This is a genomic window from Clostridiales bacterium (assembly GCA_025757645.1).
Classification (GTDB): Bacteria; Bacillota; Clostridia; order Oscillospirales; family Oscillospiraceae; genus CAG-103.
In genome coordinates, this window is the sequence record CP107216.1 from 288,358 (window position 1) to 346,028 (window position 57,671).

The following is a 57,671-nucleotide window of genomic DNA, read 5'->3' on the forward strand; positions in this document are numbered from 1 at the left end:
GTTTCAAGTCCTGTTTTGGCAAGGAAATCCGCCTGAGCAATGTATCTGTCGAGCTTCGTCACATCCTCACGCAAAAAAGCCGACACCTTTTTTACAGATGCCGGCTTATGCACGATGATGTGAAGCTCATAACAGTAATATAGGTACAGGGCGTAAAGGCCGGTTGCCTTCTTTGCTTTCTCCTTGTATTGGTAATAGGGCGCTTTCGTGTCCTCCGCCACCTCGGGGAAGGGCGTCTTGCGGCGGTAGTTGTTCTGAATCCGCTGCTTGATGGAATCCAGCTCGTAGTATTCACCCAGCTTGTCCAAGCGGAAGTTCTTCCCGCCGTCCACGATCCTTACAATGGGGTGGACCCTCGGAGAACCCTTCGGCGTTTTCGTAATCACCTCATAGCCCATTTCCTTCATGACGCGCAGAAACTCACGCTCCGTGGTCGAGGCGAGGATCGCCCTGTCAATATCCTCGCGTATTCTGTTGCGCATGGTCGGCTTGCCGTTCTTCTCGGCCAGCCATTCTCCGTAATTGGCTCTGCGGTCGGCAGGGTACTCTATCACGGAAATCTTGGCTTCCCGGCACAGCCGGTCGGAGACCTCCCGCATCCGTCTGTAATCCGCCGGTGAGTTGTAGAACTTCTTACCGTCCACATCGGAAACGGAGTTTATGACAAAGTGATTGTGATAATGCCCGGTGTTGCAGTGGGTAGCGATCACGACCTGAAAGCGGTCGCCCCATAACTCTCTGGCAAGGGCGACACCAATGCTGTGTGCCGTATCTGCATCCACTTCATCTGCCTTAAATGATTGATAACCGTGATAGCAGGACCTGCCGCCCTCATTATGCATCAGCCGCTTTGTCTCCATGAACTCCTGCGCCGCCGTTTCCTCGCTGTGGAGATGGAGGCAGGTGACATAGGCTCTTTTCTCGGTTTTCATTTCGTCGGCGGCATATTCCACCACGCCCTCGATTTCATGAAGCTCCGAGAGTCTTTCTTTGTCATGCGTTTTCTCTGGATTGCGGGCGTAATTGATGACCTTATCCACTCGCCCTTTTATGGGCCAGATTGATGTAACCGCCATTACTGATAATCGGAGGTGTACGCATCAGATACCATTTTCGTGGCGGCTCTGATTCCCTCCAAGTCCTTTCTGAACTGGGGCATATCCGGCACATTGGTGGTGTTGAATCTCTTCAAGGTCTGATCCAGATTGTACCCCGCCTGCCGCATGGCCCGAAGCAGCAGGGGAATATCCGCAGGCGGCGCTTCCTTAATTTCCTTATCGGCTACGCTGCGGCGAACAAAGCTGCCGATGGACAGCCCTGCTCTCTTGGCTTTCTTGGAAAGCACGGACAGTTCATCCTTTGTGAAGCAAACCTCCACTCTACAATTTCTTTTTCTCAAAAACACTCATCCTTTCCGTTGGGGTTTCAGGGGCATTGCCCCAGACAAGCGGAATCTGTACGGACAGATTCGTTGCTTGTTAAGACAATGCCACCAACCCCACGATTCAAATTACTTCGACACTTCTGAGGTACGAAACGCCCTTTGCAGAGAATTGGAACGAAACACTTACACGGGTATTAAGAGGAATATCAGCCAAACCCAAATAGTTCTTTTCGCTCCATGCTGATGTCATGATCTTTCTTCCGTCATCGAAATCAAGATATGCCAACAGGTTTTTGTTCCTATCCCAGCGTTTACAGGCGATCGTCGCTGCAAAAGTCCCCTCAAAATCAGGGAACCGATATTCACGACCGTCAAAGCCGGACTCCACGAACTCCCGCCAGGACAATGCGCGCTTTTCGTTTTCCATATCGTTTTCACCTCCATTCCAATGTGGCTCCATTTTGGAGCCACCGATCGTTTGGGCAAGAAAAATGGCTCCAAATTGGCGCCATTAAAAGGTTTCAAGAAAATCCAGTATCTCGTTTTCAGATTCTTCTGTCTCGGAACTACGGGCAGCTGGTTCAGAGGGAATAAACACGGCTTTCTTCAATTCTTCAGAAACGACTTTTCTGATCATCTTTTCCAAGCCGGAAAGCTCGCTTGAAGTATTGATTGCGCTGATAACCTCTTTGCCGACAAGTCCATTTCCTTTTTCGTGGATGGTCTCCCATGCTTTTCGCTCGGCATCCACATCCATGTTGAAACGCACACTGATTCTCTTGTAACTCATCGTGAAATGCCTTTGCGGGCATTTAGCTCTGCGAGATATTCATACCCCTTCGCCGTGGCGCAGATGTCATCGTTGATGGTCACACGGGAAGCATCGTACACACCGAAGTTGCGGATCAGGCAGCTGCCGCCGCCGAGAACATACAGTCTCATCAGCTCCGGATTATACTCGTGCTCACGAAGTCTCTGAAAAATGCCATCCACATAATCGGTGGCCGTGTCAGTAATGGTTTTCAGATAATCCTCCTTAATATCTGCCGTACCGAAGCGGAACACCCGGTTGATGATCGCCTCGTCCACGGTGGTGTGATGCGCACGCATGACATTCTCCCGCACGGCCAGTAGGCACTGGTGTGTACCGTATTTCTCCGTAAACATATTCCCGGAAACCGGCTTTTTGTCATTGATGAACATGATATTCATGGTGCCGTTCCCAATATCGCAGATCATGTTTACGCCCCGAAAGTCAGAAAGCCGGTCTGCCACCGCCGCAAAGCTCTGGGGAAACACATCCACGCCTACAATCTCCACATGGTAGGAGACATTTCGGAACGAGAAGTCTACGGCTTTGTTCTGCAAGAGATAGTCCCTGAACTCGTCCCGCTGACCACTGACCCAAGTAAGAGGAAGACCTGCCGCAATTCTGATTTTGCCGCAGGTCATTTTTCGGATATTCAGTTCCCGCGCGATGGCCGCAAGCGCCAGCACATAGTAGTCCAAATCCCGCGTCTTATCCGCAAGGAACTCCTTGTGCCCTTCACCGATCAGGTAGAACTTGCTTTCATAGACAAGCAGATTCTCCTTGAACACCGGCTCCTTGTCATAGGCGGAAACGCTTGCCGGGAAGCAGCAGTTTGCGGTTTTGATATTGCCGTAGCCGCTGTCGATTCCGATTATGATTACATCGTCGGTCATCTTCATGCCATCACCTCCATCAGCGCTCGTGGTCTTTTTCGGGCTTATAGGGAACGGCCTTGATTTCCCCGCCGACCCGAAAGAAGCGCTCCGGATTCTGAAACTGCTTCTTATACCGTTCCAACTGTTCCTTGTTGAGGGAGCCGAAGTACGGCGTGCTGCAATCGCAGATGAAAAAGGGGCCGAAGATAATGTCCATCATCTCCCTGCCTTCTCCGTAGATGGCGCGGCAGGGCCGCATGCCGTTGTACTTGCCCTCGTCGTTGCAGACGATGCAGACCTGCTCTTCAAAGGGATAATAGGGCTCGATCAGCCCGCCGACCACCCTCTGCAAATCGGAAAGCTCCGTCCCGATCTCTGCGACTCTGGCAACCTTGCCCGGTTCACAGAGCACCACTTTGATTTTCTTCTCTTTCAGGGGCTCGGTCATATCCGGGTCAAAATCCACTTCCCGAAAGCCGATACTGTCGCAGAAATGGAAGGTGGATTTTTCCTCACCTACGACCTCAACCACATCCGAAACGGAAAGGGACCTGCCCCGGTATCCGTCCGGATGGTCAAGGTTGAACATCTGGTACACTTCTTCCAGGGTACCGCATTCCACCTCGCCCTCAAACACCTTGTCGTAGATCTCGCTGCGAAGCGCGGCAGGGTCCTGAAAGCGCTCCAGATTTTCATAGTTCAAGAAGACCACATTGTTCTCGTCCCGGTCCGGGTCGATCTGATAAATTGCAATGTTCATGTGCGTTCCCGCTCCTTTCTTTCTCTCATAAGTCCTACACGGATTTTCAGCTCGTCATTCACATCTTTCCCACGGGAGGGCGGCTCGTCATAGACCTGATACCTTCCTTGCAGTCCGCCAACAATTCCTTTCACAGCGCCTCGACCGACGGCATCGTTATCCAAATGCAGATGGATTTTGCGGACGGATGGGTGCTCGTCAAGAAATCTACTCAAGGCCACCGGCACAACATTCTCTCGTTTAGTCTGAAACACACCGGCTAAAGACAAATAGGTTTCACTTTTCCAGTCGCGCCCGGCAAGCAGCGCCAAGGTTGCGAAGCTCAGCAGGTCAATGGCGGATTCAAATACATGAATGTGCTCCGCATTCGGCTTTCCCTCCAAGAAAAAAGAGAAGTGCTTGTCACTGCCGGTCAGTTCCCCTTTGTAGCTGCTGACAGTGCTGCGCAGAGCGCCATATCTCGCTTTGCCGTCCTTGTCGTACCCTACGAACATCGCATTGTGGTAATCTGCAGACTCAAAGAGCAACTTGTTATCCAGGCAATAACGGATAATAACCGGGTGAATTCCTCGGCCTTGCAGGTATTTCTCCACACGGTTCGTTGTTTCGGACAGCTCCGGCATCAGCAAATTCGTATGCTTTCGTTCCTTCTGGCGATAGAAAACGGGAGGCTTTTCTGCCTCCCGTCCGAGAATAATTTCTGCTGCCTGCGTGAAAGAGATGCCCTTCACCTTAATAAGATAGTCCAGCGCCGATCTGCCGCCGATACCCTGAGAGAACCAGCACCACTTTCCGTTGCTGATTCGCAGGGAGTCATGCTCTCTGGTGCAGTAGGTGTTTCCGGATACATGGACAAGCTCCTGCGGTTCATAATTGCGGAGGTAAGTCAAAAGATCCATTTCCTTGGCCTTGGCAATATCCTCCGCTGCAATATAGCGCATAGGGCATCACCTCGCTTCACGCCGGTCTCTCAGAAAATCGGCCCGGATGACCGCATTGGCTCGGCACTCGATGGTGTCACGGATGTTGTCCATGTGGTCGGTCTCCCGCTTTTCGAAGTCCTTGAACACATCCGCAAGGGGCCTGGGCGACTTCAGGAGTGCCTTGCACTGCTTATCGGATAGGTCGTATTCCTCCAGTGCCAGCACGATGTCCTCCCGTACCGTGTACTCGTAGCAGTGGTTCAGGATTTCGTCGGGCGGCTGGGAAAGCAGCCACTCCCGATACTTCTCCTGTTCTGCGAACACCTTCTTATATAAGGCGGTGTTCAGTTCTTCGTTTGTCATTTTGCTTCCTCCTTCATTTATGTTTTTGGGATAACACGCTCTATAGAAACAGCCGCCTGATTTCTCTTGGAAACCAAGCGGCTGTGTATAGAATATTTTTTGGAACGAAATCAGATCATCCACACAGGGACAATGTATGTGCTGCTGTCGATTGCGCTCAATGCCTCCCGAAGGCAGATGATCGCGCCTGTCCCTCTCGGCACAGAGGCCTTGTCGAGCAGCTTGAAAGCACCCGTAATTTGTGTGGGCGGGTTGATGCTTTTTTTGATTTCGATGGGGTGCAGCTGACCGTCGCTCTCCATAATCAGATCGATCTCGTTGCTGTTCTTATCCCGGTAATAATGCAGCAGGCAATCCTTGGCGCTGTTGCTGTAGGTTTTTATAATTTCCGACACAACATAGTTTTCTAAGATGGCTCCGTTGATTGCGCCATTCATCAAAATTTCGGGGCTTGAGTACCGGGTCAGATAGGAGACCAACCCTGTATCGAAGAAATACATCTTCGGCGTTTTGATCGTCCGCTTCAGAAGATTGTTGGAGTAGGGGTGCAGGAAGAACACGATCCCGGATTTTTCAAGCTCCTTCATCCAGCGCTTTGCGGTATCGTCACTGACCCCCACATCTCCGGCGATGTCATGCAGGTTCAGCATCTGGCCGCTTCTGCAGGCGGCAGCGCGAATGAAGTCGGCAAACATCACCTTATCCACACCGGGAATATCAGTGGTCACATCCCGGTCGATATAGGTCTGAATATAGCTGCTGTAAAACACATCCCGGTCTTTATACTTGCCGCTCCTGTGGCCAGGGAGTGCGCCGTCCCAAATCCTTTGATAGATCTCATTCGGTGTGGCGGGGGAAAGCAACGCCTTGCGCTTCTGCAATTCGTCAAGCTCCAACGAAAAGGGCGAAACCTCCACAGCACCGCAAAGCTCAGATTGCGACAGTGCAGACATATGGAGAATAGCGGTTCTTCCGGCCAGCGACTCCTGTGCCAGCTCCATCAGGCGATACGCCTGAGAGCCGGTCAGCCAATAGGAGCCGGGTGCAGCACCATTATCCACAGCGATCTTGATATATGAAAACAGCTCCGGTGCATATTGAACCTCATCGATGAGAACCGGCGCGGGATGCAGCTTCAAAAACATTGCAGGATCGGTTTTGGCAAGTCTGCGCTCCTCCAAATCGTCCAGCGAAACCTCGGCTCGTGCCGTTCCCTCCATCAGATGCCGCAGCATGGTGGATTTTCCCACCTGACGCGGACCGGTCAGCAGCACACAAGCATACTCCTCATTGATTGCAATAAACTTCTTTTCAAGCTGTCTCTCAATATACATTGCTCCGCCCCCCTTTAGGCTAAAATACGATGCACCTTTATTATAGCCCAAGAGAGAGGAAAAATCAATAGATTTTAGGCTAAAATACGATGCACTTGCATTTTAGCCTACGCAGGTAGCAATTATGCGAATCTGCACAGGCTTTCACCATTCATGCAAAAGTCGCCCGATTTCAAATCAGGCGGCTAAGCAGACGGTACTTGTCATTTTCCCCTCATCACCTTGATAATCAACTCGTTCACATCCTCTGTCGGTTTTCCGGCAGAAAGAAGCTTGTTACGAAAAGCGAGAAGCGCTTCCCACATCAGCCGCGCCTCGTCAGGGGACAGCTCAACCATTCGTGTCTCTGCTTTACGGCGGAACATTTGCAGCACCTCCATTCCTCTCTGCCTCCATTGTATCCGCAGATGCTCATCATGGCAAATGTGCAAATGAAAATCTTCCGAAAAGCGAATACGGCAGCCTATTGAAAGGCTGCCGTAGATCGACAAACTGGAATTTTCAAATTAGTCTTTGCAAATAACCTTTGAACCTTCACCACCAATTACAATTCCCTGACGGTTGTTAATTGGGCATAGATTCAAATCCGAAAACTCAGTCATTATTTTCTCGGTAACTTTCTTAAATGGTGCTGTAAGATAATGCGGAAGAACATAGAAATCAATCAAATCAAGCCCTGCATCATCTTCTTGTGAGTAGTCCTCCGGCTTTTCATCCATTTGCTCGATATATTGGATGCTTGGAGCGCATATAATCGCACCTGCCGATTCACCAATCATCAGTTTTCCCTTTGCCAATTCTTTCTTCAACAGCTCATCCGTTCCCGTTTTACGGAGCTGGTCTATAAGGAAAAAAGAATTTCCGCCGGTAAAATATATCACATCCGCATCTCCAAAAACAGACTGTACTGTTGAATAAGCCTCCGTTGAAATATCAATTTCAGTTACGATTGCTCCCAACTTTTTGAATAATTTTCGAGCCGAGCCGACATAACCGGTGTAGCCTTCACGCAGCGAAGCTGTTGGAATAAATGCGACTTTTTTATTTTCAATTTCTTCCTTTATCAGACTTCCTACACTTGAAAAGTGCGAACATAAAAACAGTTTCATCCATATTCTCCTTTATATATAAATTTCGATTTGTCAGTCTCATTCTATCACACACTCGGTACATTTCCCGGCTCGCGTATCACAGCGGCGGTGCGGCAGATCACGAGTTATAGCTCGGCAATCTGCTCTACTGCATACAGCGGCAAATTCACAAGCCGGTCTTCTTTTTTGAAATCCGCCATTGAAGTACGGACGGCAATTTCGGGTGTGAACTTCTCCTGATAGGTTTTCAGGCTTTTTGCCCGGAGGTTGGTTTCAGCCTTCACCTCTACCGGAATCACCTGCTCGCCTGCATCCACGATGAAGTCAATTTCGCAGGAACCTCTGTCATTGGTGTAGTAGTAAACGCCCAGATCCTCAATGGTTTTCAGCTGCTGGCAAACATACTGCTCCGTAAGGGCACCTTTGAATTCAATAAAGAGGTCGTTTCCGTCCAGTAAGGTGCGCTGACGAAGGCCTGCCATACACCCAAGCAGTCCCACATCCACAAGGAACAGCTTGAATGCCTTTAAGTCTTCATAGGCCTTCAGGGGAATTCCGCCAGCGTTTACACGGCTGATCTTATGAACCAGTCCGCAATCGGAAAGCCACAGAATCGCCGTTTCATAATCCTTGGCTCTTGCGCCTTCTCGAACGAGGCCATAGACGAACTTTTTGTTTTCCCTTGCCAACTGCGAAGGAATGCTGTTCCAAAGCATGCGGATCTTGGGAACGATTTCGTTCGGTGCGTGTTTGGAAAAGTCCTGCTCATAAGCGGCAAGGATTCTCTTTTGTATCTCACGGACCTCATTAAAATCCTTGTTCTCCGCAAAGCTCTGCACCGCTTCCGGCATGCCGCCTACAAAATAATACTGCTTGAGCGCATCAATGTAGGTCTGCTTAAAGCTCGTGATCATTGGATAATCCTGCTTGCTGAGCAGCTCTGCATAGCGTTCCTTGCCGGTGGCCATCAAAAACTCCTTGAAAGAGAGCGGGAATAGCTTCAAAAAGTCCACTTTGCCTACTGGGAAAGAAGTGCCTTCATGCAGGGCAATGCCCAGCAGAGAGCCTGCGCATACAATGTGGTACTCCGGCGCATTTTCGTAAAAGTACTTGAGAGAGCTGAGCGCTCTTGGCACTTCCTGTACCTCATCAAAAATCAAGAGTGTATGGTCGGGATCAATTTTCCGACCGGAATACAATTCCAACCCCATGATCAAACGCTCTGTATCCAAATCAGAGGCAAACAGCTCAGCCATTCTGGAATTGGAATCGAAGTTGATATATACGGTATCGGTATAATAGAGCCTCCCGAATTCCTTCATCAGCCAGGTTTTTCCGACTTGCCGTGCGCCCTCGATAATCAGCGGCTTCCGCCGTTTGCTTTCTTTCCATTTCAGTAGCTTTTCCATTGCGATTCGGTACATACTTGCACCCCCTATCTCATACTGCAAATATAGTATACCACCGAATCGCAAAAAATGCAATGAATTTTGGGATTTGATCTACATTTTTTACAGTGAACTTTTGATGCGCATACACACTTTTCACAACGAACTCAGAAAATGCGTTCATGATATTGTAGTAGTCAAGAAAAGTAGACACGAAAAATATTTATTTTTGATTTGCTTTTTCAAAAGTAGACATGAGGAACATTTTTGCGGAAGTTGTTTTTTCAAAAGTGGACACGATGATTCCACGCCTTGTAAGGGCCTTGTTTGCAAGGGATAGTAGTTTTGGATAGAGTAGAGAGTTTAGCGATTTCTTTTTCCGGTATTTTCTGTCCCACGGATTTCCTCATGATAGAAATAATCTACGATCACCGGATGTCCCTGTGGGACTCTGCCATAAGGCATTTCATTATCCACAAAGGGACAATCATACTTCTTAGCCATTTCCTCAGCTTTTACTTCAAGCGCTTCAAAGTAGCTGCGGTTATGCTTGTTATAGATCTCATCGTAAAGCGGTACAAGATCAGGATATTTTCCGGCGATATAATCCAGGATCGTCTTCTTGAAGCCGCCCCGAAGATTGAGGTTTTCGAGCCAGAACAGATCGCACTGATCCTTTACCCGCTCAAAGATGGCTTCAAAATCCGTGATGCCGGGGAATACCGGAGATACGAAACAGACTGTACGGATACCTGCATCATATACTTGCTTCATAGCAGCGATGCGCCGCTCAATGCTCGAAGCAGAGTCCATATCGTTCTTGAAATTTTCATCCAGTGTGTTGATCGACCATGAAACGGTCACTCGTCCAAGCTTCTTCAGCAGATCAATATCCCTTACCACAAGATCAGACTTTGTGCAGATCAGAATATCTGCGTCACTGCCGATCAGCTGCTCCAGAAGTTTTCTGGTATTCCCGAATTGCTCCTCCTGTGGATTGTAGCCATCCGTCACAGAACCGATAACCACCCGCTGTCCGGCATATTTCTTCGGATTTTTAATTTCAGGCCAATGCTTCACATCAAGGAAAGTGCCCCATTCCTCCGTGTGTCCGGTAAAACGCTTCATAAAAGAAGCATAGCAATACTTGCAGGCATGTGTACAGCCTACATAGGGATTGACCGAATAACCGCCTACCGGCAAACTGGATTTGGTCATGATGTTCTTTGTTTCCACCTCACGAATGAGGATTCCATCGATTACTTCTGCCATGATCTCTGTACCTCTAACACTTTATTGAATTCCTCCGGCATTTCCTGAACCATATTTTCATCCCCTATGATAGGGACAAGGTCTTCCTTCATAAACACCGGAATGCCGAGTGCGTGTGCCTGATCCGTCAGAGACCATGCCCATTCCGGCTCCGTATGAATCTTCCTGCTCTGAGCCCCGGTCATAGTGCCGACAACGATCCAGTTGATTCCGGAAAGGTCAACTGTACCGGGATCGTCGAATAACGGTTCAAAGGTAACATGGTAATGCTTTGCTCTGATGTTTTTCCGAAGGGCGTCGATACGCCACAGTTCGGCTTTCCTCGTCACCGTAACACCAAACCATGCGTTTTCCAGATCGGTATCAAAATCCAGCAGATCGGGGCGCTTGGTAAGAAACAAGAACTGATGCTGTGGATTTTCACGGATCTTTGCAAATACCTCGTCTCTCCATTCCGGCTTCCATCCGGAGAGATCGCTCATGCCGGTAAGAAGAAAGTTTTGCGGACGTTTCTTTTCCATCATCTTGAGCTTACCCGGAAAGAACTCAGGATCAGCGAAGTCATCGATCATATGCCAGCGCTTCACATTGTTGCGGGCATAGCAATATGCACACCCCACTGTGCAGCCGATGACGAGATTCATGTTCTGAATCTGATCTTTGATACAAATACTCATGACTTCTGCCACTCCTCAAGATTCTTTCTGATGCGGTCGAGGCATTCCTCAAACCGGGTAATTTCTTCCTCTGAAAAACCCTTGTAGTAAATGCTGCCCATCTCATCAGATACAGAATCGTACTCGCCCTTTAAGGCATGTGCTTTCTCAGTCAGAAACAGGAGTGTTTTCCTTTTGTCCGTTTCAGACTGAACACGGCTTATCAGTCCTTGATGTTCCATTCTTTCCAGCATCGTCGTAAGAGATGTTATCGCTAATCCGCATTTGACCGAGAGTGACCTGATCGAGATTCCATCCTCCTGCCACAGCACATAAAGAATGCGCCCCTGGGCTCCATTGAACGCATCAATATTCTTTTCGCTGAGAATCTTCTCAAAAATCCGGTCACCAAGTTGTTTTATTTTGGTGACAAGAAATCCGCCATTTGTTTTCATACAAAAGCTCCTATATAGTAGTTCATAAAATCATACTATATAGGAGCTTTATTGTCAAGAGCTTGTATGTTTGAATAGAGGTAAATTCCGATTAGTAATATATAAGCGAGGGTGTTACAGCCTTCGCTTTTCCTTTAAGATGAAGGTGATTGGCTGACGGAATTTCCGATTGGGACCCCACGCCCGCAAACAAATGTGTCAGCCAGCCTTCATCATTCTGCATTCGATTCAGCAAGTTGGGACAAATCACTGCTCCCGTTTCACGGACTAATCTGATTGAATCTTGAAGTGCTGGAACCAATCGTATCTCAACGAATGAAGGAGGAATCTCATGATTGCAGTTGGAATCGACATATCCAAAGCCAAAAGCACCGTTGCGGTGATTGATTCAGACGGTACAGTTCTGGCAAGTCCATTCACAATGGCTCATACGCAGCTGGAGATGGAAGCTTTCGTGTCCTATCTGAAGGGACTTGGAGAACCCACGACCATCCTCATGGAGTACACTGGCCACTACCATTATCCGGTGCTCAAGAAGCTTCAAGACGAGGGATTTCCCGTTTGCATTGTCAATCCATATCAGATGAAAAAATACGGGGATGTCGAGATTCATAAGGCGAAGACGGACAAGAAGGACGCACTTCGGATAGCGGCCTATGCACTTGAAAAATCCTATAAACTCGTACCGTATAGCTCAATGGAGCAAAAGTATGAGGACTTGAAATTTCTTTCCCGCCAATACAACCAACGAATCTCTTATGTTGCGAAACTGAAAGTTCAGCTCATAGCTCTGCTGGATCAGACGATGCCTGGGATCACAAGAATACTGCCACTGAACAGCAGAAACCCCGAAAAATGTGCGTTGCTGCTCTTTATCAAACGATTCAAGTCCTTTGATGAGATTCAAAGAATTGGAAAGGCGCGCTTCCTGGCATCCTATGACGTCTTGGCGAAAAAGGCTTCAGAACGCAGTGCATCCAGCAAGGGACTTAGTATCTACGAACTCGCTGTTGACAGCATTACCACCCGCGGCGAAGACCCTTACATTTGGCTCTCACAAAATCAATGTGTTGACCTGCTTTCCGCAACACAAAATGCTGCCGACGAAATCATTTCTCAGATGAGAAACATCGCCGAGACAATTCCGGAATACAAGATACTCCGAGCAATGCACGGCGTTGGTGACCGCCTCGGACCGATTATCCTCGCCGAGATCGGTGATGTCCATCGCTTTCACAGCGGTAAGGCATTGAACTCCTATGCCGGCAACGATGCCCCTCCATATCAATCCGGACAATTCGAGAGCAGAAACCGCCACATTTCAAAACGTGGCAGCTCTGCCCTCCGGAAAGCTTGTTACGAGGTAATGCAGGCCCTTAAACTGACAAAACCTCAAGACGACCCCGTGTACCTCTTTATGCTCAAAAAAGAGCAGGAAGGGAAGCCTTTCAATGTAGCCAAGATGGCTGGCGTGAACAAGTTTCTCCGGATCTACTACGCCAGAGCAATGGAGCTCTACAAGTAAACCGATTTGATTCTACATCATTTTTTCAGAGCCCGCAATCTGGTGGGTTCGTTTAGTGCGCCCTTTTTTCTGTGCAACTTCCAGAAAAAAGTCCTTGACAAACATTAGCAAGATTTGTCAGCCTCATTCTATCGCATACTCGGTACATTTCCCGGCTTGCGTATCACAGCGGCAATGCAGGTATTCCACATTGCCGCTGTGATTTTCTTTTTAGCGTTCTCTGTCTGCGGATGATTTTTGCGGCTCCTCCTCGCCACGCTCACCGGCCACGATCTCGTTCTCTCTTTTGTCGAGATTGAGCATCGCATTCAGTTCATTTAGCCGTGCCGATTTGGTTTTCAGTTCTTCCTCCTGGGGGAATGGCTTCTGTACCTCGGCCTTTGCGTTTTCAAGCTGAACCCGTGTATTCTCCAGCTGCTCGGCACACGCCGCCATTCGTTCCTCAAAAGCGCCGAGGGTGTTATCCAGTCGCTGAATGTTGCCGAAGATGTCCGTTCCCAGCGTGACCGTATGCCGCAGCTGATGAATCAGCGTGATCTTATATTCTCGGCTGAAGGTATCGAAGGACAGCTCCATGTCAAAGCCACGGTACTGACCGATGGAAATCGGCTCTGGGCTTGTCATGGACTTGCAAAGGCCGAGGATGGCATCGCCGGCGGCCTTCTTTTCTCTTACCGTGCCGCCCGGCATAAACATCGGGGAGAAGCCGTCCTCGTTGGGCTCGGTATTTCTTTTGCGCTGGTCAATATCTGTCTGATAGCCCTCAATGCGCTGCTCCAACGATTTGATTTTCTGCGGAAACTCCTTCAGAATTTGATCCTCCAGAGCATAGCGCTGGCTCAGATGGTTGGCCTTGAGCAGCTTCAGGCGAGACACATCAATATCTAAATCCATCTTCTCCTTGATGTGGGGATTGCCGGCGCACAGCGCCTTGATTTCCGCATAGCTCAGGGCGGTTTCGTCAATGTCCTCCGCAGAGCGCACCGGGGATTTGCTGGTCATGATCTGCCCAATGAACTTCTGCTTGGATTCCACCAACTGATACAGGTAGCTGTCGAAGGTGTTCTCCGTGACATAGGTGTAAATATCGACCTCCTTGTTTTCGTTGCCCTGGCGGATGATTCGTCCTTCCCGCTGCTGCAGGTCAGACGGTCGCCACGGACAATCCAAATGATGAAGTGCCGCAAGCTTCGTCTGCACATTGGTGCCGGCTCCCATTTTCTGCGTGGAACCGATGAGCACACGCACCTGACCGGAGCGCACCTTGCCAAACAGCTCTTTCTTTTGCGCCTCGGAGTTTGCCGTATGGATATAGGCGATTTCCTCTGCCGGAACGCCCTTGGCAATCAGCTTGTTTCGGAGATCATCGTACACATTGAACTTGCCGTCGCCGTGGGGCGTAGACAGGTCGCAGAATACCATCTGTGTCGATTTCCGATCGGCGGTGCGCTGCCAAATATCAAAAACATTCTCCGCACACGCGCCCACCTTGCTTGTCTCGCTGTCGGGGAGCATATCGTTCATGAGCCGCTGATCCAAGGCAAGCTTTCTGCCGTCATTGGTGATGAGGAGCATGTTATCCACGCTGGAATCCACCATCTTATTGCGGACACGCTCGGCTCGTTCCGAAAGAGAGGCCACCATTTCCTTTTGCGTTTCCGATGGCTTCAAGACAACGCTGTGGTAATGGGCCTCCGGAACAGGGAGTTTGAGCATATCGGCTGTCTGAATATCTGCGGTCTCCTTGAACATTGCCATAAGCTCCGGTAGATTATAGAACTTGGCAAACCTCGTTTTGGCGCGGTAGCCCGTGCCCTCCGGGGAGAGCTCGATGGCTGTCACCGTCTCACCGAAGGTGGAGGCCCAGGCATCGAAGTGGAGAAGGTCATTCCTGCGCAGCGCTCCGTACTGGAGATACTTCTGCATGGTGTACATCTCCACCATGCTATTGGAGATGGGCGTGCCGGTGGCAAACACAACGCCTCTGCCGCCGGTCAACTCGTCCAAATACCGACACTTCATATACAGGTCGCTGGACTTCATGGCCTCGGTTTGGCTGATGTTGCCCACATTCCGCATTTTTGTAAATGCGGCGAGGTTTTTATAGTAATGCGCCTCATCGATGAAGATACGGTCAACGCCCAACTCCTCAAAGGTCACAACATCATCCTTGCGGGACTGGTCATTGAGCTTGTCCAGCTTCTGCTTGACCGTTTTCTTGGTTCGCTCCAGCTGCTTGATGGAGAAATTATCCCCACGGTTTTTCTTCAATTCAGAAATGCCGTCCAGCACTTCATCCAGCTGTTGCTGCAGGATGGCACGCTGTCGTTCCAGGGACATGGGGATCTTTTCAAATTGGCTGTGCCCAATGATGACCGCATCGTAGTCGCCGGTGGCAATGCGCCCGCAAAACTTCTTGCGGTTCTTGGTCTCAAAGTCCTTCTTAGTGGCGACAAGAATATTGGCGGAGGGATAGAGCTGGAGGTATTCGCTCGCCCATTGCTCCGTCAGATGATTGGGGACCACAAACAGGCTTTTCTGACACAAGCCCAGCCGTTTACTCTCTTGGGCCGCCGCTACCATCTCGAAGGTCTTCCCAGCCCCAACTACATGCGCAAGCAGGGTGTTGCCGCCGTAGAGGATATGGGCAATGGCATTGACCTGATGCGGCCTCAGCGTGATCTCCGGATTGATTCCCACGAAATTCAGGTGGCTGCCGTCATACTCACGGGGGCGAATGCTGTTGAGCTTCTCGTTATACAGCTTGGTCAGCTGCTCCCGGCGTTCCGGGTCGCTCCAAATCCAATCAGCAAAGGCCTGCTTAATAAGCTCCTGCTTGCCCTGTGCGATGGCGGTTTCTTTCTTGTTGAGCACAGCCGTTTTCCTGCTGTTTCCGTCCTCGATGTAGTCGAAGATTCTCACATCTCGGAGGTTCAGGGTTTCCTCCATGATCTTATAGCCATTAACTCTGCCGGTGCCATAAGTATTGTAGGCCTTCACATTGCTGCGGTCATAGGATTTCCCCTCCACATTCCATTCGCCGGTGTACTGCGCGTAGTGAACATGGATGTTCCACTGGCAGTAGCGAGGGGTGTTGAAAAGCTCAAACATAAACTGCTCCACAATTTCCGGAGGCAGCCATGTTGCGCCCAACCTTACGGAAATCTCACTTGCCGTCAGGTCAACCGGCTGCACCGCCTCAAGCGCACGGACATTCTCCCCGTAATCTTCGGGGGAAAGTTCTGCACTGCGTTTCGCAATCGCCAGCTTTTCCCGGACATTGCCGGAGAGGTATTCATCTGCGGGAAGATATTTCGGTCTGCCATCCTCCTCGCTGGCGTGCATGGGGTTGAGGAAGATCACACCCTTCAAATCCTCAAACAGCTCCTGCTCGGTTTTGCCGGTAAGCTCCGACATATACGGCATATCGATTCTGGCTTTTTCTGCAAGAGACAGGGCATAGGCCTCGGAAGCCGTGTCAACCGACTGCACCGTTACCTTCTGCTTGATGGTTCGTTTGGAGAACATATCTGCCTTGCGGAGGAAGTTGCCCTCATCGTCCAGCACCTCCAGCGAGGCAAGCAGGCAGTAGGAGCTGTCGGAATTGAAAGCCGAATTGTTGGCTCTTGCGCTGATAAGCCCATATTTTTTGCTGAAATCATCATAGAGGCGATTGAGTTTTTCCTGCTCTGCCTTGATATCGGCATCGGGATAGTCCTCCGTCTGGTACTCAATCAGCGTCCGGACGCAGTCTCGGATACCAATCATGCCCTTGATACGGCTTTCGGCAGTCGCGGAAACATCCACGGGATTCATGCGGCTGTTTTCACGGTAATAGATTTTACCGTCCACCACCGTGAAGCTGAAATTGCGCACATCAGGGTCAGCGGGGATAGAAAGGTCCTCATCCTCCGCTTCAAGATCGTCGATTTCAAATTCGGTAATCTCGGCATGAATGTTCTGGATGGCATCCCGCAAGAGGTCCCCAAGCTCTGCATTTTCATAAGCAATACAGGCGGACTCCATGCCGTGAGGCCCGCTGACCATCTGCATGTCGCCCAACACCATTTCAGGGTTGTCCACAAAATAGGCGTTCATCCGGATGCCATTGGCATCGGTGGCCAGATGCACCCAATCGGGCTCAATATCCACCAATCGGTCACGCTTTTGGAGGAAGATAATGTCCGATGTGACCTCTGTGCCGGCAGCGGCCTTGAAGGTATCATTCGGCAGCCGGATCGCACCGAGCAAGTCGGCTCTCTGGGCGATATACTTTCGAACATTGGGATTTTCCTTATCCAGCGTACCCTTTGAGGTAATGAAGGCGATCACGCCGCCGGGTCTCACCTTATCCAAGGTGCGGGCGAAGAAATAATCGTGAATGAGGAAGTTGTGCTTATCATAGCGCTTGTCGGGCACCTTGAATTGCCCGAAGGGGACATTGCCGATTGCAGCATCAAAGAAGCTGTCGGGAAGGTTTGTATTTTCAAAGCCCTGCACCGCGATACTGTTTTTCTGATACAGCTGCTGGGCGATCCGCCCGGAAATGTTGTCCAGCTCCACGCCGTAGAATTTCGCGTCATTCATGCTTTCGGGAACAAGCCCCATAAAGTTGCCGATGCCGCAGGAGGGCTCCAGCACATTGCCGGTCTGAAAGTGCATGTTCTCCAGGGCACTGTACACCGCCTTGATCACCACGGGCGGCGTATAGAAGGCCGTCAGCGTAGATTCTCTTGCCGACGCATATTCCTCATCGGAAAGCACATTCTTCAGCTCGGTATAATGGGGATTGTCCTCCTTGAAGAACTCGGATAGACCGCCCCAGCCCACATAGTCGGCAAGCACACGCTGCTCCGTGGGTGTCGCCAATCGGCTTTCCGCATCCAGCTTATTCAGAAGCTGAATGGCACGGATATTGTGATAGAACCGTTCCAGCGGCGTGCCCACGCCGATATCATCGCTCTCGATTTGAAAGTTGGTTCGGTACTCGGTGCTGATTTCCGGATGCAGCACATGAGGCACGACCTTGGAAGACCTTTTCACCTGCGGAGGCGGAGCGAGCGCTTCTTCCTGGTCATCCAGCAAGGCTTCCGCATTGGGGTAGGTCACGACCTCGCCGTCTTTGACGGTGCTGATGGGCAGAGCATCCAATTCTTCGTCCGTTAGGCTCTCAATTTCGGAATCGTCTTCTGCCAAATCTTCCGTTTCTCTGAATACCCGTGTGCCGTCTGCACCAAACTCCGCCTCATAGCGGTCAGTCTCTCGCGCTGCTTCCCGGTCTGCCTCTAAAGATAGAATATCCTCGTGAATCTTCAGGAGGTTTTCCGGCGTGAACTCGATATAATCGCAGTCCATCTCATAGTCATTTTCAGCTTCCATGAAGAACGGAGTATTGATGTCCGCAAGGAACTGATCCGACATTTCTTCAAGGTCATTTCGGAAGTCGGCGGCGTTTTCCGGATGGTTGGCAATGTCATACTGCTCGACAAGCTCTTCAAAAACAGAGAAATCAAGGTCACCGGAAACATACTGTCCACCTGCATCTGCATCGGGATTGAAGTAAATCCAGTGAACCTTGTTACTGCCGGTGTCAAGGGATATTCTCGCCTTCGTATTGTCTGCGACAGGGAGTTCTTCCACGACTTGCAGCAGCCTGTCATTCAGCGGATTTTCTTTGAGCCGGTTATCGAACTCTTCACGAGTCAGCTCCTTGTTAAACAGCGGGAACTGCGTATCAAAGAGGACGACCTTCTTCTCGTCAAAAGACAGCAGCTCGTATTCCTGTGTGCCGATATAGACTGCATCGCCGAGATGATAGCGGTATTCCTTCCGGGGCTCCGGGGGAGGGTTCAGCTCATCAAAGGTCGGCTCAAGGGACTTCGCCACATCGCTGTTCAACGCTTCCAGCATGGCTTCGCACCGTGCGGTCAAGTGGGTGTTGTCCGCAATGATCGTATTCATTGCTTCGCGCATCATGGGGAGGATGAAGTCACCCTCCGCAGTACGGGCGTGCATTTTCTTTTCGCCCACGCTGAACGCACCCCAGCAGCTTGACAAATAATACAGATTCAGCGCTTTGCTTTCCTCACCAAGCTGCGCCACAAAGTCATTGTAATCATAGACAATCGACCGGAACTCCTCAGAGATTTCACCTCGTTTCCTCCGAGCTTCTGCCTGCTCCCGGTAGGCAGGATAGTTGTCCTTTTCTGCTTGGCTCAGATAGCGGTCGGCTCGGATCAGCTCCCCGATCCGCTTCTCGGCCTTATTCCACCGCAAAAGCATTTCTGCGTCGGGCTGGGAGATTCTTCCTCTGCTGATTTTGATGCCTTTAGCGTCGTGGTTCTCGTCGAGATTTCTTCCGGAAATTGCAGGATAGGCTCCGCCGATGCCGTATTCGTTTTTCAAGAAGGTGATATTGTTCTCGGAAGAATCCTGTTTGAGAAACTGCTCATAGATGCGGAATTTGCCCTGATGGATGCCGCTGCCTCGTGTCAGAATGGCGTCGATGTCCTCCTGAGAAATAGAAAAAGCGGAGGATTTTTCTTCCTCCGCTTCTGCGATAATTTCCTGTTGCTGTTCAACTGTGGGGAGCGTTACGCGTAGATCAGGTCGTTCAGAATCACTTCCTCCGCCGAGTGACGAATAGAGTTCATCATCTGCACCCACCGCATCTGATCCTCCGCCTTCAACTGCTCTGTCACTCCGTTCAGCGCCTTCATCTGCTCGGTCAGGTCGTCCAGCATCTTCTGCGCCTGCCGGTCCACCTCCTCCAAATGACTGTTCAGTGTTCCGTTCAGCAGCATCCCGGTGTAGATCCCATCCCGGTGCTCGCGGAGGAATGTCCGCCGCAGCATTCCATACTTCCCAAGCTTCGGACTCTCCGGCACGGTCAGATCGGGAATCAGATAGTCCCCCTGTATCGTATAGGTCAGTTCCATGTTCGTTGCTCCTTTCCTTGTTTTCTGTTCGGTTCTTATGATACGCAGAAGCACCCTCCTGTGCAAATGTGCGAATCTTCCGTCTTTCTTCCTTCTCCATCTCCTTGACGGTTTCGCCCATTTCCCGGATGACCATCTCAGAAATATCACTGACTGCGGCACCGAGCACGGAGATAACCTCCACGGTGTTGAAGTCAAAGAGATGGCTGAAATCCTCCCGGTCAAAATACTGCCTCGGCTCATACCCCGCACGGGAGAGCGCCATAAAAGCGACGCTGCTTTTCAGCGTGGTTTTCAGCCACGCTTCAAGGCTTGTGCCGTCCAGCTCCTCCAGAAAGCTGCCGGCTTTGACAGCGTTCAACTCCATGAGATAATCCGAAAGATTATCCTCCACGGCATAACCGGAAATATCTATGAGAAGGTGCGGGAAATCTTGCGGCTCCTCCACATCACCGAAGCTGGCCTGAAGGCTTTCCGATACCGCATATTCGTACTCCGGCTTCATCTGCCAAAGGGTGATGTTCCTTCCGGCACGGCTGTTGGTGTTGGAGATATCAAAGACATGTCTCAGCTTGTAGGGAACATCTCTGTCGATCAGCAGCGCGATGCCTTTCGTGCCCTTGTTTACCCATCTGCCGAGTTTATTCCATGTGTCGATTTCCGCACACGCCGTTGCATCTGGTTTCTGCGCATGGATGAGCAGCTGCTCCTTAAAGCTGTACTTGTAGTTGTTTGCCGCCGTAATCAGAAAATCGGTATATCGGTCGGCATTGGAGGCGATATTCCTGGCAGTCTGGGACGCCATCTCCAAAATGATTCTGTATTTGCTCGGCATGGGAACTCCCTCCTTATCTTACTTTGATCGTGACCTCAACGGTCTGCGCATTCTCTCCGAGGATCGATGCAAATAGAAGCCCGGTTCTGGCGTTGGACACCTTCGTCACAAGCTCATTCAGCCGGTAGACGGTGGTATTGATCTCTTTCTGGTTATCTGCGTAATAGTAGCCCGTTTCATCGCTGCAAATAGGAAAGCCATCCTGTCGCAAGGCGCTGATCTTGCGGCGAATATTTCGTCCGTCAAGCAGAAACAGCTTTTCAAGCTCCTTGCTGTGGATGGCATTTTCTTTGCCAATATGATTTTTACGGAGATACTCGCAGATGGCTTTCTTCTTATCCATAGCTTCTCCTTATCTCGCAGGTTCGTGTTCTTTTCTCTTTGGGGACACTGTCTGAGGCTTTCTGTGGGGATCGTCCTCAACAGAAAATCCCTTGGGCAGCGTATCCAGGTCGTTCAGAAACGCACGGGAAATGGTCTTGCCGTTCTGGTCTCGGTAGAGAACGACGCACAGCGGCACACCGCAGTCCAGCTGATTTTTTAGATCGGTCAGAAAAGCTGTCTCATCCATATATTCGGTGTGTTCGACCACCTTGCCACGAAAGTCCAAATAATCGATTCGCGCTACGGGATTAACCTGCTTTTTCATATCAGTGTGTTGCGCAACAGCCCATTCCGGCAGCTGTGTAAGGTCATTGAAGGAAAGCTCCGAAAGCACTGTATAATTCATCTCCCGCAGCGAATCGAACTGCCGCATACCCAGAATCTTTCCGTCCAAATAAACCCCAATATGGCAATCCTCCAGATTCGCGTAAACCCGCAATGTATGTCCTCTTTCCAGCGTTTTGTGACCCAAGTCAACCTTGCGCAAGTCAGAGAAATTTGCTTTGCACCCAAATTCCCGCATACAGTAACTGTTTAGAAGCTCTCCAGCCTCCAAGAACTGTTCCAATCGATCCAGAGTAAGATAGCTGCAGCCAATAGCTGCGGGCTTGTCGCTTCTCATGCGGATTATGGTATCTTCATAGCCGTCCATACCTGGCCTCAGTAGGAAACGATTGCTGACCTCGCGAATCATTTGAAAGGCCTCAGTAGCATCCCAGCAAGCGGCATTCACCGCCCGTATCGTTTCTTTATTAAAAACACAGATTTCAACCAGCGACTGCGTAGTATCGTAGTGCACCCATTGAATCTTGCCGTCGTTCAGGTCTGGATAAAACACATCTATCTCTTTGCTCGTATCAACGCTCAAATACTTTTTCTCCTTCCCGCGGTGGTTCATCGTGCCTCACCTCGCTCTCTCTGCCGGGCTGGAAAGCTCCAGCCATACACCTTCCCGATCTCATCGCCAAGCCTGCGGGTGACACGGACAATGTCTGCCCTGGTGGCTGTGCCGTTGTAGATTTTTTCTTTGAGCCGGTCTTTCTGCGCCTGGGAAACATTGTCCTTATATACCCGATAGAGATAATGGTTTGTGCCGTCATGGTGGGTGTCATCGCACCGGAAATCTCCGTTTCGGTCCACATACCATGTGGTATAGTCATAGTTGGAATAAAGGCAGTCGCGGATATTGCCGCTTGGGATTTCCTTATATCCCATGCGCCTGCCATTCCAAAGCCCCAGATCGGCAACAACCAGAATGGGCTGGGAAAGTTGAATGTCCAGATTGAGCCGTTCGTCCTCAAGGTAGTGCCCGTTTTCCTCATACATCATGGCGACGCGCTCGTCATCGGAAAGCGTCGGATATTCTTCCTCCATCCAATCTTTCCACTCCTCATAGTCAAGGTCGGCATTGGACCAGATGCGATAATCTTCCTTACTCATCGTGCATCACCTCTGTCCTTCGGCATCACAGGTTTTCCGTCTGCATCGTAATTTCTAGGGTCTGCGGCGGGCACCTGAAAGCCGAACATAGAGCCGGCCTTCATGGCTTCTTCCTGCGCCTTGCTGACGCCGAGCTTTGCATTATACTCATTCGCGATGCTCCGGGCTTCGTCCTTGTCGGTAACGGGAATGTCCGTCTTGAAGTAGCCCTTTTCACCGCGCTTGATGATAATGATTTCGTCGCTGCCGGAAAGGACGCTGTAGCACTGCTCGGGCAGGTTGTCCCGAATCGGCTCGCAGGTATGGCCGCCGTATTCCATGCGCTCGGCAAACTCGCAAATGTGATAGAGGTTGCTCCCGATCTCCACATGGTAATCGTCGATATAGCGGCAGGTGCGGATCTGCTCTTCATTCCACGAATAGTGGATTTTCACCTTGCCGCCATCCGGAATGCGAAACAGCTCCTTGTAATGGCTGTCAATAAAACGGATTCCTTTCTCTGCGTCCTTCAGGTGCTGATCGAGCCAATCCCGGCGATAGCAATAGCAGTATAGGTTGTATTCGCCCCTGTCCGGGTTCAGGCGCAGAAGGTAGGCATACTTTTCGGTATCCACACGAACGCCATAGTAGCCCGGCTCCTCCTGCATCCGGCTTTGGGGTGTGCAATAGCAGTACTTGGCAAGCGCCCTACGGTTATGAAGAATGTCGCCTTCCTCACGCAGAGAGTTGATTACCTCGTCAAACTCCGCCTTAAACTCGTCGGTTTTCAGCTCTTCCCGGAAGTCAAACCAACTGCTGAAAAAGCCGTTGCCGTCCGTGTCCATATCAGCCCGGAGGTGGCCGATCAGTCCGGTTTGCATGGAAATTTGCGTGCTCTGACGGAAGGTATATTTGTCCTCCGCCTCGATCATTGCTCTTTTTTCATACTCGATCATCTTGCGTCACCTCTTTCTTTAGTCGGTTTCTTTTCCTGCGCGTGCATCTCTTTCGCTTTCTCCAAGCCCTTCTGCGCCCATTCGGGAAGGCGCTTTTCCTCCATGACACCGAGAAAATCCGTGCGATAAAAGGAGGTCTTTCTCCCGTCGTACAGAGAAATGCAGCAGCAGGTACGGCCTCGCGCATTGGCCTGCGCGCCGAAGCCGCCGGTACACAGCATAAGCTGGTGATTGGCGTGGCGGAACTCAGGCCGGAGAATGCTGCCCTTGACGACAACCACCTTGTTCTCGATGGAATCCTCATAGGAAATGGGCTTACAACTATTTGTTGTGAGTTCCTCATTCGTGCCGACCTCCTGACAGGCTCTCTCGTTTTCCTGAATAATCTCCTCGGCTGCATCCGCTACGCGCTGTCCGAACACCTTTGCAATCTCCGCAAAATCGTCGCTGACCAGCACCCCGGAATAGCGCTCAAAAATAGCGTTGGTCTCTACAAAGCAGCACATATACCGTTCATCCTTGTCGGCGTTGGGATTCTCGCCCAGAGCAATATCCTTGTGCCCGATATACATGGAATACTTTACGGAGTAATCTCCGATTTTTCTTGTCTCTTCCATAGCGTCTCCTTTTATAAGCGGGGCGGCATCTGTAAAAAGATGCCGCCCCTTGCCGTTTTACTTTCTGTTCTTCAGGCGAAGAACGATCAGCCCTGCGATAATAAACACCACAAGACCGATGCCGATGATGACCTTAGCGCTCATGCTTGCCTACCTCCTTCTTTTTTCGGAAGGTAAAGAAAGCCGCCGCACCTGCACCGATTGCAGAGATACCGGTAAGTGTTGCCCAAAGAGGCATATTGGTGGTATCTCCGGTCTTGGGGATATCCGTAACAGGCTTGAGCTTGTTATGGAACTTGGCAACGACCGTCTTTCCTTCGTGAACGGTTACGGTGACATTTGCGGGAAGCTCATACTTCTCGTTGGCTTTGTTGGACACCTCGGAGATCACATAATCGCCGATGCGCAGCCCCTCGATGTGGATCTGACCCTTCTCATCGGTCACAAAGTCCTTGCTGAAAGCATTGCCGGTGATATCCGAGCCCTCCACACGGAAGGTAAAGCCCTTCAGCACGCCGTCATCCGAAGTCTTTTCAATGCGGATGCCTCCGGTCTGTGCCTGGTTGGCAAAGCCCTTTCCGGCCTCATTTTCCACGACGACGGTTTTACCATCTTCCTTAATGGAGAAACTGTAGGTCTTCTCATCAAGGAAGAAGCCCTTGGGGGCCTCAGTTTCCTTCAGCGTGTAATCACCGTAGGGCAGATCATCCAGCTTGTAGACGCCGTCGGACAACTCCTCCGTCTGGCCCACAAGCTTTCCGTCACGGTACACCTCAAAGACTGCGCCGTTCAGGTGATGATCGGGATAGTCTTTATCCACCTTGGTCAGCTGAACGCTGCCGCGAATGAGCTTGTTGGTGATCTCGATCTCGACCACAGCGCCGTTCTGATCTACCTTCACGGTATAAGGCGTCTCATCCAGCACATAGCCCTCCGGTGCAGCGATTTCACGAGCCACATACTCGCCATAAGGGATGTCCGCGAAGGAGAAGCTGCCGTCCTCTGCAGAAACGGTGGTCAGGACAGGCTCTGTGCCGTCAGTAAGGAACAGGCCGATGGTAGCTCCGGCCAGCGCCTTGCCGTCCTCATCCTTCTTCATGCCGTGGATCTCTCCGTAGATCATCTCGTTGGTAATGCTCTTTCCGTCATTGACAGCAAGCTCTACCACGGGAATTTCCTGACCGGCATAGGCAAAGGTCACAGGGTACTTCTCATCGGAGAGCATATAGTGGCTGTCGGTGCTGATTTCCTTGACATAGTAGCTGCCGAAGGGAACATCGCTCTTGAGCACGGCTTTCCCGTTTTCGTCAAGGGACAGAATCTCAATCAGTCCGTCCGCAGGAATGACAGAGCCGTCTGCTGCGGTAAGCTCCTCGGCGGCATAGAAGCCGAAGGTCACGGCGGAAAGCTCGTTATTCATGCCGATACCGAACTGCTTGTTCTGCTCCAGTACCTTGGAAAGAGAAATCCGCGCCTTCTGTCTGTCATTGCAGAAGCTGGCAGCGGTTTCGGTGATCTCAATCTCCTGGCCGGCGTAGACAAGCTCTGCGGTATGGGCGTCCTTGTTAATGACCATGCCGTCGGGGGCTTTCATCTCGGTGATTTCGTATTTTCCCAGATACAGCGGCTTGCTCTCCGCCATGCCGTCTGCGCCGGTAGTCACTGTATCCACCACCTCGCCGGCGCTGCAGCGCAGCGTACCATCCGGGGTGTAGATGTCCGCCGCAGCCTTGATCTCATAGGTTGCTCCTGCAAGACCCTGCACCGTATAGACCGGCTGGTAGACTCCGTCCGCCGCCGTGACGGTGGCAAACACCTCGCCGGTTTTGGAAATCTTGATGATGCCCTTCTGTGCGTAATTGCCAAGCTTCACTGCAACGACCGTCACGCCGCTTTCCTCGGTGGAATTCTCTTCGGTCACATCGAACTTGACCGCCTCATGACTGAGCACATAGCCGTAAGGGGCAGAGACCTCCTTGAGGGAGTAGCCCTTGCCGAACTCCAGCTTTTCCGGCGTGATGAGCATGCCGGCGTCATTGGTGTAGAAGGTGTCGATGGTGGTAACCTCCGGATAGGTAAAGGTCATTTCCACCTTGGAGCCATCCGGACGGAAGATCTGGAAGCCCGCACCCGCATAGGGAATGGTATTGCCGGTCTCCGCATCCACCTTGATGACCTTAATGAAGGACTCGAAGTTAGCGTTGTTGATGAGGTAGCGATAGGTCTCGCCGTCCTTGGCAATGAACACATCAAAGTCGCTCATCAGCTCACGGCCCTCCCAGCCGGAAACCTGATGCACGGTATACACGCCGTAGGGCAGGTCCTTGCTCTGGGCAAAGCCGTTTTCATCGCAGGTCAGATAGTCCCGCTCCGTATCCTTTGCCGCCTCATAGCTGCCGGCAGATTTCAGATAGACGGCAAAAATCGCGCCTTCTTCGGGCGTTTCAATTTGTGTGTCGCCGTTATCCGAGTGCTTGATGATGGCGATATTGCCCTTCTGCACCTGCTCGGCAACAGCCACAGCAGGCGCAGCGTTCAGCTCAACGGTGTAATTGGCCGCCTCTGCACCGACAGCATAAACGGTGCTGTCCAGCAGATAGCCCTCGGAGGGGCTGATCTCACGAATCGTCCAGTCGTCGCCGCAGACATAATAGCCGGTGGTGAACTGGCCGTTCTCGTCGGTGTAGTAGGTATCCGCAAGCTGATCGCCCTTATAAATGCCGTAGGCGGCACCGGCAAGCGAAGCGTCGCCCTGCGCCGTTCCGCTCTCACAGTCGCTCTTGGTGACGGTGACATTGAACTTTTTGAGGATGTTGGAAACGCTCTTATTGGTTACACTGTTCCATTCCACTGCGGCGCTCTGGCTGTCGGGAACCACATAGCGAATGGCGGTGTCCATCTCCTCCAGCGTGTAGCCGGTGCCGATGAGCACATCCCGGAAGGTTGCCACACCGTTTTCATCGGTGACGGCGTATTCATCCACGGGCAGCCCGCTGAGGGAGGTTCCGGAAAGGTGGAACTTCACCCCCTGATTCAGTCCGTCCTCGGAGGTCTTGGTCACGGTCAACTCGCCGCGGCGGAGCACATTGTTAAAGGAAACCGTTGCCGTCTGTCCAGCAAGCACGGTGACACGGTGGCTTTCCTGGGGCACATACTTGTCATAGCTCTGCTCAGTGACGGTATAGGTGCCGGGCATCAGATTGTCGATGTGAATTTCACCGTTTCGGTCGGTGGTAACGCTCTGATTGACGCCCTCGCCGGTGATGGTGAAGGTAATGCCGTCCACCCTGCCGTCCTCGCTGGTCTTGATGATTTTGGCGCTGCCGTAGCTGACCTTCAGCTTGACAAATGCCCTTACGGGGTCGCTGACGGAGGCCGTATAGGTGATGGTATCCTGAACGCCGCCGTTGGGGCCGTACTTATAGTCCGTCCAAACAAGAACGCCGCAGCGGGAAGCGCTTCGACTTGCGGAGATCGTCACATTGCCGCTGGGAGCCGTATCGGTGGTGATAGTGAGCGTGTTGCCCGACACGCTGAAATGGAAGCCTGTCTCACTGGCGGAGAAGGTAAACTGTGACAGCACACGGTTGGTATCCGTGAGCTCGGCAATGTACTGACTGCCGTCCCACGCAAGCTCAATGGTCCTTGCGCCGCCGCTGCTTCTGCTCATAAAGCTCGGGCAAACGGCGTGGCTCTGCACGCTGGACTCGATGCTGTCGTAATAGTCCATGATTCGGCTATACAGCGGATGATTGGGGGAAACCAGCGACAGGATCTCGTCATAGCCGCCGGTGCTCACATGGTCAAAGTCCGCATCGCGCTCGCCCACAACCGTTTCCCAAACGAGCAGCTGGGTAGCGAAGGCGTGGGCCAACTTATCCGCATCGGAATCGTTCTGCGATCTCCACGAGGTGGAAAGGTTGCCCTGATAGCCATACTGCATGATACGCCCCAGCAGCAGCTTAATGTCGTCCGGCTCGATGGTGTTGTTGTACTGGCTGGGATAGTTATCCCAGAAATCCTCACCGAAGCCGTAATAGGTATCGCCGACATTTCGGGAGAGGCCGGGCTCGATGCAGTAGCATACCTTCCCGTCAAAGGAATCCATACAGTGCAGGGTGGTGTAGTTGCTGGAGCCTGTTGTCCAGCCGTTCATGTAGGTTTTTGCGGAGTGCCCCCATGCGTCCTCGGAGTAAATCTGAGCAGCGTCCCCGTCACGGGGGAAGGAAATCATATAGGACTCCGCTGTTTCGCTTGCGGCGAAGGCCGTGGTCGTGCCAAAGCCCGCAAGCACGGTGAATGCCATGAGGACTGCAAGCAGCCCCGACATTCCTCTTTTGAGAATCTTCTTCATTCGTTCTGTCCTCCTTCAAGGCATGAAAAAAGCACCGTGCTTCCACGATGCTCATTTCGGTGTATTGATTTGTTGATGATTATGCGTACCCGATATAGATCAGGTAGCTGCTTGTGCCGACGCATTCGTACCAGATCCAGACAGCAGTTATCTCCCCATCCTTCGCATATCTGTTCAGGCGTGAGTTAATGTCTCGCTCCAGGTAGATGCAGGTCGGCTTCGCGGTGATCGGATTGTCCCAGCAATCGGTTGCTGAGCTATCCAAGGTCAGCCCCAAGCTCACCGCCGTGCTTTTTGCGTAGGAAATCCAGCAGTCGATATCAAATGTGGGCTCGGGCTTCGGAGTCGGTTCCGGCTCGGTTATCGCAGGAATGGATGGTTCCTCTGTGGGGTTCTCTGTTTCCACCGGCTCCTCCGGAAGCACGGGCGGCTGCTTGGTTTCCTCCGATGCCGGCGCATTCGATTCCGTGGGTGCGCTTGCCGGCTCAGAAGAAACAGCAGAGCCGCTTTCGTGCTTGTCCTCATTTGATATGCAAACTGCTGGATCGGCGGCTTCTGTCGGGGCTTTTGTGGGAGCGTTTGGTTCTGTGGATACCGGCTCAAAAGAAGCAGGCGTTTCTTCCTGCGGCGTTGGAGCTTTCGGTGTGTTTGCTGCCGCTTGCCCTTGCAAGGGCTCTGCGGCGCATCCGGAAAGCAATACAGAAAGCAGGAGCGCGCACAACATGAGATTCTTTTTCATGGGATGACCTCCTATGGCTGTTTTTCTCATATTGTACGAACGCACCCGGTTTTTCTCAACTGTACCGCCTGTCTATTTTTCTTTTGAGCTGGTATTGCCGGTAAATGAGGGGGGGGAGAGTGTGAGAGGGGGAACGGCGCTGACGCAGCGTCAAAAGGGTAGACTGCTCCCTTGGCGAAGAACCTATCTTGCGTCATTCCGACTTTTCTGCCTTTCCTGATACCGGTGATAATATTCCAGCGCTTTCAGAATATACTCACCGGTTTTTTCGTAGGGAACGCTGGCAGGGATAAACCTTCTGGCCTCGGCGTACTTGATGTTGATTTTCTCCCTCTGGTTCGGCTTTTCCTCGCTCATGATCGACTCGATGACCTCGTTATTCAGCTTTCCGTCCTGGGAGAACCGCTTCAGCTTAATGGCCTGGGCAAGGGACGGCGTGGCATCTGCGTAGGCGATTTGCTCCAGCAGGGCGCGCTGTTCCTCTTTTTGCAGGTACGAAAGCTCCACCGCCGGTCTGAACGCAATGCGCCCCTCGTCAACCAAATCCAGAAGTTCCGGAATGAGCTCGGTAAGGCGAATATAGCGGAAGATAGTATTTTTGCTTTCTCCCACTTCCGCAGCCATTTCGTCTGAGGATTTTGTTCCAAAAGAATTGTTCCCCAATGGGGAATAATTATCTTGAGCTGGTCTGCCTGCTTGTCTCTTCATGGCCTCCAAGCGCATCTTGTACGAAAAAGCTTTTTCACTGGGCAGTATCACAGAGCGCTGCAGGTTCGATTCCACCATTAGAATGATGGCCTCGTCGCGGGTCATCTCCCGCACCTCGGCTTTCACGGTATCAAAGCCGGCAAGCTCACAGGCCTTCTTTCTGCGATGCCCCGATACGATTTCGTACCGCCCGTCCTCCTTCGGTCGGAGGGTGACAGGGGTGATGATCCCGCGCTCCTTGATACTCTGGACAAGCTGATCCATGTCCTCGTCCAGCTTCACCTTGAAGGGATGGTCTGGGAAATCGTCGATCTCCGAGAGGGGAATATCATAAATGCGCGGGAGCTTGTTTTCCTTTCGCTCCGCGTCATTCATGAAAAGCTCATCGTACCCGGTCAGGCCCAGATCGATTTTTTGCACGCTCTTCAATCTCTGTCACCTCCTTCGTCAGAGCCTCATACGCTGCTGCGACCTTGCCGTTCCTGTCGTGAGAGAAGATGCTTTCTCCGGAAAGACTGCACTCCGCAGCTCTTACCGAAAAGGGAATCTCGGAACGAAACACGCGGATGTTCTCTCCCACGGTAGAACGAAGCGAGGAAATAATCGCCTTGGCGTTGTTGGTGCGGTTATCCACCATCGTCAGCAAAATGCCGTCAATCTTTAATCTCGGGTTGATCTGCCGCTTGATCTTTGAAATGGAGCGCAGAAGCAGGTTAAGACCTTTGGTTGACAGGAAGTTCGGCTGAGACGGGATAATCACACTGTCTGCCGCAACCAGCGCATTGACCGTCATCATACCCAGCGAGGGCATACAGTCAATCAGAATGTAGTCGTAGCTTTTTCTCATGCCGTCGATGGCGTTCTTCAGAACATACTCACGGCTCATGACATTAAACAGGCCCGTTTCCATACCGGAGAGTTCAATGTTGGAGGGGAGCAAATCCACACCCTCCTGGTGCCGGATAATTGCACCCTCTGCAAGCGGCTCATCATCAATGACCGACTGCATAAGGGACGACAGCGATACATCCAGCTCGTCGGGGTTCTTTATGCCGAGGCTCACGGTTAAGCTGCCCTGCGGGTCAGCATCCACCAGCAGGACCCGTTTCCCGGAGCTTGCAAGTCCCACGCCGAGATTGACTGTGGTCGTCGTTTTGCCAACGCCGCCCTTCTGATTCGTGATGGCGATCACCTTACAGTTTTCCATGGGGTTTTCCTCCTTTCTCTTTATTTGAATCATTTCTGATCCACGAAAGCCTCAAAATACCTTTTGGGGCTTTCGTCACTGCATTTCATTTTTCCTCGAACCCAAAATGCAGAAAAGGAAATCAACAGGCGTTCGGCTGCTGACCGAACTCATAGGAATCTCACCTCTGCCGGGTACTCCGCCAGCCCCATAGGGAAGTATCATTGTCCCTGAATCGTTTCATCGCCTTATCCGTAGCAAGCGGATATTTCAGAATGGTTCGGAATCGCTACCAACCTTGCTTTCCGTGATAACCCTTTCTGGCAGGAAGTTCGTGGCGCACCTTCATTCGGCTGGGGCCTTCGCCCCCGATCAGGAATGTACCTGTTGAATGTGTATTCGGTTTTCAAGGTTCACGAGGGCGATTGTTTTGTCCCTCACTTGGTAGGCAACGAAAACGGGCAAAAATTAACCCCCCTCCAAAAAAATTTTCGATTTTTTTGAAAAACGCAGATTTGTGAGTCCGCACTTGATTCTGAGATAATAAAAAAGCACCCTTGACGGGTGCGGAATACCTATAAGAGATGTCGATAGGTTGTCTGTCTCTCTGGAACAAATTCCAAAGTATCAAATTGATACTTTGGAATGCGCTACTTGATACTTTGGGACGCAATTTTGCCTTCGTAGCCAATGGGCTGATGGCTAAAACAAAAAAGGACGAGCCACCCGATATGGATAGCTCGTCCTTACCTCATTTTGATTGTAGGTTGTCTAAGTACTTCCAGCGTCGATAGTTTTGCAGACTGCTGATGTGCCACTCGCTCTTTCGGGGTATCGTCCTGAATGCGTTTGAACAGAAAAAATCAATCAGGTATATCTTGGGGATCATATTCATCGCCCTGATGGAAAAATACTTCACCTTGCCTTTGTTGCACCAGCGGTTAATTACCGGAATAGCATATCCCGTGATCTCACTGACCTTTTTAACTTCAAGAACATCTGGATATTCTTTGAGGAGGAACCGATAATACTCATGCAAATCTTCGCCGTCGATTTTAATTTCCGACGAATAATGTTGCCGAACCGTTCTTCCGCTTTCTTTGTACCATCCCTCCGGTACAGCGTAGAACTCAGGATGATTTTCCCGATCTTCTATAAAAGCCATCAGATCTTCTTTCCTGATTTTGTAGCACCGGGTTTTCTTCCCCGAATAAATGCACGGCAGCTTTCCGCTTTTCAGATAATAGAGTGCTGTTCGTTTGCTGCAATGGCAAAGCAAGCGCACCTGTTCCTTAGCCAGAATATCCGGCACTTTTGACCAATCAATGTCATTGATTTTCATAACATACACCTCTGTCATTTGTTCGGTGGAAGACACCTGTGTATGCTATGCTGTTCTAACATCGTTCTAACATTTCTAACGCGAATTCTAACAAAACTGCCAAAATCGGCTCATTTTTGGCTTTCATTCGAACCCCTTGAAAAATCAAGCTTTTTCAAGGGTGAATGCCAAAATACCTTGATACAGCTATGGTTTTGGGCGGACAAAATAGCCTGAAAGCGATACGAAAAAACCACAAAAGTCATAATGGTTGAAAAGACTCGAAATTTTTGGAAGCTCCGGCCGTTTCGTCCGCTGAAAATGTCCGCCGCACAGGGCTTTGCGCGGGTTCGGATTTCACAATTTCATATCGTTCTTGCGTGTTTTTCTTGCATTCTTCCGGAGCAGGGATTACACTTGAGGTATACGGAGAGTTGTCCGAGAGGTCGAAGGTGCGACACTCGAAATGTCGTGTTCCCAAAAGGAACCTAGGGTTCGAATCCCTAACTCTCCGCCAAAAACCCAGTCATATCAAGGCTTTTGCCCATATGACTGGGCTTTTCTTTTCTCTCAAGGTCACATCGGCGTACATGATTTTCGGCAAGAGCTCAGGTGTGCCAGCCGGTTTGCCTTGTGTCCGGCAGGGTCAGGATATTGTCCATCACATTTGCCGAGGTGATCTTGGACTTGTAATCCAAATGGCTGTAAATATTCGCCGTCGTGCCAATATCGCTGTGACCCAGCCACTCCTGGATTTGCTTCAGAGGCACATCGTTCGCCAAAAGCAGTGAGGCACAGCTGTGTCTAAGGTCGTGAAAGCGAATGTGCCGCAGACCGTTCTGCTCCAGCAGCTTGCTGAAATTGGCGGTAACGCTTCTGGGGTTGAAGATATTGCCCATGGCATCCACAAAAACATAACCGTCATACTTTTTGCTGTAGCAATTTCCGCATACCCGCCGATTTTCCTTTTGCTGCTCCCTCAGCGCCAGCAGCTTTTCCCGGATATTGCTGACCAGCGGCAGGGAGCGCAGGCTGGATTTCGTCTTGGCGCGGTCTGCGCAGACGATTTCACTTTTGCCGTCTATCTTTGCGTTGGTTACGATGTGCTTAATGGTGATGGTGTCCCGCTCAAAGTCGATGGCGTCCCATTTCAGCCCCAGTGCCTCGCTGCGGCGCAGGCCGTAAAAGGCGGTCATCTGAATCAGCAGGGAGTACGGATGATCCTTGGACGCTTCCAGCAGCCTCTCCAGCTCCTCCTGCCGGTAATAGTCCGCAATGTACCGCTGCTTCTTGGGGCGCTCCACCTTGTCGGCGGGGTTGAAGGGAATCAGGTCCATTTTGACGGCGTATTTCAGCGCCTTGTGGATATTGGCGTGATAGTGGATCACCGTACCGGGCGACACGGTTTTCAGCTCATGCAGATAAAAGCTCTGAATGTGCTTGGCTTGGATTCCGTCCAGCGTCAGTCCGGTGTTTCGGAAATACGGTGCGATCTTTCCCTTTACCATCTGCGTGTAAGAGGAAAAGGTGGTCTTTTCCACCGAGCTGCGGATAATCTCCAGCCACAGCTCCATGTAGTCGGCAAACAGCATATCAGAGGAGATGTCCTCGTTCTCCTTGCTCACAACCGGCGGGACAAAGCTCTTGCGGGTGTCCAGCAGCAGCTTCTCGGCGCGGCGCTTGTTTCCCTTTGCGGGAAGTCCTGTGGGAATCCACGGCTGCCTGCGTTTGCCGTTGGCGTCCGTGTAATTCAGCACCATGTAGTAATTGTCGTTTTTTATTTGCAGGTGTCCTGCTATCATAAACTCTACCTCCTTTGCGGATAGCACATGAACGGGCACCCTTTCGGACCGTTTTTATTATACGCCCGGCGGGAATGCCCGTCCAATGTGCCATACAGGTTCAAATCCCGGCTACGCCGCCGGCTGCGGATTTCCCGCCGAGAGTGCGTAGCGGATCACATTGATTTTCGGTACGCGGTATGCATTGCCGATTTTCATACCGGGGATGTCGCCGTCGCCGATCAGCGCATAGGCCAGATGACGGCTGATTTTCAGCATGGACTGGACCTGGGCAACGTTCACAATGTCGGGGTAATCCGTGAACATCACCTCATACATGGTCTGCAGCTCGGTCTTCGTCACTGAAACCACCTCCTCCGTCGTCGCGCATAAAGCTGTTGAGCCTTCTTTCGACCATGTGAAGCACATAATGGACCTCGCTTTGGCTCAGATTAAAGGACAATACATGTCCTTCTTCGTCAGTGAGATTGATGGTCATTCGTTCGTTGCTGACATCAATATCAGCGTAGTATTTCTTTAGGAATCTGTCGAAGAGGATATCCACCATTTCACAGCCGTCTTTGGAAAACACGTCAATCATATCATCCAGATAGTCCATTCTTCCTTCGTCCAAATCGAATTCAATGATTTCTTTTATGATTTCTTTCATTGTAAAATCTCCTTTCACCGGGCGTCCCGGCCTTTGCGCTGCCGCGCCAAGTGTTTGTTGTAAAAATCCATGGCCTTGACAAGTGTCTCGGTCATCTGCTTCATGGAGGTGTCCGGACGGAAAAAGCTGCGGAGCTTGTCTACCGGCACCTTCACATATTCCACCTGATTACCCTTAACCTCGGACAGAAGCTGCAGCACCGCGTCATCCGTAAGAGTCTGCTCCTCGCTCATGCGCCGCAGCCGTCGGGCCTGGGACAAGGACGGCGTTACCTCATCGCTGTCCATCACGGAGAAGATCATCTCCTGCTCAGACGGCTGCAAATAGGACAGCTCCACCGCCGGAGTCAGGGCGATCTTGCCCTCATCCACCAGCTTCAGGATGTCGGGGATCAGGTTGGTGAGGCGTATGTAGCGTTGGATTTGGTTGCGGCTGTCCGGTGAATTTTCAGCAAGAGAATCAATACTTTTGATTTGGTGACCAAGTTGGTCACCATTTTCTTTTCGCCCCGGCGAGCGTTTTATGGCATCGTATTTCATTTTGTACGCGAACGCCTTTTCGCTTGGGAGAATATGTTCCCTTTGCAGGTTGCTGTCCACCATGGTGATAACAGCCTCCTCGTCTGTCAGGTCGCGGACAATCACCGGCATGGCGTCCATCCCCAGTGCCTTGCACGCTGCCAGCCGCCGGTGGCCGGAGATCAGCTCATAGCCGCCGTCAGGCAACGGCCTTGCCAGCGCCGGAGAAAGCACGCCGGCATCGGCAATGCTCCGCATGAGCTGCGCCATTTCCTCGTCCTCCTTCACCTTGAAGGGGTGATTTCGAAAGGGTGTGAGGGCAGCCAGCGGGATTGCCTCTACCTTTGGCTTTTTCGCATCGAGCCGTTCCTCCGTGCTCATAAAAAGCTCCTCGTACCCGGTCAGCCCCAAATCAATCAATCTGTCGTTCTTCATCGAATCCTTCCTTTCATCGCATAATCGTCTTTTCCTCTTGGGACAGCCGCTGATTTCGCAGCGCCTGCTTCTCCCGCGGGGAGAGGTAGGGGTCGTTTTCCACCCACGCATCCAATTCACACGCCAAGAGGTCTTTCAGCCTTGGGTTATCCTCAATCATGTTATAGGCGGTTTGCTTTTGCTTCCGAAGCCGGGAAAGCTCTGCGGTGCAGGCGGCGCAGGACTTTTTCAGCTCGACCCTCTCCACAGGATCGGCGCAGCCTCGCTGTTTATTGCGGATTTTGCTGCGTGCAGCGGATATTGCATCCATCTCCTTGTCCATTCGTGCAAGAAACCTCTGCACATCCTCCGGCGTGTCCAAATGCTCCCGACACACCAGCGTTATCTCGGCGGTGAAGCGATCCAGCCTGCGGCAAGCTTCCCGGCACTCCGCCGACAGGGGCTGCCGATATTCCTTTTCGTACAGCGGCGCAACGCCCAGCACGATTGCCACACAGCGGAAGAAGCTCAAATACCCGTTGACGCGGGGCAAATGCAGATAAAAATCCCGCTGCCGGTAGTATTTTTCCGTCGGTGGATTCTTCCTGGCATATTCCCGTGTGTAGGGCCTCATGAATTCAAAATAGCGCCGGGTCACACGGATGTCCCGCTGGTTCTCCAGCAGCCTGTCCTGCAGCGCCTCCTTGTCATATTCGGCTCCCAGCCGGAAAGTGCGCATACACTTTTTAGCGCTTAGAGAGCGGATGGTGGCGTACCTGCGGTAGGGATCGCACACGAACACATAGCCCTTTTTCCGCAGCACGGCGCCCAGCTCCGTCCAGCTGCTCGATATCGTCAGCGCCTCGTCCAGTGCCCGCCGCATGAGGTTGTAGCGGGTGGGCTCGTCGTTCTTTTCGGCAAAGTAGACCGACCGCGCCGTTTTATGCCGTTGGGGATTTTTCACCACCGACAGGCCATGCTCCTTGCAGATACGGTCGGACATATCCCGCAGCTTGTAGTAGACCTCGTATTTTGCCTCCAGCTTTTTGCCCGTCCACATATTCACCGGATTCACAACAAAGTGGTTGTGATAAGTGCCGGTGTTGAAGTGGGTGGCAACAAGCACCTGCCGGTCGTTCCCCCAAAGCCGCCGCGCCGTCTCCACGCCGATGCGATGGCATTCCTCCGCCGTAACCTCACCGGTCTTGAAGGACTGGTAGGCGTGGTAGGCCACATTGCCGCCGGCTTTGCCGAAGCGCCTCTGCACGGCAGCCATCTCCCTTGCGGCAGACTCCGCCCTGCAGCCAATTCCGGTGACGGCGTATTGCTGCTCCCCCTCATCCAGGTTTTTTTCTTTGTCGGCAGCATACAGCAGCACCTGCTCCAGGTCGCTCAGCTTGGTCTTGCTGGGGTTGGTGCAGTAGTCCACCACACGGCTGACGCTGTCATGGATTGCCCAGATCTTCGTCACCGCCATCGGCATCCTCCTTCCCGTGATAGGCGCGCAGAAGCAGGCTCTCGATCTCGGTCAAAGCCTCGTCAAAGTCCCTCATGGCAAGCTCGTAGCGGACGGTATCGTGGAGCGTTGTCAGCTTCTGATACGCCAGCATCAGCTCCCGGCGCGGAGCCTCTCTCACTGCTGCGCCGGTTCCCAAGCTTCGGAGATATTCCGACATATTCATGCCGCATTTCTTTGCCTTTCTGCGAATGGTATTCTTCTCGGTTTTATAGACTCGCACATTGATTTCCTCTGTTCGATTCCGCATAGATATCACATCCTTTCAGCGGGGTTACAGGGGCGCGCCCCTTTCGTATCGGCAGATACGGGGGATTTGGGTGCCGCAGGGCTACACAAATCCCATGCTCGTTATCCTTACGGATAAAAAGCGGTGTATAGCCCCGCACCCCTTAAAGCGGCAATTCCTCATCGTCCTCCGCCTCCTCCCATGACGCAGATGACGCTTGTGACGATGCTTGGGGAAGCCGGAAGGTTCCGTCATTCTGTTTCCACAGTGACACAAGTCTCTCGCTCCCGGAGGAACCGTCATAACCGTCAGCACCGTCATGCAGCTCCAAAAGCACCAACCGGGCAGCCGCCGTTTTACGATACTCGTAGGTGATTCCCAGAGGCAGCAGCACATCGCTGTAATGGCGGGTCAGATGCTTGCTGGCGAGGTTGGGCTTCAGCTCCGTATTACCTACGGCGGCAAGCAGCTGGGACACCGTGCCCCGAAACCGCCTATGCGCCAAGAGAAAATCCGCCACCTGAAAAACAAAGTCCGGGATGCGTTCCTTTCGCAAATCCTTGGCGCTGAGCGCCTCGGTAATCTCCCATCGGACGCCCCGCATCTGCATTTTCAGCTTTTTCTCCTCCACATCCCGGCCTGTAATGCAGAGGGTGGCGCAATCGCCGAAGCGGTCATCCTTGCGGAGAATCATCCCCGTATCCGCCACGCCCAAAATGCCTGTGGAGCCGGTCATGTCGTTGAAGATATTGCTGCTGTCCCGCTCCTTTCGGGTGTGATGGACAACGAAGATGCAAATGCCGTGGTCATCGGCGAGCTTTTTCAGGCCGGACAGATCCTTGTAGTCCTGGGCATAGGCATTGACCTTTGCGGAAGCATTGTCCCGCACCATTTGGAGGGTATCGATGAATATCAGGCCCGTGGAGGGAAATTCCCGCAGAGCCTCCTCGATCTGCCCCTCCAGCTCCGCGCCCAGCTGCCCGCAGGAAAAGCCGAAGCGGAGATTCTCCGGCGGAGAATCCGTCAGCTCCTGCATACGCTGCTGAACGCGCCATTCCCGGTCCTCCAAGGCCAGATATACCACATCGGTTTTTCTGGTGGGTAGCCCCCACACTGCCTCGCCGCGGCTGATTTGCAGGCACAGCCACAGTACCATCCAGCTCTTGCCGATCTTGGAGTCACCCGCTAAAATGGCGAGCCCGTCGGAGAGAACACCGTCGATGAGCATTTTGGGGTGGGCAAGAGGTTTGTAATACAGGGTATCGGCATCGATCAGTTGTAGCTTGTTCATGTGTTTCACCTTCTTTCTTTCGCTGGTAATTGTGTTTTTTGGTTTGGCGCCGTATTTCCGATATCGTTTTTTATATGCCTGCCCCGGGGTCTCCGCGGCGTTGCCGTGCTCGCTCTTTTGCGGTCGTCGCACAGTCATATCTGTCTCGGTAACGGCTATTCAGTTATCGAGGTACACGGGGGAAGCTTAGAAGCTCCTCTCACTTTCCCTTTGCCGAATTTTTTTCGGATTTTCCCGCTGCTTTTCAAAATTTTTTCTTTTGAGCTGGTAAATTATAAAAAGCCGAGCTTGTGCAGAGCTTTTTCAAAGTTCCCCTCACTTGGTAGGCAGTGAGAAGGCCGAAAAATTAACCCCCCTGAAAAATTTTTTGTTTTGGCTCCAAATCGGAGCCATTTTCCTATGCAGGACTGCTCGTGGCTCCGAAATGGAGCCATTTTTCGTCTATGGCATCAAAATTGATGCCATGTCCATTCCGGATTTCATCGGTGTGGCAGCAAAATTGATGCCATAAAAATAAGCGCCTGCCTCTTTTCAGAAGCAGACGCTCGTTTTTCGTATTCCTTTTTTACCGTAGCAGCCGGATCAGCAGCTCATTGATATCCTCGGTGGGCTTGCCGCTTGCTACCAGCTTGTTCCGAAAGGACAACAGGGCCTTTGTCAGCAGCCGTCGCTCGCCGGCGCAGAGTGCTAACACTCGATTTCTTCTATACTTGAACATCACCACACCTCAGCAATAAACCAGCTCAGAAAGGACAACTTCCTCCGCACGGCTGCAGATGCTGTTCATCCGTCCCACCCATTCCATTTGATTCTCGGTCTTCAGCCGCTCAGTGACACCTTCGGCTTTCTTCATCTGTTCGACCAGCTGATCAAACATTTCTTGTGCAGTGTCGCCGATTTCCTTGAGATGCTCGTCCAGTTTGCCGGTCAGCAGCATCCCCGTGTAGATGCCGTCTCTGTACTCGCGCAGATACCGCCTGCGCTTTTCTGCGAATCTGTTGTACATATTCTTCCTCCTTTTGCGCCCGCCGTGCGGGTTTCTATCATCATCCACATGATGGCGCAACCCGAAGGAAAAGCCCAATGTGCGAAAAACAGATTTGCAGATTTGACATCATAGAAACTCCCTCAGAAACGCAGGTTAATATTTGCCAAATTGAAGGGTTTGTATGTCCTTATGACGTTATACCTTGATTGAGTTTTCGAACGAAAACATTTGTTGAAATATGTGGACTTTTTGTGCGGGCTGTGATATAATTATCAAAATACAGATTTATATGTTGAAAAGCGGCACTCCCAATACTATTGGCACAAGCAATAAAGTAAATGAGGTTTGCTATATGACTGTGAGTTATAAAAAATTATGGAAGCTCTTAATAGACCGAGATCTAAAGAAGAAGGATCTTGAGGAAATGGCTGGCGTTAGTCATTATGTAATGAACAAGTTGACACATGGGGATAACGTCACCACTGATGTCCTATGCAAAGTGTGCAAGGCTCTTAATTGCACCGTTGACGACATTATGGAAATGATTGACGAGTAGCTGTCGCTTTGGGTTTTTCAGTATAGGTATCATCGAATGCTATCGGAAAGTTGGTGAGAAATAAATGCCGTTTGATGCGAGCGTCAGAGCTTATTTGCGGGCTTACCAAAACGAATACAGAGCTGCTCTTCATGGAGGGCAGCACACAGCCGAGCTTTCTTTTCGCGTCCCTATGCATGAAATGTTTAGGAGGATAGCGCATGACTTGAACCCGGCAGGTACTTTCGACATCATTCTTGAGCCGAGAAATCAAGGAAGAATGGGGCGGCCTGACTGGAGAATACAGGATCGCATCTCGCTTGGTGTTTACGGCTATATTGAGGCGAAAGGTCCATCCAACGAGCCGTTCGATACTACCCCGTATAGGGATCAGATTAACCGATATCTGACGTTAGGGCACAAGCTTATCATTACGGACGGCATTGATTTCGTATAAAAACGATGTGGATTCCTTCGTTATCGTGTCCAGCGATTCCGATTACTGGGGATTGATCTCGTCACTGCCAGATGCACATTTCCTTGTTATGATTGAGCGCGAGAAATGCGGACCGGACATGAAGGAAGCCCTTGCTGATTCCGGTATCTTCTACTGCTATCTGGATGACTTTTATTCCGGCAATAGCGAGGACATCAAAAAGAACGCTTTGTTCAAGGAAATGTACCGCTGGATTGACAACTCCGTTCACCTGAATGTCAACGATATGTTTGACGCTGCATTGAGAAATACACGCATTGATATGTCTCCGGCTGAACGGCGGCAATTCTATGAAAAGCACATCAAGCACATGACCTTACAGATCGATGAAGACGGCAATGTCGGTATTGAGCTAAAACGAGGATAGTTTGCATTTGTGAAAAACGCCCCCGACACTGTGCCAGACGCACAGTGCCGGGGGCGTTCCCGTTTCCAGCGATTTATTTTTCTCTCGGCAAGGGGCTGTTCATAAGGTGACACTTTCCATTTTGCGAAGCCGTGAAAATTCGATGTGTTCCGTGGAGATGTTCACTGGGCAGCATACGCCGTACACGTTTCCGATAATCACTGATGTAGAATTGATTTGTGTTTAGGAGGACAAAGCGGGAGATATAATGTTAAATGTAGTTGCGTGCGCACGCATATTGCGTTATAATACTGGTGGTTAGGAGGAATATATCTATGCAACTATTAAAATGGCTTTCCGTAACAGACCGATTTTACAAAATCTATTTGGATAAACAGCTTGCCCCCTTTGGAATCAACAACAGCCAATATATGTTTTTGATTAAAATCTGTCGTTCGCCTGGCATTTTACAGGATTCTTTAATGGATATGTTTTATGTTCATCCGAGCAATATTGTACGGACAGTTGCGGCATTAGAAAAGCAGGGAATGATTATGCGTTCCCCAAATGATAAGGATAAGCGGACGTGTAAGCTGTATCCTACGGAACGTGCGCTGTCTGTAATTGATGAGGTGCAGACGGTATGTGAAAAGACAGAAGCTCTTTTATTGCAAGGTATGAGCGAATCCGAGCAGAACCTTTTTATGGATTTCTTAATACAGGCGGGCAGAAATATCACATCGGAACTCCATATAGAGAAAAAGGGGGAGGAGTTCAATGACTGAAAATCCTCTGGGCTATGAAAAAATTCCAAAGCTGTTGAAAAATTTTGCTGTTCCCAGTATTGTGGCGTCTCTTGTCGGCTCAATCTACAATATTGTGGATCAGATTTTTATTGGTCAAGGGGTCGGTTATTTGGGAAATGCAGCAACCAATGTTGCCTACCCGTTTTCTACCATCTGCCTTGCCATTGCACTACTGGTCGGAATTGGCAGTGCTTCCCGTGTTTCCCTCTGTCTTGGATGCAAAGAGCCGAAAGCTGCCGCCAAAGCAGCGGGAAATGGTATTGTTCTGATGGGAATTTTCGGAATTATTTATTTGCTGGTTGGAGAAACTTTTCTGTCTTTGCTCCTAAAGGCATTTGGGGCAACGACAGATGTATTTCCATATGCAAAGCAGTATGCCAGCATAACATTGATTGGAATGCCGTTTCTCATTGTAACGAATGGTATGAGCAATTTGATTCGAGCAGATGGAAAACCAAAGTATTCAATGGTCTGCATGGTTGTGGGAGCTATTATCAATACCATTCTTGACCCCATTTTTATTTTTGTTTGCGATTGGGGAATTGCCGGCGCAGCTTGGGCAACAGTTATTGGGCAAATTTTTTCCTTCATACTCGCACTCCGTTATCTATGGCGTTTCCAAACAATCCATTTTGAAAAAGAGTCGTTTTTATTGGACATCAAAGAAAGCATGAAAATTTGCAGCATGGGAATCAGCAGCAGCTCAAACCAGATTGCAGTTACCGTGATTCAAATCATTCAGTACAATTCGTTGACTTATTACGGCGCATTAACAAAATATGGAACGGATATTCCCTTGGCAGCTTGCGGAATTGTTATGAAAACAAATGCCATAATCCTTGCGATTGTTGTAGGAATCTCGCAAGGGACACAGCCGATTATCGGTTTCAACTATGGAGCAAGGCAATATCATCGGGTACGGGAGGCTTACATGCTTGCAATAAAGTGGAATCTTGTTGTTTCCACTATTGCTTTTATCGCATTTCAATTTTTCCCGCAATCTATCATTTCACTATTCGGAGACGGGGACGAGCTGTATTTTGAATTTGCTGTTTTGTTCATGCGTACCTATCTTTTCATGGTGTTGGTAAATGGTGTGCAGTTGCTTTCTTCCAGCTTTTTTACCGCAATAGGAAAATCGTTAAGAGGTGCTCTGTTGGCATTAACAAGGCAGACCTTTTTCTTGATTCCGCTTACCCTGCTGCTCCCGCTTCGTTTCGGAATTATGGGAGTATTGCTAGCGGGGCCTGTTGCTGATTTTTCAGCGTTTGTGCTATCTGTTGTCCTGGTGGGTATAGAATTAAAAAAACAAAAAAACTCGCTTATAATTTAAGCCATAGCATATAGCTATTATCCACAGCTACTAAGCAAGTGTTATCAATAATGGATAGTTGAGGAGGCAAGGATAATGCCCAAAGTAATGGAGATCATCGAAAAGGAAACCAAGGGGAAAAGCTACCACACATATAAGTATAGTTATGATTCGATTGGTTTACCGTCCATCTCCCGGTACCAAACTTGAGAACTTGACCGTCGGCGTTATACAAGACTATATGGTTGAAGCGGAAAAACGGATGTTTGCTGAGCTGGTCAGAGACAAGCGTTTGGGGCAAGATGCCTACTTGCCTAAGGATGGTTCCCTTGAATATAAGATTATGAAATCTGGGCGAGAAGATTTGAGAACACTTCAAAAAATCAAGCACAATTACAGTTGGGTAATCGGTGTTTCTAAGTCTTTTAATCCAGAAAGCTGTCTTGACCACACGGGTAAACCGAATTCCAATTACATCGCAGATCTGCCAGTATTCCAAAGGTTTATAATTAAACCTTTTTACGAGTGTCTAGTATAAACCGATTCAATAGGCATTTGCACTTGAATAAAAAATGCACTTGTTCAAAACTGAGCAAGTGCAGAAATCAATTCGTTTCCTATTTACTTTTCCATAGATTCACTTCTTGACTGAGCCACTCGCACCATGTGTCGACCCCTTCGCCGGTCTTTGCGGAAATGGGAAATATCTTTAACTCCGGATTTCTCATATGCGCATAAGAAATAACCTTTTCCAAATCAAAATCAAAATATGGCAGAACGTCAATTTTGTTGATGATAAGTGCGTCGCAGACCTGAAAAATAAGCGGGTATTTCAGCGGCTTGTCATGCCCCTCAGGCACGGAAAGGATCATGGCGTTCTTTACCGCGCCCGTATCAAATTCCGCGGGGCACACAAGATTTCCCACATTTTCAAGGATGGCAATATCCACATTCTGGATTCCCATGCTTCTCAATCCCTGCCGGGTCATGTCGGCGTCAAGGTGACACATGCCGCCGGTGTGGAGCTGAATCGTCCTGATCCCCGTATCCGCAATAGCCGCAGCGTCCACGTCCGAGTCGATATCCGCCTCCATAACCGCCATACGGTACTTATTCTTCATGCGGGAAATCGTTTGCTTCAATGTTGTTGTCTTGCCGCTGCCTGGGGATGACATCAAATTCAGTAGGAAGGTCTTGTTCTCCTTCAGCTCCTGCCTGAGCCTGTTTGCGTCCTGATCATTGTCCGCAAATACGCTCTGCTTGATCTCTATCACTCGATAATTTTCCATAACAATCTTGTCCTCCTTTTTGCAAAGCTCCCCGAGCGGCCTGCCCGGGGAGCTTCGGCTAACAAGCCAGTATCTCTTTAATTAAGAACTCTTTCCCGGAGAGCACGGTATATTCGCTCTCCTGACAACAGGGGCACTGTGCGTCGCAGGTGAAGGGATTAAAGACGCTTCCGCAGTTCCGGCACTTTGCTGAGGCTTCTATGATTTCAATCTCCAGTGCGGAGCCTTCCAGCCGGGTCCCCGGTATGGAACGCCTGTACACAGCTTTCATCATCTGCGGGACAACGGAAAACGCTTCGCCCACCTGAAGAACCACCTTATCAATTTTCTTAAGGTTCTGTTCTTCGGCGATCCGGTCAACCTTCTCGACGACGTCTATAATCAGACCCAGCTCGTGCATGTTCAGGCTTCCAGAACGATGCGGTTGAGGACATGCCTCATGCGCGCCTCATTGTAGATTACCGGCACGGGATAGGTTCCGTTGCCCTCTGCCAGCGCCCACTTGATGATCTGCGGGAAGTCCTTCTGCTCGATGAAGTCAAAGCCCGTGGGAAGCCCCATCTCCCTGTTCATCTGACGGATCGCAGCAATAAAGGCGTTTGCCTTCTCTGCGTCGCTGCCGGTCGTCTTCACGCCGGTAATCTCCGCAAGATGCGCAAGCTGGGGATGGACTGCCGTGCCGTAGTCCTCCAGAACAATCGGCATGATGACCGCGTTCGCGAGCCCGTGCGCGGTGTTATAGATGCCGCCCATTGCGTGGGCAATCGCGTGAACATACCCGACGCCGGTGTGGTTGAAGGCAAGCCCTGCCTTATAGGAGGCGATGAGCATGGCCTCGCGGGCCTCCAGATCGTTCCCGTCCTCATAGGCGCGCTTGAGATTTCTGAATATCTTTACCACCGCTTCCTCCGCATTGCGGTTGCTGGCGTTGTTGTTATACGCCCACGTGACATAGCTCTCTACCGCATGGGTCAGCGCGTCGATACCCGTCGTCGCGGTGACGAATTTCGGCATGGACACCGTCAGCTTCGGGTCGAGAACGGCATATTTGGGGACGAGGTTGGGATCCATGATCGCGTACTTGTGGCGCTCGTCATGATCGGAGATCACAGCGCCCATTGTGACCTCGCTGCCCGTGCCGGACGTGGTGGGGACGGCAACGATCGGAGCGACCTTTATCATGACCTTCATCAGGCCCGCCATCTTCCCGATCGGCGTATTGGGCTTGGCAACGCGCGCCGCTGCCGCCTTGGCGGCGTCCATGGGGGAGCCGCCCCCGATCGCGAGGAAGCCGTCGCAGCCGTTTTCCAGATACTGCGCACGGATCGCCTCCACCGTCTTCACCGAGGGGTTTGCCTCCACCTGATCATAGATCGTGTAGCCAATACCATGGCGCTCAAGATTTTCCGCGATGGGCGGGACAATGGTTCTGCCGACGGTTGGGCCGGTCACGATCATGACCTTGTTCACGTTCAGCTCTTTGAGTACCTCCGGGATCTTCTTTGCGCTGTCCGCTCCGCTTACCACCTTCGGGCCGGGGAACATGGCGTCCGTAAGCGGGAGCGCCTGCTCCATGATTTTGCTGTTCGCGCGGCACTTGAATACCGTAAGCTTATCCTTTGCCTTTTCAAAGAAGCGCTCGTCCATTGCGTATGCGATACCGACCGCCGCGACAGCCGCCGCGCCGCAGAGAAGCGCCTTATATGTTTTCTTCATTTCAAACCCCTCTTTCCTTACTTAATGCGCATGACCGCGTCATACGCGCTGTGTACCGCATCCGCGATCCTCCCGCTCTTGCACGCGTCTCCGACCGTTACCACATACGGGTACTGATTTTCAAGCGCCTTTGCCAGCGCGTTTACCGGGCGGACGCCCAGAGACAAGACGACCTCGTCAACCGTCACCGTGGTCAGCATACTGGTTCTGACGTCCTCGAGGATCACGCTGTCCTCCGTAATCTTCATCAGGCGCTTGCCCGGCATAAACTCCGTGTCGTATTTCTGAATCCGGCTCAGCTCGTCATCCTTCAGCTGGAACCAAGTACCCGGTGCGATCTCCTCCGCCATCTCAACGACGACCACATGGTTTCCGCTCTCGTTGAGGATCTCCGTTGTTTCAAGCCCCGTCATGCCGCTGCCGATCACCGCGACGATCTTGCCGCTGATCTTCTTCTCACCCATAATGATCTCCGGCGCAGTGCAGACATTGGGCAGGTCGATGCCCTTGATTGAGCGCGGTCTTACCGGGACGCCGCCCGTCGCGATGACGACGGCATAGGGCTTGAGTTTGGCGATGGCCTTTTCCGTGGCCTCCGTGCCGAGCTTTACCTCTACGCCGAGCTTCTCCACGTTTGCCATCAGGTCTTCGATCGACCAGTAGAGCTTACCTTTGAGCAGGCAGGTCGAGGCGGTCTTCACCTGTCCTCCGGCCTTCTCTTCTTTCTCAAAAACGGTCACGGCAAAGCCGCGCCTCGCCATGATCTCCGCCGCCATCAAACCGGCGGGGCCTGCACCGACAACAACGACCCTGCGCCCCTCGCCGTCCTTCGGCATGTTGGCGAAAAACCGCTCCTGTCCGACCGCGGGATTGAGCGCGCATTCGCCGTTCTTTCCGCTCAATGCCCCGTAGGTGAAGCTCTCGATGCAGTTGAGGCAGCCGATGCAGCGCTTGATCTCGTTGGTGCGTCCCTCCTCCGTCTTCTTCACCCAGTAGGGGTCGCAGATAAAGGTGCGGGCGGAGCCGATAAAGTCCTGCACTCCCTCCTCAAGCTGCCGCTCCGCCTGATCGGGAGAGCGCATGAAGTTGGCCGCGCACACAGGGATTTTGACGGTCTCCTTGATCGCCTTTGCCAGATAGGCCCGCCAGCCCGGCTCAAAGGACGTGGGCTCAAGCCAATAATTGTAAGTATCATAGCAGGCGGAGGATACGTTGATCGCGTCAACACCCAGCTCTTCCAGCCGTTTTGCGATCCGCTTTCCTTCCTCCAGATCATAGCCCTTTCCGGGCTTACCGATCCGGTCATACATCTCGTCGGCAGACAGGCGCACCATCAGCGGATAGTCCTTTCCGCAGGCGGCCTTAATGCCGGTGATGATTTCGCTGATAAAGCGCAGGCGGTTATCAAAGCTCCCGCCGTACTCATCCTTGCGGTGATTGGTGTTTGGGGAAAGGAACTGCTGGATCAGATAGCCGTGGGCCGCGTGCAGCTCCACGAGGTCAACGCCTGCCTTTTTGCAGCGGACCGCTGCGTCGATGAAATCCTGAATCGTTCTCTTGACCTCGAACTTTGTCATCGCGCGCATCGGGCTTGGGACATGATAGCTGCGCTCACAAACGGACGGGGCGGCGACCGGCTGGCAGATTCCCTTCTCCTCCAGCGCCATCATCGTAGGCGTCGCCTTGTAGAGCATCTCCATAATTTCCGGCTTTTTCTCCACCAGCGGCAGGATCATCGGAAGGGAATTCACGCTGCTGGCATAGCCCTGACGGCCGGGGTGGTGCAGCTGGATGCCGAGTTTCGCGCCGTGCCTGTGGATTCTCCCCACGAATTCGCGCATCGGCTCGATATGGTAGTCATGGCTCATCGCAAGCTGGGTAAAGGAAGATGTCGCGTACATGTCGTTGACGCGGCAGATCCCCGGGATGATCAGTCCCACGCCACCCTTGGCCCGCTCCTCATAGTAGTCCATGAGCTTTTCCGTGGGCTTGCCGTTGGCCTGACCCATGCTGAACTCGGCGGCGGTCATGACCGTGCGGTTTTTGATTTCCAGATTGCCGATCTTCATCGGCGAGAGAAGCATTGAATAGTCCATTTTTTATTCCTCCCTGTTGTTATCTTCAAGGGTGACCGTGTCCAGCTCGGGTCTTCCGTACTTTCCGGCCAGCAGCAGCTCCCTATGCATTACTTCATCATAGCCATAATCCTTGCGCTCCTCCAGCTCCCGGGCGCAGCCCTTGCAGGTGGCGACGCACAGCTCGCATCCCATGCACTTTTCCTTGTCAAAAATGACCATGCCGTCCTTGATCTTATTTGCGCCGAAGGGGCAGCGCTTCACGCACATTCCGCACTCCTGCGCGCCCAGACATTTGCTTCTGTCGCGCTTGATCACCTCCGGGCCTTTTTCGCAGTTGATCCCCGGCCCGAGGATGCGCGTCCCCTTGACGACCGCGCACACCTCCCTGTCACAGTTGCACATGACAAACGCACCGGACTTTTTGCCGAACATGTAAAGGACATTGTGGACATAGCCCTTTTTGTGCATGTCGGCAAGGATCTCCTTTGCCTCCTCCTTTGTCACAGGATGATGACCGAGCGGCAGGTTCTCATAGATGTCCGCGCCGTAATAGAGTGTGAGATCCTTGATCTCCGGCTCTGTCACGCCCTCCGGATACTTCTTGAGCGCCACCTCGCAGATACAGGGGCCTGCGGAAACGTGCGCACCTGCGCCGACTTCTACTGTATAGACAAAGTCTATGACGTTTTCGGCAGCCTTTTGGCTTAGGATAATGCCATGCGGGAGAAAGTAGTTGCCGGTCTTGGAGGTGTTCTCCATTTTAGCCATCAGCTTTTTATAAAACTCCCGCTTCTCCTCCGTCGTCGCTCCCTCATAGCCGCGCATCAAGATATCGCCGGTCTTCAGGATGGTCGGCTCACTCGCCCCGTAGGCATAGTGCATAATGTACTGGGCGAGGGAAACGGGTTTTGCTTTTTCTCCCTTCCCCTGAAAGGACACGGTCTTTCCTTTCTTGTAGTTCAGCAGTGCCACTTCTCTTTTTCCTCCTTGATTTGTTAATTAAATGTCTAAGCTGTTTTCATTTTAGATTATCGCCGAAAAATGTCAATATCGGCGAAAAGCATTCTAAAATTGTCACAAAAACCATGTATGTGTTTTGCATACGAAGAATTTCATTGTGCTTGAAACAGCTTTACAAATATGCTAAAATGTAAGCATAGATTTTTTGAAAAGAAGGGACAAAGATGACCGGCAAACACCAAACGGCAAGTTTGATTGCCGATACGGCAATGGAATTATTTCGTAAAAAGGGTTACGAGTCTGTCTCCGTTAACAGCATCTGTGAGCAGGCCGGTGTCTCCCGTGTGACCTTCTATTCGATTTTTTCCAATAAGGATCAGATCATCGGCTTTATTCTCAATGACTTTCAGAACCAGTTTAAAGAAGACTTCTCCTCCTTTATCGCCGCAGAAAATGACTTTGAGCGGGTCATGATTCTGTTCAATTATTACGTGGAGCTGTCTGAACGCGGCGGTTACCAGCTTATGCTGGAGTTGCTGAAAGCGGAGTTGGAGCGTTCCATCGGCATTATGGACGCCGTTTATGTCTTCAACGACTGGTTTGTCAAGCTCATCGGGAACTGTCAGAAATCCGGTATTATCCGAAACAAGGGAAACGCAGCTGAGCTTGTTTCATTGGGGATTCAGGTCGCGATCTCCGCTCAATATGAATGGTGCCGGAGAAAAGGGGCTTTTTCCTATCGGGAGAAAACCAGAAAGGATATGGAGATTTTATACGACGTCGCCCCGGCTTACCGTAAAAGCTGGTAAAGCAATATGCAGCACAATGCCCGGCTCTGTTTTGGAGCCGGGCATTGCCATGTTGATTATCGTATCTTTTTAAAGGGTGTGCAAGAACAGCGCCTTACTATGCTTCAGTTCAGGCTGTAGCCGAACTTGCTGCCGTGGAGGACTGCCTTGTTGATCTTGCCGGTGGCGATGGCATCGCCCGCCTTCCAGACGCTGGGATGGCCGGAAGCAAGCAGCTCCTGCCACAGTGCGTCGTTGGGCTTCACACCCACGGACAGAACGATCACGTCTGCGGGAAGCTCCTTCACCTCGCCGTCCTTGGTGCTCTCAATGAACAGCTTGCCGTCGGCAAATTTCACAACCTTGTTATTATAAAATAGGGCAACACCCTGATCGTTGCAGTGGCGGACCTCCAGCAGCGCTTCGTTCTGATAGCGCATATCCAGCATATCCACCGGCCATTCGGGCAGCATATCCACCACGGAAACTTGATTAGTGCCCTGACGGTTGATATACAGCGCAGTCTCCAGCCCGGTAATGCCACCGCCGATGACAACGACCTTCTTGTTTGCAAACTGCATGTCGTTGGCAAGCACGTCGTGCGCCTGAACCGTCTGTACCTGATCCAGCCCCTCGAGTGGGATGGAAATGACGTTGCTGCCGGTTGCAACCAGAATGGAATGGGGTTTGAGAGCCAGAACCTCCTGCGCCGTGACCTCCTTCCCCAGCTTCATCGTGATATTCAGCTTCTTTGCCATGGACTTATAATAGTCGATAGCCCACTCAAATTTGCCCTTGAAGGGGGGCTTCTTTGCAACATGGAGGTTACCGCCGATCTCATCGCGTTTGTCGAACACCACCACGTCAAAGCCGCGCTGTTTGAGCGTGACCGCAGCTTCCATGCCCGCGGGGCCTGCGCCGATGACCGCCACCAGACGGCCGTCCCCGTCCTGAACGATGGGGCGCTTGGAGCCTTCGCGCAGGGCAAAGGGGTTCACGGAGCAGTTCGTCTGCTCATAGCTGAACGGATTGACATTGAAGCAATTCATGCAGGAGATGCAGTAGCGAAGCTCATCCTCGCGACCTTCGGCACACTTCTTTACCCATTCGCGCTCAGCCAGAATGCCGCGGCCCATGCCGACCATGTCGCACTTGCCGTCATTGATGATCTGATCCACGAAATCCGGGTGACGGATGCTGCCGGTAGCTACTACGGGAACGGAAACAGCATTCTTGACCATGGTAGCAGCAGGAACCTTCCAGCCTTCGGCACGATGCACATCGCCGGACATAATATCGTCCTGATGATATATTGTGCCGCCGGCGGACACTGCAATCATATCCGCACCGGCCTTTTCCAGATAGGGAGCGACCTCGGCGGCCTGTTCCGGCGTGATTCCGTCGTTGCCGTTGGGACCTTCACTCTTGGGGTAGTCAAAGCCCTGCATTTTCACGGAGATGATTTTATCCGGTCCGATGACCTTGCGGATGCGGGTCAAAATCTCCGTGGCAAAACGGGTGCGATCCTCTACCTTATTCCAGCCGTACTCATCAGTGCGGTGATTGAACAGAGGAGAAATGAACTGGCAGGCCAGATAGCCATGACAGGTTTGGAACTCGATGCCGTCCGCACCGGCGGCCATAGCACGCTTGGCAGCGGCCACAAACTTGTCCTGAATGGCGTGGATCTCGTCCTTCGTCAGCTCGTCCACAGTCTTCGGATCAATGCCGGAATAGTTGGTTGCGCCGGGATGCCAAAGCTGGAACAGGATCTTTGCGTCGTACTTATGGGCAGCAAGCACCAGCCTGCGAAGCCCGGGGATAAAGCGGTCATCATAAATGCCCGGCTGCAAGGGCAGCACAGAAGGCCACTCCGGGTCTACGATCATTGCGCCGGGAACAAGAAGCCCCACGCCGCCCGCGGCGACCGATTCCACATAGGCGATGTCTTTTGCGGATACGCTGTCGTCGAAATTAGAAATATTCTTTGCCATCGCAAGGAACATCACTCTGTTTTTCACGGTCTGATTACCGATTTTAATAGGCTCCAAAAATTTATGGCTCATGATGTGACCTCCTTATACAAACATGGCTTCACCGGAAGCGCGGACAGTCAGCTCACTGATATTCACGCCCCAAGGCTGGTCAATGGCGTAAATGATGTTGTCCGCCAGAATAGACGGAGAAAAGTCAAAGCAATGGATGCTCTCCGTGTCAAGACGATCGGGGATCGCCAACCCCATAAATGCGTCAATGATTTTCCCGTAAATGCCGGACAGACCTGCATTATAATCTACTTCTGTAGAGACCAGACCCGTATTTGCCACGGATGTGGGCTTGATGTTGGTAACTTTGATTTTCCCGCGGGATTCTACGCGCAGGCTGTCGCCCAGCATTCTGACGGCGGCCTTTGTCACATTATAGACCCCGCAACCGCTCACGGGATAGTTGCCGAGGATGGAGGAAATGTTCACGATATGTCCCTGCCCCTGCTCAATCATCTGGTCATAGACCGCCGCGATGCCGTACAGTGTACCATTGATCGCGGTAGCAATGCTTTGCTCCCATGCTTCCATGGCAATTGCGTGTTCGCTGTAATAGGCAAGCGGCATTGTGCCGGCATCATTGACCAGCACATCAATGCGTCCGTAGGTGTCCACGGCGAACTTCGCCATGGCATTGACCTGATCTTTCACACGAACATCGGTCTTGATGTAGGAAGCCTCGCCGCCGCTTTCACGGATCTCCTGCGTAATTTCCCGGAGCAATTCCTCACGCCGCGCGGCCAGAACGACCTTTCCGCCCAACTCGGCGGCCTTCTTTGCGGTCTCTTTGCCGAAACCGCTGGAAGCGCCGGTGATGACAATGACCTTGTCTTTTATGTAGTTTTCGGTTCTATAGCTGTTCATCGAAACACCTCCTAATCAAATGACAAAGGATTCGCCTGAAGCGCGCACGGTCAGATCACCGATGCTGACACCCCAAGGCTGATTGATGGCATAAATAATATTGTCCGCCAAGACCTGTGGATCAGGATCGTTGTAGGTCATGCTGTTGATGTCATGGAAATCGGGACGCAGCGGAGTCTCTTCTACCCAGTTGCTGAGGATTTCAAGGGGGCCTGCCACTGCGGGCATCATTGCCATCTGATCGACCACGCTGCTGGAAAGGTTGGTCTTCATAAAGCCGGTGGGCTTAATGGTCGTGACCTTGATTTTGCCCTGACACTCGCTGCGCAGAGATTCCGCCAGATACTGCACGCCCATCTTTGCGACCTGATACACGCCTGCGCCCGCAACGGGGAAGTTGGCGTAGATGGAGGAGACATTAATCACCTGTCCCTGTCCCTGCTTGATCATCTGGTCATAGACGGCGGAGATGCCAAAAATAGTGCCCTTGATGCTGATGTCGATGCACTGTTCCCATTTGTCCAGCGCCTGCTCATGCTCACTGAAAAAGGCCAGCGGCATCGTCCCGGCGTTGTTAACAAGCACATCGATCCTGCCGTAGGTATCTACCGCGAATTTAGCCATTGCGAAAACATCGTCCTTTTTCGCCACGTCTGTTACGATGTAGCTGGCCTCACCGCCCGCCGCCTTGATCTCCGCCACGGTCTCCTTCAGCTTCTCTTCGCTGCGTGCCGCCAGAACGATCTTGCCGCCCATCTCTGCGGCTCGCTTTGCAGTCAGCTTGCCGAAGCCGCTGGAGGCGCCGGTGATAATAATGACCTTGCCTTCCACGTAGTTTTTCTGAATGTAATTGCTCTTGTATGTCTCCAATTCAATTACCTCCTGTCTGATTGATTTGTTGTGCGTCATGACTCACACGTTTGATGTGTTAATTTTAAAACAAACATGGGGCAAAATACATTCACAATCTTCCACTTTTCTGTATTAGTTCATAATTATCCTTTTTTCTGAATTTAATTCTCCCGTTTTGAGCCGTTATCAAATCGTTCATTTCTTGTATTTCTGCAAAAACTGTGTTAAAATTTTATTATGCTAACAGAAACTGGGGGGGGGTACCGTGAAAGCTCTGCCATCAACAAAAGAGAGATTTGCATTGGCTTTGAGGGAATTGCTTGAGAGCAACTCCTTTGAGAGTATTTCTGTCGGGGATATCGTGGGGCTCTCCGGTCTTAGCAGCAGGACGTTTTACAATCACTTTCGGGATAAAAACGAGTTGCTTGCCTATCTCTATCGGATAACTGTCGAGCCTCTGTGGTATACGGATGGGAAGCGAAACTCTCTCGAAACGTTTTTTACTTGCTGCAAGGACAACTTTCTTTATAACGGCACCCTCAAGGGCTTCGGAAACGCTCTATCCTATTACGGGCAGAATGACCTGCGCTCCGAAATAGAAAACAAGGGCGTTGAGGATCTTGTAAGGCTGCTGAAATGGAACCATTTTCCGGGTGCGATAACGCCGGAATTGAGAGAAGTGCTCCGTTTCTTCATGTGTGGTATTACGCGCTATTTTGAAAAGTATTATCTGGATTCCAAAACCATTCAGGTCGACTGGCTGTATACCTTCTGGATCAACTGTGTCCCAGCCTATTTGGCTGAATATCTAGTAAAAGAGCCGGAATAAATCTTTTCCGCAAAACTTATGATACCTCGGTACATGAGATATCGAGATATATTGAGAGAGACAAAAAGAAATCTGTTTTTTCCTCATGAATGCGTTTCACGGTGAAACGCATTCTTTTGACCGTAAAACGCCATATCTCACGGTGCCAGTCCGGCAGCAGGATAATAAGGGCCTATCGTCAACAGCGCATGGTAGAGCGCTGTCAGCCGATAAGCCCTTATTTTCTTTCTGTATGTAGTTGTCGATCCCGGTGAATCCCGCACATAAGCCACATGCCCAGAGTAGGTCTGCATCTTTGGCGTGGGGCTCATAAACCATCAAAAAGGAAGCGCATTGTCGACTTTAATCAAGGAATCGATTCCAGACTAATTACAGAAGCCAACATATAAAGCAAGCGGAGGCCATCGATCTCCGCTTGTTCGTTACCCATATACAATCTCCTGTGAATATTTACGACAGCCCCTATCCATACCCGCAGTATACCGGCCCAAAGAGGATCACTTCCCTGTGAAGGCATTTCAGAGTCAGCGTTTTTCGCCCTCTTTTGCCGCCTTCTCGATGCTGCGAATGGTCTGCAAATATTCCTCCTCCACGGGAGAAAGATTCTGCACCTGATATTTCCTGTATTCCGCCTTTGCCTGCTCCATCGCCTGCGTGTGGCTTACGGTTCCCCCGTCGGTAAGCAGGGCTTCTCCGGTGGAGGCAAGGATGCGGTCCAGGTTCTCTACATAATCGCTCATGCACATGGGCCGGCGGCGCATCGCCTGAATTTCCGCAAAGTCAAAATATCCGGAAACGAGATTGTTCAGTATCTTCAGTTCGTCCGCAGAGAGATAGTTCTTTGCAACAGCAATATCCTTCGCCGTGGGAAAATCCCCGGAAAATGCGGTAAGCCCCATAAATGGCTTTTCGGCATCGGCTCGCTCAAAAATCACCTCTGCGGCGGTATGGCCATGGGCGGCATAGTGCAGCTTGTTCTGCACCATTTTGAAAAAAGCCACCGACTCGGCGCTTTTGGGGTCATAGTCCACGCTAGTAGCGTAGAGGTCGAGGACCTGACGGTACATCACCTTTTCGGAGGAACGGATGTCCCGGATGCGGTCAAGAAGCTCCTTCCAATAGCTGCCGCCGCCGAGATTCTTCAGGCGCTCATCATCCATGGCGAAGCCCTTGATCATGTACTCCTTCAAGCGCTCGGTAGCCCAGCGGCGGAACTGCGTTGCAATGGAGGACCTGATGCGATAGCCCAGAGAGATGATCATGTCCAGGTTATAATATAGTCTTTCGCGCTCCACATTGCGATTTCCCTCGCGGCGAACTTGTCGGAATTTCCGACAGGTTGAACTTTCGTCCAGCTCACCTTCGGAATAGATGTTTTTGATGTGCTCAACCACATTTGCATGGGAAGATTGGAAAAGCTCCTCCATCTGTGCCTGTGTCAGCCAGACAGTTTCATCCTGAAACCGGACATCAATTTTTGTCTCGCCGCTTTCAGACTGGTAAATGATGATATCGCCCTTGTTTTCATCGTTGAGGAAATTACTGCTCATTTTTGTTCCCTCCCGGCTTTTCGGTGGCTTCAGCAAACGCTCGGCTTATTGTTATTATAGTATCACAGAATCGGCGTTTTTTCAACAGACGCCAAGGGAATGATGCCCCTGTGCCTCTTTTTGAGAAAACAAGGGAAAATGTCCGCATCAATCTCTCCATTTCTGCGCCTCCCAAAGCATATCGATATGCCGGCGGGATTTTCGGTTTGTGTTGTTGTAATCGTCTGAGCAGAGCCAGTCGATGAGATAGCATTTGGGGATCATGTACTTCTGCAGCAGCGACAGCGCCTTCAGCTTCCCCACGCGAATCCATTGGCAGACGGTGCGTCGGTTATAGCCTGTGAAGTCCACGGCGGCGGCCACATCCATCACATCCGGCAGCGCAGCCAGCTTGCTCTCATAGTAGCGCCGGAGCTTCTTCTCGTCCTTGGCGCACGGCGGTTGGATGCGAATTTTATAGGGCCGAACTATTTCGCCTCCGTATTTGTACCAGTTCTTCGGCGCTATGTATTTTTCCGGGTTGACCTCACGGTCGTTCATAAAAGCGATCACATCGCTCTTTTTGATGGCGTAGCAGCGGGTTTTCTTGCCGGTGAAGGTGTGGGGAATCAGGTTGAATTGGAGAAGATAGAGAGCCGTCCGTTTGCTGATGTGACAGGCGATCCGCATCTGCTCCTTGCTCATAATCTCTGGGTATCTTTTGAATTCCTTGGCGTCGTATTTCATAACGAAGACTCCTTTCTGTGTTTCGGTCCGAAAGGGTGCTTCGTGTGATTTGTTTTGAGCCGGTTTTTCTTGCATTTATCCGGGAGGCCGCTCGCAAAGCCATACCGGACAAGGGCTTTCTTCTTGCGTATTTTCTTGCCAGCGTGCAAAAAGCTGGTCGTTTTGGGGCATTTCTCATTTCAATTTGAACTCAGGTTTTTTCTGATATGGAGCTGGTCAATACCGGTCGGCGCGTCCAAAATCCGTTGCAGCACAAGGGCTTTCGCCGTTTCCAAAGCTGCCGTCACCGACCACAGCAGACACGGAAATGCCAAGTGCGAACAAGACTCGAAATCAGGTAGTCGCGCAAGCGGCTCGTGGGTTCGAATCCCACCCTATCCGCCAGAAAGTTCCGCCGCGCTCCCAGCAGGAGTGCGGCGGATTTTTACGGTTGGCACCATCTGCGTCGCACTTGCTGCCGGTCTGCCCCTTGGCTATGCACTGTTTTCCTATGCGAAGCATCATGGGATTTTTGGAATGAACGTTTATCACGTTCCTCTTATCCCGATTCTTGTTATGATTCTTCTGGTTGGTATTCTACAAATTGTGCTTTCCCTCGTTTTAAGCAGTAATCTGAAAAAGGAAACGCTGGTTGAAAAAATAAGGTATCAGGGATAGTAGATTCTATAAAAAGCAAGCTGCCGCTCAAGATGGGCGGCAGCTTACCTTTATGCTCCTGACCGTCAGCGGGCTGCTCGTGGTGCTCATCGGGCTCAGGATGTGGGGCGTGCCGTTTCTG

General features: G+C 51.3%; 55 protein-coding genes, 1 tRNA gene and 2 pseudogenes (2 of these 58 only partly in view). 13 read left to right on the top strand and 45 right to left on the bottom strand.

The features are described from left to right. The 15 genes and pseudogenes from OGM61_01385 to OGM61_01455 form a co-directional block, all read right to left on the bottom strand. Nucleotides 1–1,040, bottom strand: the 5' portion of a protein-coding gene (locus OGM61_01385; protein UYI84746.1) for a relaxase/mobilization nuclease domain-containing protein. 346 nt of this gene lie to the left of the window's left edge; only the first 1,040 of its 1,386 coding nucleotides appear in the window; the start codon lies at nt 1,038–1,040; its stop codon lies off the left edge, out of view. A gap of 35 nt (nt 1,041–1,075) precedes the next feature. Further along, a complete protein-coding gene (locus tag OGM61_01390) occupies nt 1,076–1,345 on the bottom strand; it encodes a hypothetical protein (protein UYI84747.1) in 270 nt (89 codons plus the stop codon). Between the two features lie 160 nt (nt 1,346–1,505). Further along, nucleotides 1,506–1,811: a hypothetical protein gene (locus OGM61_01395; GenBank protein UYI84748.1), complete on the bottom strand. Its 306-nt coding sequence runs from the start codon at nt 1,809–1,811 to the stop codon at nt 1,506–1,508. Nucleotides 1,812–1,895: 84 nt separating this feature from the next. Then, nucleotides 1,896–2,174, bottom strand: coding sequence for a hypothetical protein (locus OGM61_01400; protein ID UYI84749.1), 279 nt, complete (start codon nt 2,172–2,174; stop codon nt 1,896–1,898). Continuing rightward, the gene (locus OGM61_01405) at nt 2,171–3,094 is read right to left on the bottom strand and encodes a ParM/StbA family protein (protein UYI84750.1); all 924 of its coding nucleotides are present in this window, start codon (nt 3,092–3,094) and stop codon (nt 2,171–2,173) included. The genes OGM61_01400 and OGM61_01405 overlap by 4 nt, the downstream gene beginning before the upstream one ends. 13 nt (nt 3,095–3,107) lie before the next feature. Further along, complete coding sequence (locus OGM61_01410) at nt 3,108–3,830, bottom strand: YodL domain-containing protein (GenBank protein ID UYI84751.1); 723 nt, start codon at nt 3,828–3,830, stop codon at nt 3,108–3,110. Then, nucleotides 3,827–4,771, bottom strand: a complete 945-nt coding sequence (locus OGM61_01415; GenBank protein ID UYI84752.1) for a DUF3991 and toprim domain-containing protein — start codon at nt 4,769–4,771, stop codon at nt 3,827–3,829. Before OGM61_01415 ends, OGM61_01410 begins: the two co-directional genes overlap by 4 nt. Nucleotides 4,772–4,810: 39 nt before the next feature. Then, nucleotides 4,811–5,116: pseudogene (locus tag OGM61_01420) on the bottom strand (DUF3848 domain-containing protein). Nucleotides 5,117–5,226: 110 nt separating this feature from the next. Further along, complete coding sequence (locus tag OGM61_01425; protein UYI84753.1) at nt 5,227–6,450, bottom strand: DUF4143 domain-containing protein; 1,224 nt, start codon at nt 6,448–6,450, stop codon at nt 5,227–5,229. A 203-nt stretch (nt 6,451–6,653) separates the two neighbouring features. Further along, nucleotides 6,654–6,830 (bottom strand): hypothetical protein, encoded by a 177-nt coding sequence (locus OGM61_01430; protein ID UYI84754.1) that lies wholly within the window; start codon nt 6,828–6,830, stop codon nt 6,654–6,656. A 126-nt stretch (nt 6,831–6,956) separates the two neighbouring features. Next, on the bottom strand, nt 6,957–7,559 hold the full coding sequence (locus OGM61_01435) for a peptidase E (protein UYI84755.1): 603 nt from the start codon (nt 7,557–7,559) through the stop codon (nt 6,957–6,959). 107 nt (nt 7,560–7,666) lie between these two features. Then, the gene (locus tag OGM61_01440) at nt 7,667–8,965 is read right to left on the bottom strand and encodes an ATP-binding protein (protein UYI84756.1); all 1,299 of its coding nucleotides are present in this window, start codon (nt 8,963–8,965) and stop codon (nt 7,667–7,669) included. Between the two features lie 327 nt (nt 8,966–9,292). Continuing rightward, nucleotides 9,293–10,201, bottom strand: a complete 909-nt coding sequence (locus tag OGM61_01445; GenBank protein UYI84757.1) for a radical SAM mobile pair protein B — start codon at nt 10,199–10,201, stop codon at nt 9,293–9,295. Beyond that, nucleotides 10,189–10,878 carry a radical SAM mobile pair protein A gene (locus OGM61_01450; GenBank protein ID UYI84758.1) on the bottom strand — a complete coding sequence of 230 codons (690 nt, stop codon included), beginning with the start codon at nt 10,876–10,878 and terminating at the stop codon, nt 10,189–10,191. Before OGM61_01450 ends, OGM61_01445 begins: the two co-directional genes overlap by 13 nt. Continuing rightward, the gene (locus tag OGM61_01455; protein UYI84759.1) at nt 10,875–11,312 is read right to left on the bottom strand and encodes a radical SAM mobile pair system MarR family transcriptional regulator; all 438 of its coding nucleotides are present in this window, start codon (nt 11,310–11,312) and stop codon (nt 10,875–10,877) included. Before OGM61_01455 ends, OGM61_01450 begins: the two co-directional genes overlap by 4 nt. A 331-nt stretch (nt 11,313–11,643) precedes the next feature. On the opposite strand from OGM61_01455, the gene OGM61_01460 reads away from it, so the two are divergent. Continuing rightward, nucleotides 11,644–12,837, top strand: coding sequence for an IS110 family transposase (locus tag OGM61_01460; protein UYI84760.1), 1,194 nt, complete (start codon nt 11,644–11,646; stop codon nt 12,835–12,837). A gap of 210 nt (nt 12,838–13,047) precedes the next feature. Here OGM61_01460 and OGM61_01465 read toward each other — a convergent pair whose 3' ends face one another. Together OGM61_01465 and OGM61_01470 are read right to left on the bottom strand one after the other, a co-directional pair. After that, on the bottom strand, nt 13,048–18,477 hold the full coding sequence (locus OGM61_01465; protein UYI85553.1) for an SNF2-related protein: 5,430 nt from the start codon (nt 18,475–18,477) through the stop codon (nt 13,048–13,050). 953 nt (nt 18,478–19,430) lie between these two features. Next, nucleotides 19,431–19,775 (bottom strand): TnpV protein, encoded by a 345-nt coding sequence (locus OGM61_01470; GenBank protein UYI84761.1) that lies wholly within the window; start codon nt 19,773–19,775, stop codon nt 19,431–19,433. 202 nt (nt 19,776–19,977) lie between these two features. On the opposite strand from OGM61_01470, the gene OGM61_01475 reads away from it, so the two are divergent. Continuing rightward, complete coding sequence (locus OGM61_01475; protein UYI84762.1) at nt 19,978–20,637, top strand: hypothetical protein; 660 nt, start codon at nt 19,978–19,980, stop codon at nt 20,635–20,637. On the opposite strand, the gene OGM61_01480 is transcribed toward OGM61_01475, so the two are convergent. The 10 genes from OGM61_01480 to OGM61_01525 all read right to left on the bottom strand — a co-directional run bounded on the left by OGM61_01480 (nt 20,624) and on the right by OGM61_01525 (nt 32,315). Beyond that, nucleotides 20,624–20,953: a hypothetical protein gene (locus OGM61_01480; protein ID UYI84763.1), complete on the bottom strand. Its 330-nt coding sequence runs from the start codon at nt 20,951–20,953 to the stop codon at nt 20,624–20,626. The genes OGM61_01475 and OGM61_01480 overlap by 14 nt on opposite strands. Before the next feature lie 9 nt (nt 20,954–20,962). Continuing rightward, nucleotides 20,963–21,862, bottom strand: coding sequence for a hypothetical protein (locus OGM61_01485; GenBank protein UYI84764.1), 900 nt, complete (start codon nt 21,860–21,862; stop codon nt 20,963–20,965). 26 nt (nt 21,863–21,888) lie between these two features. After that, nucleotides 21,889–22,434, bottom strand: a complete 546-nt coding sequence (locus tag OGM61_01490) for a hypothetical protein (protein ID UYI84765.1) — start codon at nt 22,432–22,434, stop codon at nt 21,889–21,891. Further along, nucleotides 22,431–23,369, bottom strand: coding sequence for a hypothetical protein (locus tag OGM61_01495; protein ID UYI84766.1), 939 nt, complete (start codon nt 23,367–23,369; stop codon nt 22,431–22,433). The genes OGM61_01490 and OGM61_01495 overlap by 4 nt, the downstream gene beginning before the upstream one ends. After that, nucleotides 23,366–23,986 carry a hypothetical protein gene (locus OGM61_01500; protein UYI84767.1) on the bottom strand — a complete coding sequence of 207 codons (621 nt, stop codon included), beginning with the start codon at nt 23,984–23,986 and terminating at the stop codon, nt 23,366–23,368. Before OGM61_01500 ends, OGM61_01495 begins: the two co-directional genes overlap by 4 nt. Before the next feature lie 133 nt (nt 23,987–24,119). After that, nucleotides 24,120–28,340 carry a SpaA isopeptide-forming pilin-related protein gene (locus OGM61_01505; protein ID UYI84768.1) on the bottom strand — a complete coding sequence of 1,407 codons (4,221 nt, stop codon included), beginning with the start codon at nt 28,338–28,340 and terminating at the stop codon, nt 24,120–24,122. A gap of 79 nt (nt 28,341–28,419) precedes the next feature. Continuing rightward, a complete protein-coding gene (locus OGM61_01510) occupies nt 28,420–29,079 on the bottom strand; it encodes a hypothetical protein (protein UYI84769.1) in 660 nt (219 codons plus the stop codon). 183 nt (nt 29,080–29,262) lie between these two features. Beyond that, a complete protein-coding gene (locus OGM61_01515) occupies nt 29,263–30,216 on the bottom strand; it encodes a ParB/RepB/Spo0J family partition protein (GenBank protein UYI84770.1) in 954 nt (317 codons plus the stop codon). After that, nucleotides 30,170–30,994 carry an AAA family ATPase gene (locus OGM61_01520; protein UYI84771.1) on the bottom strand — a complete coding sequence of 275 codons (825 nt, stop codon included), beginning with the start codon at nt 30,992–30,994 and terminating at the stop codon, nt 30,170–30,172. The genes OGM61_01515 and OGM61_01520 overlap by 47 nt, the downstream gene beginning before the upstream one ends. A gap of 730 nt (nt 30,995–31,724) precedes the next feature. Beyond that, nucleotides 31,725–32,315, bottom strand: a complete 591-nt coding sequence (locus tag OGM61_01525; protein UYI84772.1) for a helix-turn-helix domain-containing protein — start codon at nt 32,313–32,315, stop codon at nt 31,725–31,727. 407 nt (nt 32,316–32,722) lie between these two features. On the opposite strand from OGM61_01525, the gene OGM61_01530 reads away from it, so the two are divergent. Next, nucleotides 32,723–32,811 (top strand) — tRNA-Ser (locus OGM61_01530). Nucleotides 32,812–32,902: 91 nt separating this feature from the next. On the opposite strand, the gene OGM61_01535 is transcribed toward OGM61_01530, so the two are convergent. From OGM61_01535 to OGM61_01570, 8 genes are all read right to left on the bottom strand, one after another. Next, nucleotides 32,903–34,096: a site-specific integrase gene (locus tag OGM61_01535; GenBank protein ID UYI84773.1), complete on the bottom strand. Its 1,194-nt coding sequence runs from the start codon at nt 34,094–34,096 to the stop codon at nt 32,903–32,905. Between the two features lie 111 nt (nt 34,097–34,207). Then, on the bottom strand, nt 34,208–34,438 hold the full coding sequence (locus OGM61_01540; GenBank protein UYI84774.1) for a helix-turn-helix domain-containing protein: 231 nt from the start codon (nt 34,436–34,438) through the stop codon (nt 34,208–34,210). After that, nucleotides 34,407–34,745 carry a hypothetical protein gene (locus OGM61_01545; protein UYI84775.1) on the bottom strand — a complete coding sequence of 113 codons (339 nt, stop codon included), beginning with the start codon at nt 34,743–34,745 and terminating at the stop codon, nt 34,407–34,409. Before OGM61_01545 ends, OGM61_01540 begins: the two co-directional genes overlap by 32 nt. Nucleotides 34,746–34,759: 14 nt before the next feature. Continuing rightward, nucleotides 34,760–35,698, bottom strand: a complete 939-nt coding sequence (locus OGM61_01550; GenBank protein UYI84776.1) for a ParB/RepB/Spo0J family partition protein — start codon at nt 35,696–35,698, stop codon at nt 34,760–34,762. 13 nt (nt 35,699–35,711) lie between these two features. After that, complete coding sequence (locus tag OGM61_01555; protein ID UYI84777.1) at nt 35,712–37,154, bottom strand: relaxase/mobilization nuclease domain-containing protein; 1,443 nt, start codon at nt 37,152–37,154, stop codon at nt 35,712–35,714. Next, nucleotides 37,123–37,443: a hypothetical protein gene (locus OGM61_01560; GenBank protein UYI84778.1), complete on the bottom strand. Its 321-nt coding sequence runs from the start codon at nt 37,441–37,443 to the stop codon at nt 37,123–37,125. Before OGM61_01560 ends, OGM61_01555 begins: the two co-directional genes overlap by 32 nt. A gap of 142 nt (nt 37,444–37,585) precedes the next feature. After that, nucleotides 37,586–38,713, bottom strand: coding sequence for a helicase RepA family protein (locus OGM61_01565; protein UYI84779.1), 1,128 nt, complete (start codon nt 38,711–38,713; stop codon nt 37,586–37,588). A gap of 727 nt (nt 38,714–39,440) precedes the next feature. Then, the gene (locus OGM61_01570; GenBank protein ID UYI84780.1) at nt 39,441–39,719 is read right to left on the bottom strand and encodes a TnpV protein; all 279 of its coding nucleotides are present in this window, start codon (nt 39,717–39,719) and stop codon (nt 39,441–39,443) included. Between the two features lie 334 nt (nt 39,720–40,053). Between OGM61_01570 and OGM61_01575 the strand changes: the two genes are divergently transcribed. From OGM61_01575 to OGM61_01600, 6 genes and pseudogenes are all read left to right on the top strand, one after another. Then, nucleotides 40,054–40,257 (top strand): helix-turn-helix transcriptional regulator, encoded by a 204-nt coding sequence (locus OGM61_01575; GenBank protein UYI84781.1) that lies wholly within the window; start codon nt 40,054–40,056, stop codon nt 40,255–40,257. A 64-nt stretch (nt 40,258–40,321) separates the two neighbouring features. Then, nucleotides 40,322–40,693, top strand: coding sequence for a hypothetical protein (locus OGM61_01580; GenBank protein UYI84782.1), 372 nt, complete (start codon nt 40,322–40,324; stop codon nt 40,691–40,693). Between the two features lie 7 nt (nt 40,694–40,700). Continuing rightward, nucleotides 40,701–41,099: pseudogene (locus OGM61_01585) on the top strand (hypothetical protein). Nucleotides 41,100–41,413: 314 nt separating this feature from the next. Next, the gene (locus OGM61_01590; protein ID UYI84783.1) at nt 41,414–41,863 is read left to right on the top strand and encodes a MarR family transcriptional regulator; all 450 of its coding nucleotides are present in this window, start codon (nt 41,414–41,416) and stop codon (nt 41,861–41,863) included. Next, on the top strand, nt 41,856–43,217 hold the full coding sequence (locus OGM61_01595; GenBank protein ID UYI84784.1) for an MATE family efflux transporter: 1,362 nt from the start codon (nt 41,856–41,858) through the stop codon (nt 43,215–43,217). The genes OGM61_01590 and OGM61_01595 overlap by 8 nt, the downstream gene beginning before the upstream one ends. A gap of 145 nt (nt 43,218–43,362) precedes the next feature. Next, nucleotides 43,363–43,734: a hypothetical protein gene (locus OGM61_01600; protein ID UYI84785.1), complete on the top strand. Its 372-nt coding sequence runs from the start codon at nt 43,363–43,365 to the stop codon at nt 43,732–43,734. A 79-nt stretch (nt 43,735–43,813) separates the two neighbouring features. Here OGM61_01600 and hypB read toward each other — a convergent pair whose 3' ends face one another. From hypB to OGM61_01625, 5 genes are read right to left on the bottom strand one after another with little or no spacing between them, the layout of a single operon-like run. After that, nucleotides 43,814–44,485 carry a hydrogenase nickel incorporation protein HypB gene (gene hypB, locus OGM61_01605; protein UYI84786.1) on the bottom strand — a complete coding sequence of 224 codons (672 nt, stop codon included), beginning with the start codon at nt 44,483–44,485 and terminating at the stop codon, nt 43,814–43,816. 58 nt (nt 44,486–44,543) lie between these two features. After that, nucleotides 44,544–44,885 carry a hydrogenase maturation nickel metallochaperone HypA gene (locus OGM61_01610; GenBank protein ID UYI84787.1) on the bottom strand — a complete coding sequence of 114 codons (342 nt, stop codon included), beginning with the start codon at nt 44,883–44,885 and terminating at the stop codon, nt 44,544–44,546. 2 nt (nt 44,886–44,887) lie between these two features. Further along, nucleotides 44,888–46,201 carry an iron-containing alcohol dehydrogenase gene (locus OGM61_01615; GenBank protein ID UYI84788.1) on the bottom strand — a complete coding sequence of 438 codons (1,314 nt, stop codon included), beginning with the start codon at nt 46,199–46,201 and terminating at the stop codon, nt 44,888–44,890. Nucleotides 46,202–46,218: 17 nt separating this feature from the next. Beyond that, on the bottom strand, nt 46,219–48,297 hold the full coding sequence (locus tag OGM61_01620) for an NAD(P)/FAD-dependent oxidoreductase (GenBank protein ID UYI84789.1): 2,079 nt from the start codon (nt 48,295–48,297) through the stop codon (nt 46,219–46,221). A gap of 3 nt (nt 48,298–48,300) precedes the next feature. Then, nucleotides 48,301–49,251: a hypothetical protein gene (locus tag OGM61_01625; GenBank protein ID UYI84790.1), complete on the bottom strand. Its 951-nt coding sequence runs from the start codon at nt 49,249–49,251 to the stop codon at nt 48,301–48,303. Between the two features lie 212 nt (nt 49,252–49,463). On the opposite strand from OGM61_01625, the gene OGM61_01630 reads away from it, so the two are divergent. Then, entirely contained in the window at nt 49,464–50,048 is a 585-nt protein-coding gene (locus OGM61_01630) for a TetR/AcrR family transcriptional regulator (GenBank protein UYI84791.1), read from the top strand. 104 nt (nt 50,049–50,152) lie between these two features. Here OGM61_01630 and OGM61_01635 read toward each other — a convergent pair whose 3' ends face one another. The 3 genes from OGM61_01635 to OGM61_01645 are packed head-to-tail and all read right to left on the bottom strand — an operon-like array spanning nt 50,153 to nt 53,806. After that, entirely contained in the window at nt 50,153–52,093 is a 1,941-nt protein-coding gene (locus OGM61_01635) for an NAD(P)/FAD-dependent oxidoreductase (protein UYI84792.1), read from the bottom strand. 12 nt (nt 52,094–52,105) lie between these two features. Then, nucleotides 52,106–52,936, bottom strand: coding sequence for an SDR family oxidoreductase (locus OGM61_01640; protein ID UYI84793.1), 831 nt, complete (start codon nt 52,934–52,936; stop codon nt 52,106–52,108). 15 nt (nt 52,937–52,951) lie between these two features. Continuing rightward, on the bottom strand, nt 52,952–53,806 hold the full coding sequence (locus OGM61_01645; protein UYI84794.1) for an SDR family oxidoreductase: 855 nt from the start codon (nt 53,804–53,806) through the stop codon (nt 52,952–52,954). Nucleotides 53,807–54,053: 247 nt separating this feature from the next. Here OGM61_01645 and OGM61_01650 point away from each other — a divergent pair, with 247 nt between their 5' ends. Further along, on the top strand, nt 54,054–54,617 hold the full coding sequence (locus OGM61_01650; GenBank protein ID UYI84795.1) for a TetR family transcriptional regulator: 564 nt from the start codon (nt 54,054–54,056) through the stop codon (nt 54,615–54,617). 524 nt (nt 54,618–55,141) lie between these two features. On the opposite strand, the gene OGM61_01655 is transcribed toward OGM61_01650, so the two are convergent. Both OGM61_01655 and OGM61_01660 read right to left on the bottom strand, forming a co-directional pair. Further along, nucleotides 55,142–56,167, bottom strand: a complete 1,026-nt coding sequence (locus OGM61_01655; GenBank protein ID UYI84796.1) for a virulence RhuM family protein — start codon at nt 56,165–56,167, stop codon at nt 55,142–55,144. 147 nt (nt 56,168–56,314) lie between these two features. Next, the gene (locus OGM61_01660; GenBank protein ID UYI84797.1) at nt 56,315–56,893 is read right to left on the bottom strand and encodes a hypothetical protein; all 579 of its coding nucleotides are present in this window, start codon (nt 56,891–56,893) and stop codon (nt 56,315–56,317) included. Nucleotides 56,894–57,016: 123 nt separating this feature from the next. Between OGM61_01660 and OGM61_01665 the strand changes: the two genes are divergently transcribed. Beyond that, nucleotides 57,017–57,550 carry a hypothetical protein gene (locus tag OGM61_01665; GenBank protein UYI84798.1) on the top strand — a complete coding sequence of 178 codons (534 nt, stop codon included), beginning with the start codon at nt 57,017–57,019 and terminating at the stop codon, nt 57,548–57,550. A 52-nt stretch (nt 57,551–57,602) separates the two neighbouring features. After that, nucleotides 57,603–57,671, top strand: partial view of a sulfite exporter TauE/SafE family protein gene (locus OGM61_01670; GenBank protein UYI84799.1) — the 5' portion only. Its footprint extends 318 nt past the window's final position; only the first 69 of its 387 coding nucleotides appear in the window; its start codon is at nt 57,603–57,605; its stop codon lies off the right edge, out of view.

Bases quoted from the DNA above. Each gene is read 5' to 3' on its own strand.
- OGM61_01470 (UYI84761.1), bottom strand. From the start codon at position 19,775: ATGGAACTGACCTATACGATACAGGGGGACTATCTGATTCCCGATCTG.
- OGM61_01490 (UYI84765.1), bottom strand. From the start codon at position 22,434: ATGAGTAAGGAAGATTATCGCATCTGGTCCAATGCCGACCTTGACTAT.
- OGM61_01440 (UYI84756.1), bottom strand. From the start codon at position 8,965: ATGTACCGAATCGCAATGGAAAAGCTACTGAAATGGAAAGAAAGCAAA.
- OGM61_01640 (UYI84793.1), bottom strand. From the start codon at position 52,936: ATGAACAGCTATAGAACCGAAAACTACATAAAAGACAAGGTCATTGTC.
- OGM61_01560 (UYI84778.1), bottom strand. From the start codon at position 37,443: ATGCGGAATCGAACAGAGGAAATCAATGTGCGAGTCTATAAAACCGAG.
- OGM61_01475 (UYI84762.1), top strand. From the start codon at position 19,978: ATGGCTGAAATCCTCCCGGTCAAAATACTGCCTCGGCTCATACCCCGC.
- OGM61_01460 (UYI84760.1), top strand. From the start codon at position 11,644: ATGATTGCAGTTGGAATCGACATATCCAAAGCCAAAAGCACCGTTGCG.
- OGM61_01505 (UYI84768.1), bottom strand. From the start codon at position 28,340: ATGAAGAAGATTCTCAAAAGAGGAATGTCGGGGCTGCTTGCAGTCCTC.
- OGM61_01410 (UYI84751.1), bottom strand. From the start codon at position 3,830: ATGAACATTGCAATTTATCAGATCGACCCGGACCGGGACGAGAACAAT.
- OGM61_01435 (UYI84755.1), bottom strand. From the start codon at position 7,559: ATGAAACTGTTTTTATGTTCGCACTTTTCAAGTGTAGGAAGTCTGATA.
- OGM61_01610 (UYI84787.1), bottom strand. From the start codon at position 44,885: ATGCACGAGCTGGGTCTGATTATAGACGTCGTCGAGAAGGTTGACCGG.
- OGM61_01565 (UYI84779.1), bottom strand. From the start codon at position 38,713: ATGAACAAGCTACAACTGATCGATGCCGATACCCTGTATTACAAACCT.
- OGM61_01550 (UYI84776.1), bottom strand. From the start codon at position 35,698: ATGAAGAACGACAGATTGATTGATTTGGGGCTGACCGGGTACGAGGAG.
- OGM61_01405 (UYI84750.1), bottom strand. From the start codon at position 3,094: ATGAAGATGACCGACGATGTAATCATAATCGGAATCGACAGCGGCTAC.
- OGM61_01395 (UYI84748.1), bottom strand. From the start codon at position 1,811: ATGGAAAACGAAAAGCGCGCATTGTCCTGGCGGGAGTTCGTGGAGTCC.
- OGM61_01555 (UYI84777.1), bottom strand. From the start codon at position 37,154: ATGGCGGTGACGAAGATCTGGGCAATCCATGACAGCGTCAGCCGTGTG.
- OGM61_01545 (UYI84775.1), bottom strand. From the start codon at position 34,745: ATGAAAGAAATCATAAAAGAAATCATTGAATTCGATTTGGACGAAGGA.
- OGM61_01510 (UYI84769.1), bottom strand. From the start codon at position 29,079: ATGAAAAAGAATCTCATGTTGTGCGCGCTCCTGCTTTCTGTATTGCTT.
- OGM61_01660 (UYI84797.1), bottom strand. From the start codon at position 56,893: ATGAAATACGACGCCAAGGAATTCAAAAGATACCCAGAGATTATGAGC.
- OGM61_01570 (UYI84780.1), bottom strand. From the start codon at position 39,719: ATGTACAACAGATTCGCAGAAAAGCGCAGGCGGTATCTGCGCGAGTAC.
- OGM61_01590 (UYI84783.1), top strand. From the start codon at position 41,414: ATGCAACTATTAAAATGGCTTTCCGTAACAGACCGATTTTACAAAATC.
- OGM61_01600 (UYI84785.1), top strand. From the start codon at position 43,363: ATGATTCGATTGGTTTACCGTCCATCTCCCGGTACCAAACTTGAGAAC.
- OGM61_01655 (UYI84796.1), bottom strand. From the start codon at position 56,167: ATGAGCAGTAATTTCCTCAACGATGAAAACAAGGGCGATATCATCATT.
- OGM61_01520 (UYI84771.1), bottom strand. From the start codon at position 30,994: ATGGAAAACTGTAAGGTGATCGCCATCACGAATCAGAAGGGCGGCGTT.
- hypB (UYI84786.1), bottom strand. From the start codon at position 44,485: ATGGAAAATTATCGAGTGATAGAGATCAAGCAGAGCGTATTTGCGGAC.
- OGM61_01430 (UYI84754.1), bottom strand. From the start codon at position 6,830: ATGGAGGTGCTGCAAATGTTCCGCCGTAAAGCAGAGACACGAATGGTT.
- OGM61_01575 (UYI84781.1), top strand. From the start codon at position 40,054: ATGACTGTGAGTTATAAAAAATTATGGAAGCTCTTAATAGACCGAGAT.
- OGM61_01415 (UYI84752.1), bottom strand. From the start codon at position 4,771: ATGCGCTATATTGCAGCGGAGGATATTGCCAAGGCCAAGGAAATGGAT.
- OGM61_01445 (UYI84757.1), bottom strand. From the start codon at position 10,201: ATGGCAGAAGTAATCGATGGAATCCTCATTCGTGAGGTGGAAACAAAG.
- OGM61_01495 (UYI84766.1), bottom strand. From the start codon at position 23,369: ATGATCGAGTATGAAAAAAGAGCAATGATCGAGGCGGAGGACAAATAT.
- OGM61_01580 (UYI84782.1), top strand. From the start codon at position 40,322: ATGCCGTTTGATGCGAGCGTCAGAGCTTATTTGCGGGCTTACCAAAAC.
- OGM61_01480 (UYI84763.1), bottom strand. From the start codon at position 20,953: ATGGATAAGAAGAAAGCCATCTGCGAGTATCTCCGTAAAAATCATATT.
- OGM61_01635 (UYI84792.1), bottom strand. From the start codon at position 52,093: ATGAGCCATAAATTTTTGGAGCCTATTAAAATCGGTAATCAGACCGTG.
- OGM61_01620 (UYI84789.1), bottom strand. From the start codon at position 48,297: ATGGACTATTCAATGCTTCTCTCGCCGATGAAGATCGGCAATCTGGAA.
- OGM61_01450 (UYI84758.1), bottom strand. From the start codon at position 10,878: ATGAGTATTTGTATCAAAGATCAGATTCAGAACATGAATCTCGTCATC.
- OGM61_01425 (UYI84753.1), bottom strand. From the start codon at position 6,450: ATGTATATTGAGAGACAGCTTGAAAAGAAGTTTATTGCAATCAATGAG.
- OGM61_01630 (UYI84791.1), top strand. From the start codon at position 49,464: ATGACCGGCAAACACCAAACGGCAAGTTTGATTGCCGATACGGCAATG.
- OGM61_01525 (UYI84772.1), bottom strand. From the start codon at position 32,315: ATGAAAATCAATGACATTGATTGGTCAAAAGTGCCGGATATTCTGGCT.
- OGM61_01400 (UYI84749.1), bottom strand. From the start codon at position 2,174: ATGAGTTACAAGAGAATCAGTGTGCGTTTCAACATGGATGTGGATGCC.
- OGM61_01615 (UYI84788.1), bottom strand. From the start codon at position 46,201: ATGAAGAAAACATATAAGGCGCTTCTCTGCGGCGCGGCGGCTGTCGCG.
- OGM61_01500 (UYI84767.1), bottom strand. From the start codon at position 23,986: ATGGAAGAGACAAGAAAAATCGGAGATTACTCCGTAAAGTATTCCATG.
- OGM61_01455 (UYI84759.1), bottom strand. From the start codon at position 11,312: ATGAAAACAAATGGCGGATTTCTTGTCACCAAAATAAAACAACTTGGT.
- OGM61_01595 (UYI84784.1), top strand. From the start codon at position 41,856: ATGACTGAAAATCCTCTGGGCTATGAAAAAATTCCAAAGCTGTTGAAA.
- OGM61_01535 (UYI84773.1), bottom strand. From the start codon at position 34,096: ATGATAGCAGGACACCTGCAAATAAAAAACGACAATTACTACATGGTG.